The following is a 57671-nucleotide window of genomic DNA, read 5'->3' as shown; positions in this document are numbered from 1 at the left end:
TGTTGGAAAAGCAAATGAACAAGTTTTTTCACTTGCCATGCGCAATAACCAATACCAAGGAATGGGAACAACAGTAGTTGGTGCTGTAATTGATCTAAAAGAAGTGGTTTTGGCACATGTTGGAGATAGTAGAGCATATATGTTACATGATGGAGGTTTGTACCAACTCACAGAAGATCATTCCTATGTAAACATGCTTCAAAAACATGGGCAAATCACAGCGGAAGAGGCAAAAAATCATCCACAACGCAATATGATTGTACGCGCGGTAGGTACAAGTGATGAAGTGGAAGTAGATTTGATCACAACACCATGGGAAAAAGACGATATTTTGCTTTTATGTTCTGATGGTTTGACCACGATGGTAAGTGAGAGAGAAATAGGCGAAGTGCTGTCTCAAGCAGGAGAGACAATGGATGAAAAAGCAGATCGTCTCTTGCAGATGGCATTAAATGCTGGTGGAAAAGACAATGTTTCTCTGATTTTGTTGAAACATAGAGGAGCGTCTAGCCCATCTTAAGTGGGACTTAAGGAGGAGCGAGGTGACCATGCAGATGGAAGGGAAGAAACTTGGGGGACGTTACGAGATCATTAGTCGAATCGGCGGCGGCGGTATGGCTGTTGTATATAAAGCAAAAGATATATTATTGCATCGAAACGTAGCGATTAAAGTTTTAAGTGAATCCCTAAGTAATGATCAAGAATTTGTTCGTAGGTTTGATCGCGAAGCACAGGCAGCTGCTAGTTTATCTCACCCGAACATAGTCAATGTATATGATGTTGGGCAAGATGGTTACATTCATTATATAGTGATGGAACTAGTGGAAGGTCCAACATTAAAACAAATGATATTAGAGCGAGGACAGTTAACAACAGCAGAAGCAGGTGATATCGCTGCTCAAATCTGCGATGGTCTCCAACATGCACACGATAATCAAATTGTGCACCGAGATATAAAACCACATAATATCTTGATTGGAACAAATGGCCGAGCAAAAGTAACCGATTTTGGGATTGCCAGAGCCGCGAGTTCTTCGACGATAACCCAGACTGGTTCTGTAATGGGATCTGTTCATTATTTTTCTCCAGAGCAAGCTCGTGGAGGACAGATAGGCTCAAAAGCTGATATCTACTCTCTTGGTGTTGTTTTATACGAAATGCTGACAGGTGAATTACCATTTGATGGAGATTCAGCAATCAGTATTGCTTTAAAACACTTACAAGAGCCAGTGATTGACCCAAGAGAATTAAACGAAAAAATACCTGAAAGTATGGTTAATATCGTTATGCGTGCTTTGGAAAAAGATCCAGAGATGCGTTATACATCGGTAAAAGCGATGATGCAAGATATCAATTATGCGTTGCAATTTGATAGTCGTCGTGAAAATCGGTGGGAAAGACCTACGAAAACGAGTGATATATTTCAAACCATTCCGATTTCAGCAGATGAAGAGACGGAAGTTCATAACGTTTTTCAGCCAAGGAACAATACAACATCCAATTATCAGTCGCCTGTACAACGCGAAGAAGTTCGTTCACCAAGACGATCCGATACAAAACATGCGACTAAAGTAGGACAGGAAACCATGGCAGGTTTGGAACGTTTCCGTAACGTCCCCAATGATAAAGATAAAACTGTTTTTCAACGGACTGTCATTTGGCTTGATAATGTGCAGGCAAAGTTACCATGGTGGCAAAAAGTATTGTTTAGTTTACTTACGGTTGGCATCATCGTATTTTTAGCGATCTATGGATTTAGTCTTGTTTGGGGTCTGATGTCTGGTACAGGTGATGATCCAACTCAGCAAACACAAAATGTTAGCATGATTAATCTTACTGGTAAGACACAAGATGAAGCTAAACAATGGTTTGAGACTCATGGTCTCAAGGAACCGAGTTTTGTCTATGGTGAAAGCTCAGATGAGAATAAAAATAAAGTGGTTAGTCAAACGCCCGAAGCAGGTGCGGAAATAAACTCGGATACCGCTACTAAACTCACATTAGGTGTGGGTGGTGCAAGTGATAAATTAAAAGTAATGGATTTTACTGGCATGTATGAAAGTAACCTAGCTCAATATACCAATTCTGATGAACTGGGTTACAAAGTAGATTACTCGAGAAGTCGTTGTTATAATAAAAATACAACGGATAAGGATTTGAAACAGGGTCAAATTCTAGAACAGACACCAAAAGCAGGAGAGAATATCGAAAAAGGTGGAACAGTATACCTATGGATATATGCTCCTAAGAGCGGTGGATGTAATGACATGCCTCCTTCGATGGGTGGGAATGCAAAAAATAAGGACAACAAGTTATTGGCTTACGGAAATCTAGATAAAGCTAGATTAGAAGATACGAAGGTACTAGCATAATAAAAAGAAAGGAGGATGTTTGGATGCCAAGTGGGCAGATCATCAAAGCAATAAGTGGTTTTTACTATGTGCGAGCAGATGAAGGGGAAGTCATTCAGTGTCGTGCCCGCGGCATATTTAAATTCGAAAAGAGAAAAATAAAACCATTAGTTGGTGACATGGTAGAGTGGGAAAGTACGGGGTTGGATCAAGGAGTAATTACTTCTGTCCAGCCCCGCTCTACTGAGCTCCTGCGCCCGCCAATTGCCAATGTCGAACAAGCAGTCGTAGTCTGTTCCCTCCGAGAGCCAAAGTTTCAATCTCTTCCATTGGATCGATTTTTGGTTCATGCGGAGAAAGAAAAGCTACGAATTGTAATTTGTTTAACAAAAAAAGATCTTGTGGAAGAAACTGAAGATATTGAGGCTGTTCGAGAAATGTATCGAAAAGCGGCTTATCCGATTGTAACTACTAGTATTCGTACAGGAGAAGGTATAGCAGAACTATTGGATTTGTTACGGGAAGAAACCACTGTATTTGCAGGTCTTTCTGGTGTTGGAAAGTCATCTTTGCTCAATCAGATTTTGCCAGAGAGTACCCAGCAAGTAGGTAGTGTTAGTGAAAAAATCGGGCGCGGCCGACACACTACCAGACAAGTAGAATTGCTATCTTTGATAGATGGCGGACAAATAGCGGATACCCCCGGTTTTAGTCAACTAGGACTCAAAGGCATGACAGCGGAAGAATTGACTTATGCATTTCCAGAGTACCATTCTTATCTCGAATCATGCCGTTTTCGTGGATGTTATCATCAAAATGAACCAGGATGTGCAGTGAAAGAAGGCGTAAAATCTGGAGAACTCAATGCAACAAGGTATGAACACTATTTACTCTTTCTCCATGAAATTCAGCAAGAAAAGAGGTATTGATCCACATGGTTAAAATAGCGCCATCTCTTCTTTCTGCCGATTTTTCTCGATTAAAGGAAGAAGTACGGGAAATTGAGCAAGCAGGAGCAGATTGGTTGCATCTGGATGTGATGGATGGCCATTTTGTCCCTAATATTACGTTTGGTCCGCTTGTAGTGGAGGCAATTCGTCCACATACGCTTCTTCCCTTTGATGTCCATCTGATGATAGAAAAGCCAGATACATATATCGATGCGTTTGCAAAAAGCGGTGCAGATTATATTACGGTGCATCAAGAAACATGTCCTCATCTTCATCGGACGGTTCATCATATCAAAGGTTTAGGTCTCAAAGCTGGTGTTTCTATTAATCCTGCTACTCCGATTTCCGTGATCGAACCTATTTTACCTGATGTTGACCTTGTATTATTGATGACCGTAAATCCTGGTTTTGGAGGGCAGTCGTTTATTACAAACGTACTTTCGAAGATAGCTGATTTACGGACTCTTATCGATCGACAAGGTCTTCAAGTGGAGATAGAAGTAGATGGTGGAATTGCGCCAGGAACAGCAAAACAGGTAGTCGAAAGTGGAGCAACTGTTTTGGTTGCAGGATCAGCTGTTTTTGGTCAAACCGATCGAAAAAAAGCGATTGACTTGATTCGATATGATTACCGTATAAAACAAGTATAAAAAATTCATTTGATTTAGCCATGTGTTTGATGGATATCCTTGAAATATAGGTACTTCCATCCATCCATGGTTTTTTGTTTAAAAAACCATAAAATTTGGTTTTGCTCGAGCTATTTTGATAAAATGATAGAGAATTATGTATATATGAAAGATGTGAATTTGAGGAGGAAGAAGTTTGAATCAACGCACGAAAGTCATCACACTAGTAGAAACAGCAATTGTAGCTGCATTAGCCATCGTGTTTAATATACTCACCCCTTTTCCATTATGGCCAAATGGAGGTTCCGTTACGTTAACGATGGTACCTATTGCGATTTTGGCATTTCGAAGAGGAGTCATTCCTGGGATTACAGCAGGTTTGATTACTGGACTCATACTTCTTGTTTTACCGGGAGCTTTTTATGCGCACCCTATTCAAGTTATTTTAGATTACCCATTAGCGTTTGCTCTTTTGGGATTTTCTGGTTGGTTGTCGATTAAGAACACCACGAAGCAGAGCAGTAAAATAATAAGAGTGGTGATAGGGCTATTTAGTGGTGGAATTTTAAGGTTTGTATCCCATTTTCTCTCGGGTGTGATCTTTTTTGCCGATTATGCTCCAAAAGGACAGTCTGTTTATGTTTATTCGCTTATTTACAACGCCAGCTATATTTTACCGGAAATTATCATTTCTATTATTGTAGTAATCGTACTGTTGTACGCTGCTCCAAAATTATTTCGCCCTTAAATGACAAAAAAGCGTGTGATAGTCGTTGCTGGTGGGACTGTTACAAAGAAATTTTTACAAGCTAATATCAAGGAAACAGATATTGTAATTGGTGCAGATCATGGTGTGATCGCTTTACTAGAAGCAGGAATCACTCCTCATGTAGCGATAGGAGATTTTGATACAACAGGACAAGAAAACATTCAGGAATGGAAATCGAAAGGAATGAGAGTTGTACCTCTCTCCGTGATGAAAAATGTGACAGACACTCATGCAGCACTAGAAGAAGCCATGACTTATGAACCTGATGAGGTTTATCTTTTTGGTGCATTTGGTGGAGGCAGGATGGATCACACGCTTGCTAATATAGGACTACTGGAGTGGTTAGCTTCTCATGGAGTACATGGGATTATACAAGATGAGACCAATCGCTTAAGTTTGTTGGTTGGTTCAGGTGAGCTCCAGCTCATCCACTCAGGTTATACCTATGTATCCTTAATTCCTGTAAGTGAAAAGGTGGTCGGTATATCGACCAATGGATTGACTTATCCATTGAAAGACGAGACTTTGATCCGAGGAGAGACAAGAGGAATCAGCAATGAAATGAAAGGGAAAATGGCAACTGTTTCGATTAGCAGTGGTAAATGTTTGGTGTCTTTGAGTAAAGATAAATGACTAAGGCACGCTTGAGGGGAAGGAATTTACTTTACCCAGTAAGTTTGGCTGTGTCAAAGTATCAAAAATAGATAAATTTTGTTCCCCGTTCTAGGTACAAATACCTATGGGTAGAATATATATAGGATGACAAACAGGAAATGTACCGAAGAAGAAGGAGGGAACTCGGTTGCGTTTTTATACATTGAAACTTCCTAAGTTCCTTGGTGGAATGGTCAAAGCAATCTTACATGTCTTTAAAAAAGAATAAAAAAAGCGACTCCAATATTTGGGTCGCTTTTTTTTGAACAAGACTAGTGAGACATTGTATAACGTTTTACGGGAAGCTGAGGAAGGAATTTCTATTTTTTTCGATTTTGCAACAGATCGACGAGAAATGGGGATTTCTTCTTCGTTTTGAAGATCGGCTAGTTTCTGATCGAATAATGGTGATGTCTTTGCTTGATGTTGTGATTAATGGTTAATTGTTGCAATTTATTTTTTGGGTTTCCTAATATTCAGTGACAGTAGATCAATTAGCACTTAGATCATCTACATTAGGGGCATGGTAAAAAGAAGCAGCTAAATTCAACTGGCTTAGGGTAGAACTTGAGTTATTTTGAAATTATTCCTTAATGTACTTTTTCGGGGATTGTGCAAAAATAGCTAGGTTGTTGAACTGGCTAGAAAAAATAATTTAATAAAAAGAACCTTGTCGATTTTTTATAGATGCTTCCGGCCGAACCATAACACTTGCTTACGACGGCAATAATCATGTACAAATCGTTACTGATTTTGCAAATCGATCCATCACATATGGATATGATGCAAATGGAAATTTACAGACGGTTACTCATAAAGATACCGATGGAAGTACCTTATCGGTGGATCAGTATGACTATGATACTGCTCATCAGTTAACGAATATTACTGATCCTAACAACAACAAAGAAACCATTGCCTATACGGCCAATAAAGTTATCTCGATGAGTCATCCCATTACCGTTGGAGGGACAGTAAAAACCGCAACTACCACGATTGCTTATGATATTGCTAACAACGTTACCACCGTTACCACCGTTACCGATCCCAAAAATCATATAAGCAAGTATACGAACAATGACAATGGGAATGTCGTGACCATGGTACAAGATTCTGGGGGATTAAATTATACAACGACGTATACGTACGATGGAAACAACAATTTAACCGATACCAAGGATGCGAATACCAATGCAGCAAGTGGTACTGCTACTACACACTATACGTATGACAACAAAGGAAACGTTCTATCGAAAACCAATCCGTTGAATGAGACAACGCAAACTACCTACGATTCCAACAATAATCCCATAACGGAAACCAATCCAAAAGGGAATCAGACCACCAATGAGTTTGATGATGAAGGAAATGAAACAGCAACTACCGATGCTGCTGACAAATCTGCTGCTACGAAATACGACACATATGGAAATGTAACCGAAGAAACAGAAGAAATGAGTGTTGGAAAAAACCTTGCCATCAATGGCAGCATGGAAATCGACCGGGATAGTGATGGTTGGCCAGATAACTGGAGCAAAACACCAACAGGAGCTACAACAATCAGTGTAGATTCAACAGGTTTAACGACCGATGGGATTACTCTTGGGAAAAAGAGCTTGAAAATCACCAATCCAACCAGCACAACAGCAGTGGACAGTGATCGGATTGCCTATGATGCTACCAAAACATATGTGTTTAGTGGTTATGCCAAGACATCAGGTGCAACAGGTCGAGCCATGATTTATGCATTTGGATTTAATACGACCAATGGAACTTATGTAGCTATTCCCAGTAGTTATATTACTGGGACACAAGACACCACTCGTTTACATGTTGTAATCAATCCAGGGGATTTACCTGCAGGTACCAACCAATTGGAGATTCGAGGATATACCACTTGGTTTGATGCAGCAAAAATTATGGTTGGTTCCATTCGAACCCAGCACACCTATGATGCGAATGGAAATTACGAAACCAAGACGACAGACGCTTTAGGGAACACCGTAGATAAAACTTATGATGCAGTTGGGAATGTGAAAACAGAGAAAATGGGTAGTGATACTTCCCAATCAATTAATCCAAGTCACCGATGCCAAAAACAATATCACCAAGTATCAATATGATAACAATGGAAATAAAACAAAAGTAATAGACGCAAAAAATCACGAGACTACCTATGATTATAATGAGTTAAATTTGGTGAAAAAGGCAACAGATGCATTAAATCGTTTTACCCAATTTGACTACGATTTGAATGGAAATGTAACCAAAGTAACCAAACCCGATAACCACACCGTTGAATTTGGTTATAATTCAGTGGATAGACAAACTTCCATTCTTTACGATGGGACGGAACGATACACCTTTGAGTACGATCCAAACGGTAACCTTACCAAGGAAACAGATAAATCCAACAATCAAGTCAGTACCTTCACCTATGACGCAGATAGCAAGCTAAAAACCAAGGATGAGGGAAATAATAACACTGTCACGTATACGTATGACAAAAATGGAAATGTACAACAACGAAAATACGTAGCAGGAAGCACGATACTTACACAGGATAACACTTTTGATGTTCTCGATCAGTTAACCAAAATTCAAGAAAACAGTAGTACACGTGCTGCTTTTACGTATGATGAAGCTAATCGTGTGGCGAGTAAAAAAAATGCAGATGGTACCGTTTCTTTGTACAAATATGATGGAGTAGGCAACTTAATCCAACAGACCAATTACAATACAAACGGAACAATATTAGATAACTTTCGCTATGTCTACGATAATAAAGGAAGAATTACTTCCGTTATCTCTAGCGCTGGTACTACCAGTTATGTATATGATGAGTTGGATCAATTGAAGCAGGAAAAGCGCCCAGATGGAACTACCTATGATTATACGTACGACGAAGTAGGGAATCGACTCACCATGACGGTCACTCCAAGTGGAGGTAGTGCAACTACAACAACCTACCACTACGATAATGCAAATCAAATCACAGATGTTAATGAGACAAGCTATACCTATGATAGTAATGGAAACCTCACTAGCGATGGAAATAAAACATATGTGTATGATAACGGAGACAGGCTTACAGCTGTAAAAGATAACAGTGGAAATACCCTTGCATCGTTTACCTATGATTCGAAAGGTATGCGCAAAACGATGACGACTGCCTCTGGCACTATCACCTTCCACTATGATGAGAATAACAACGTAGCTTATGAGACAGATGGTAGTAATAATGTGGTTGCGAGTTATACTTGGAATGGGATTCAGCCTGTAAGTATGACTCGTGGAGGTCAAACATATTACTATCAATTAAATGGACATGGAGATGTTGTCGCTCTTTCAGATTCTACAGGTGCTGTTGTGAACACGTATGATTATGATGCATATCGTAGGACTCTTATTTAAGAAAAAAGATACAAAGAATTCCTCTATCTATATTCAAGGTGATTTTATTGTTGCTTTGATTTTAAGTATATTGACATGGTATGTATATAAAGTTCTATTCATTGCTATTGGTATTGTTTTATTTATTTCTGGCTTTTACACCTAACACTAACGCCAATGTACCTTTCCTGAGGATATGCAAATTTACCCAACATCGTCAAACCATGTGATGGTTGTGGCATCCTGTTTGTCGGGTGATCTTTGTTTACAAACAGGACAAATAGCAGGAGAGGAATAAATCTCTGATATCATGAAACTCTAAAGAGAGAATATCTTTTTTCTAATGTTTTGGATATTCTATTTCCCTAGTTTGATGGGTATGTACGGTGACTCATTCTTGCACCAAATCCAAAAACATAAATATGTCTCACTTCTGATCAAGAATATCTTTGATAAACTTGGTTGGTGACTTATATGAATAGTTGCTTTTGTGATATGATTTTTGTGCATTTTTAAAATCAAAGATTTTTTCATGTCCTAAAAATACATTAAAGTCACCAGGCGCTTTTTGTTCGATTAATTCCATAAGCTTTTGAGCCTCGGGAAGAGTAAAAACATTATACATTGCCTCTTCAGATGTATAATTCCCTTCCATAACTAGTTGAATTTCTCTATTATCTTGTGTAATGCCTTCACTTTTAATAGCTTTAGTTATATTTAAACTACTAACTCCAGGAAAAGTAATAAAAATAGGGAAGACTTCGCTTAAATAAAATTCTTGGAAAGCATACGGATTCCTAATATTCGTGCAAATACCAATTGATTTGACTTTAATTCGGTTGGAATCATTTTCATTTAAGGTTGTTAAGTGGTTTTGCGATCTGGAGTCAAATCTTTTTTCCATACCCAACATGTGACATGTTCCATCAAGGGAATATTCTTGGATTAGCTTCATAAGTTCTTGCCCCTCGGATGAGGACACAAATTTACTCATTGTTTTTGTAGACTCAAAATAAAATTCCATCATAAATTGGAGTCCTTCAAGATTTGACGGAATTTTTTCACTTACCTGTTGTGATACAGTGGTTAATTTTGCAAAAATAATAGCTGGTATCCTTTGAGTTCGAGGAAAGATATTCTCCCAAAAAAAATTTTGGAGATTAGCTGCATTTTCTACATCCCTATAAATAGTGATTGACTTTATCATAGGCAGTAATTTCCTTTCTTTGTTGTAGGATGAATTAGAGTGAATCATTAATAACAATATTCAAAAATATTATAATAGTTTATTTTACTTTCTGCACCTTTTTTGTTTACTTCTGATTTTGATAATAGAGCCCTCTCCGATTACACAGGAAGGGGCTATTTGACGCTTACCGAAAGGAGCCGACCTACCCGACCTCCTAATGAAATCAAATTATTTTTTTTCTTTCGATGTAAATTGAACGAAGATCCGTTACTCTTCGGTCTATAGGTGAAGTGGGCCTAGTAGCAAAATTTTGGCCGTTTACCTAGGGCAAACGGCTAGAATGGAGGGTGTTATTTTTTTCTTCTCATCCATTTCCAGAAAATCGGAGCCGCAAAAGAGCCCAAGGCCAAGATCCAAAAGGCATGACCAAAACCCCAATTTTCTCCAATTATTCCGCTGAACTGAACTGCGATACTGGTGGTCAGCATGTTAGCAACGATTAGAGCACTCAGGGCTGCTCCAGTATTACGGTCTTTCACGCTCTGGTCGTAAACCGATTGTCCCATGCACAGGTCGATGGAACGGGAAAACAACCCGATGAGAATTGCTCCTGCGAACAATACACCAGAAACTGGCCAAAAAGCCAATATTCCAGTGATAGAGGCAATGAGGATCACACTCGTCCAAATGACAAACGGATTCCCTTTCTTTGTCGCTACCCAAGCAGGGATAAAACCGGAAAGTCCATTGATCAGGCTCGCCAGAAGCAGATATTTTCCTGCATTGTCCGCCCCGATATAGAGTGGAAGATAGCTGTTGAAAACAGCATAAATTGCCACTACTGGACCAGCTAGAAGGGTAACATAAATAGCTGTGTGCCATGCGATACTGGTTGATCGTTGAGGCATGGATAGCTCTGCTTGGTCACCAACCTTATTTTTCTGTAGTTTTGGGTAAAGTGTTACCAAAGCGATCGCTCCAATTAGATTTGCTACTCCTACATAAAAGCAAATCCAATTCCATGCTTCAGGATTGGATGTCACAAACCAAAGCGCCAGTCCAGCTAGACCAAAATCAACCGCAGCGGTGAATGAACTCATCCACAGTTGAAACCTCTTAGGCACAGACTGACGGGGCAAAATTCCAGCAGGACTTCCACCCATGCCAACAGTAAATCCAGAGATAAGCCGAATCGCAATGTACAGCCAAATTTGTTGACAGTACATGTAGGCTATCAAAGCAGCAGAAGTGATCGAAAGCGCCCAAAATGAAACCCACTCAGGTTTATATTTATCGCACAAATGTCCACCCAACAATGCTCCAGGAATTGCAGCGATAAAGTAGGCCATCATGACGGTTCCGATAAATGCTCCAAGACCTTCTTCTTTTAGCACAAGAGGAAGACCTGCCAGCTGGATTCGGTCACTAATCGTTAGCATTACTCCAGCGATCATACTAACGAAAAGCTTTGTGTTCATCCACTCACTTGTGTGCGCAACCATTCTACGCAATTTCATTGTTTCTCCTTGATCGATGACAGTTATTTATTTGAATAGTCTATCTATTCTTCATTTTAATGCAAAAGAACAAATTAAAGTAGTTGTGAATTACGAATAAAGTTTGGTATCAGATTTGTCTGATCGGTATGATGTTTGTCCAGAAAGTAACAACTACCTTTTCGATCTTCTAAGTGGATTATTCTCTTAAAGATGTGGTAAAACAAGTATGTAGGATTTTTCCTATCATCAATAGAAAATAACGATAGAACGATAACGATTTTTAATAGATCAGAGAATCTGAAAGCATAGCGGTCGTTATACAAGATAAAAGGAGTTTTTTGCATGTTAAAAATAGGGTCACATGTATCATTTTCTGGTAAAGGGCTTTTAAATGCAGCAGAAGAAGCGGTTTCATATGATTCAAGTACATTTATGATCTACACTGGTGCGCCTCAAAATACAAGACGAAAAGCGATTGAAAAGCAATTTGTCGAAGAAGGAAAAGCAGTAATGGCTGATCATGGCATTGAAGAAATTATAGTCCATGCTCCTTATATCATCAACTTAGGAACCTATAAAGATGATAAATTTGAGTTTGCCGTTCGGTTTTTGCAAGAGGAAATTCGCCGAACAAATTATTTAGGGGTAAAAAATATCGTTCTTCACCCAGGAGCTTTCACGGAAAAAGATGTGGAGTATGGAATCGCCCGCATAGCTGAAGGTTTAAATCTGGTGTTAGATGGGGTGAAAGATACTGAAGTAAATATAGCGTTGGAAACAATGGCAGGGAAGGGAACGGAAGTTGGCCGTAATTTTGAGGAAATCGCTCAGATTATGGAGAGAGTGGAAGACAATCGAAGATTAACTGTCTGCATGGATACTTGCCACTTGCATGAATCCGGTTATGATATTGTTCATGATTTTGATGGGGTACTGGAGCTGTTTAATAAAACGATTGGCCTTGACCGCCTCGCGGTCGTCCATCTCAATGACAGCAAAAATTTCCGTGGAGCTGGAAAAGACCGGCATGCACCAGTTGGTGCGGGAATGATTGGATTTGATGCGATGAATTATATCGTACATCATGAAAAAATCCGACATCTTCCTTTAGTACTTGAGACACCATGGATAGGCAAAGAAAAAGGGAAAGAACGTCCTATGTACAAAGCAGAGATTGCCTTATTGCAGGGAGAGGTAGAAACTCGATTTGGAGCGGATTACCTCGATCATGTGGAACGTTTGGAATTTTTCTTCCGCAAACATGAGGTAGAACCCAGAGATTTTGTTGTACAGACATGGGAATTATTAAAGACAGATGCCAAAGCAAAGAAAGCAGATGGCAGGGAGCCAATTACACGTTTATACGATATGGTAAAAGAAGAGCGGTTATTTCCAGAACTCAGTGAAGAAGAAATCAATCATCGTATTATGGGTTGGTTTGCCGGAAAACATGTCTTCCGATCAGCATAAAAAATGGAACTCCAGTGGGAACTGGAGTTTTTTGTGATGGATAAGATCCATCACAAACCTACATATTAGCTAAAATGTTATAAAATAAAAAAGTAAGTTGATTTTTAAATGCTCAGAAAAGAAAAAAACATTTAACAGCGCAAGGAAAGGATGAAGAACGCACTATTTTTAATCCACAAACGAGTATAGTGCTTTCAAAAATGAAGTATCATTATTCATACCTTTCATGCCACGAAAAATGAGAGAAGGGAGATTAATCATTTGTTATTGGAATGTTATATTGAGCGTATCGAAGATGAAGAACCTCTAGATGATATAGAAATATCCAATTCCCTTGTTACAGTAGATAAATCCAATTATGTTGTATCAGGAGAAAAAGGAGCGATTGTCTTTACCTTTAATACTTTCATCCATCGAGGAAGTATGATGAAATACTTTAATGTGACGATTCATTCTTTGCGTTCCAATGGTGGATATAACGAAATAGAAGCAGAGAATTGTCATTACATCAATGGGCCATTGTGTTACGAGGTTCAATCGGAAGAGCTGGCTCTGCGTATAGTAGAGAGACTGGAAAAAGAAAATCAATTTGATCAAGAACATCTCTTCGAAGAGCTTATCACGCTTTACGGATATCTTTTTCAAGGCAAATAAAGAAGTGTTGCGTGTGACCTTTCCAGTATTTATTTTCCTATAGCCAAAAGCGGTGACTGAAATCAAAGGAGTTTTTATATGACGAAAGAACAATGGGAACACCTATCATTGGATGAACTGAAAGAACTATCTTTAGCGATAGATTTATTATATTCTGCTTCGAAAGATTTGGAAGCTCCGACAGAGAGAGTAGATACCATTATTCAGCTGCGTGAAAAAATTAGAAAGTCCTATAAACAACGATTAGAAGGGGAATTAGACAAAGAGTTGCAATTCATCCAAGGATTAGCAGATGAATCAGCGTGGTCAGCTGAGGAACAGTAGATTTTCAAATACAAGCGAAAAATGCTGAAGAAGAAATCGTCTTACAAAAAACACGAACAGCCCTCTCTCTATTTCATGTATAGCAGGGAGAGGGCGTTCATGCATGAGGTGCAGATCAGATGTTGTGCGTAATCCTTTTAGTCAAAATCCGTATGACGCAGATGGTTCGCCTCATACTAAACATTACTGCCAACTGTGTAGTCTCCAAGTGTGCCGTCGTGATTAATCACCTGTCCATTGTGATTTTCATCATCAAAAATAAAGCCCGTGATTAATTCAGCAGCCTGCGCAGGTGTTTTTACAAAATCTCCTGTTATATTCCCGTTCAAATCCGTCGTAACTGCTCCCGGCATCACCGCAAAGATCTCCACGGGTATATTCGCCTGTTCAAAACTCATTCCCCAAGACTTTGTCATAACATTCAAAGGTGCCTTGGCTGTTTGGTAAGCAAATGCATTGAAAATAGGATGGGGCTCAATAGGAATACTGATATTTACAATCGTGCCCTTAGTGGCGATCAATAGTGGCAGCAAGCCTTTTGAAAGTGCAAAAGGACCAATAAAGTCAACTTGATGGGTTGCTTGTAATTCGTTCACTGTAAACTCCCATCCAGGTTTATACAAATCACCTGGAATGCCAGCATTGTTAACCAAGAGCGTCAATTCTGGGTAATTCTGCTTAATCATTGTCACTGCATTATCAATACTCTCTAAGTCAGCAACATCCAACAGCACTAACTCTGCATTACCAAATTCTCGGAGGGCAGTTACTGCTGTTTCTCCGCGATTCTGATCACGTGCCCCAACTAAAACACGAAATCCCGCTTCTAACAAATGCTTTGCAATCTCAAAACCAATGCCTTTATTCGCACCAGTTACAAACGCTGTCTTGGTCATCTTTTTTTCTCCTTTTTATCGACATACTGCTGATAACGGGCAATCTTTCGTTCGACTCCCTGTAAACTTGTTTTACGCAGTTCCAGTTCTTTAAGAATCTCCTGACGATGAGCTTCTAACATAGCCAAACGTTTGGGAATCGTCTCATCGCCTTGCATTATCCAATCTACATACTGCTTTATTTGATTAATGGACATATCAGTATGTTTCAAATGTTGAATGGCCGTCAGCAGTTGAATTTGTGCTTCATTAAAGATACGACGACCTGCTAAATCACGTTCAAGCAAGGTTAGCAGCCCTCTCTTGTCGTAAAAACGCAGGGTCGACTCTGTTATGTGGAACATATCGGCCACTTCACTAATCGTGTAAGTTTTCATTTGGATACCCTCGATTCCTTACTGGGCATAGTATACCTGTTAAACCATGGTTTAAGTCAAGCAATACGTCAAGGGGACGGTTCTTGTGTCGCGCATAAAAGAAGTAAGACGATTGTTCGTTCTGCTTCTTTTATTTTGCGTAGTATCTGGTATTAATTTGTATCAATAGATCATTAAAATTAACAATATCTTTTCGATTATTTAAAAATTAAATCAAAGATTATATAACTGAAATATATTATTATTTAAATAACTCTATTTAGATAAAAAGATAGAACCTTTTATTTTCAATCCATAAGTAGAGTGAACAATAGATGGAGACGAGTGAGGTGTTGAGATGGAAACCATTATTGCCACACAAAATAAGGGAATTGGAACGATTCAATTCAATCGTCCAGCAAATGCAGTAAATGAAAAGATGGTAGAGGAGCTTGAACATGCAATTGCCCGTTTTTGTGACGAAAACGTAAAGGCAATCGTATTTCGCGGAAGTACAGATGTATTTGTCTCTGGAGGGGATATTGCATGGCATCAAACAAAAAACGGAGAACAAGTATATCCTGAAATGTTGCGTGTAGGTGCATTACTTGAAAAAATATCCCAAGTAGATGCGATAACGATTGCGGCAGTTGAAGGAAAAGCAATAGGAGGCGGCTGTGAAATCGTTGCTAGTTGTGATTTATGTTTTGCAGCAGAATCAGCCACGTTTCAATTTATTCAAGCGAGATTGGGTATACCCACTGCTTGGGGTGGAGCAAGTCGTTTGATGAACAAAATCGGTACGAACAAAGCACTTCATTTACTCTTATCAGGAGACGAGATTACTAGTCGTCACGCAGAGCGAATAGGCTTGGTTGATGCAGTTTATGAAAATGATGAATTTGAAAAATACGTAAAGAAGTTCACGAAAAAATTGATCGATATTCCTGAAATTGTAATAAATACCTTTAAAAATGTAGCTCAAAGAGTGGAAAGTGGCATCCCAACTTCGCAAATTTACCCATTAGAGGCGAAAGCCTGTGCTGAAAGCTGGGATCTCGATAAACATCAAAGAGCTGTTAAATTTATTTTGTCTCCATTAATGAAAGCACATCAAAAGTCAGACATCTAAGAAGGGGAAAAAATGGCATCCTTTAAATTCGGTCACTTCCTTGCACCAGAAAATATGTGGAAAGAAGCTAGTTGCTACGATTGGTATAAAAAAATGAGACATACTGCTCCGATTTCCTATGATCCAAAGCGAAGATGCTGGGATGTTTTTCGCTACAAAGATGCCCAGACCGTTTTGAAGAACTATCATGTATTTTCGTCTGAGCGATCCAAAGATAAAGTAGATAGTTTATTGAGTATGGACCCGCCAGAACATAAAAAATATCGCTCCATTTCAAATAAATCGTTTGGTAGTCATTATCGATTGCATATGGAATCATTGATCAGAGAAATAACCGCACAAACGATGGATGATATCAACAACAAAAGTCAGATAGATTTTATACAGGAAGTCGCTTTTTATATTCCGGTAATCATGATGATGCGCTTACTTGGTATAACAGAGAACCATTATCAAGAAGTTATTGACATGAGCATTGGAGGTTTAACAAGAAGCAATTCCGCAAATGAACTGAAAGCGGTATTAAAAAAAGTGAGAAACAGCATACATAATGGGAATCGTTTTTTTGAACGTCTCATAGAAGAGAAACAACGACATCCTCAAGATGATATGACTACTGATCTGCTTATGAGGCATGGAGATATCGAATTATCGAAAATAAGAGATTTCTTATACTCTGTCTTAACTGCTGGAAATGAAACATCCATTAATCTGCTTGGAAATACGATGTATCTTTTCTCCACACAGCCAAATGTATGGGCACTGCTACAAGAAGATCCTACACGAATTCCACAAGCGATTGAAGAGGTTCTTCGATTCCACTCTTCTGTTCATAATATCAATCGGATTGCAACAGAAAACATAGAGCTAAATGGATATACCATAAAGAAAGGGGATGAAGTAGTCGTATGGTTAGCCTCTGCAAATCGAGATGAAGAAGTATTTGCTCAAGCGGATGAGTTCCAAATCAATCGTTCACCAAACCCGCATCTTGCATTTGGGCATGGTATCCATACTTGTATAGGGAGTTCACTAGCGAGACTGGAAGCGAATATTATCTTCACCGCATTTATCACTAATTTTCCGAAAATAAGTATAATTGGGAAACCGATTCGAAATTCAAACTTTGTGTTCCAGGGGTTTGACCATATTTATATGGAATCTAACCAAATATAACCGGATACACCCTAGCTATCGTGCTAGGGTGTATTTGTTACCGAGTGTCCTTATTAAGATAGTGCCGTAATTCCGGTTTTTCGGTTTGCTCATGTTGTTAAAAAAGTGAAATGGGAATAGTTGAACTCATTCATTTGAATAGAAAAAGAAAGAATGATTTAATAAAAATAGAATTGCAATCTTTACTCAATTCAAGGAGTTCTTATGCGAAGTGTGTTTTCTATTTTTCCAAGAATGAGAACATGGTGGAGTCGACAATCCTTGAAACGATTTCCTGAGCCTACGAGGCGAATCATCCGAGGAGGCTCTCTGCTTACTTTTGCGGTGGGTTTTGTCTCTACTTCTCTCCCTCCCTATCTTGTTCAAAAGGGATTGCTAAAGAATGTAGGATACATCATGGCGATGTTCGCCATCTCTGAGTGTTTGACGGCGCTTATGGCAGGGAAGATGACGGATCGATGGGGAGGTTCTCGTGTCGTGCGAATCTTTCTCCCAATACCAGTCACACTTCCGTTTTTCTACCTGATGAGCAGTCGCCCGATAATGTTTATGGGGCTTCAGTTCGTACACGGCATGGTTAACACAATGGTATTGCTGCCATTGACCTCCATGCTGCGGGAACTTCACCCAGACGGGGATGAGTTGCGTAACGTAAACGCCATTGCTTCAGGTAGACAGTTCCTCATGGGGGGTGTAGGCCTGTTGACCGGATTGTGGTGCATGCAACAAGGATATGTCATGCTTTGGTTCTTGATTGGGACTATGGTGTACATGTTCGTTTGGAAAATGCTGAGCGTCCAAATCCCCTATCATCCACAAGAAAGGGAGAAAAATTCCCAACTTGGGCGGAGGATAGTGCCGTATGTGCTCACAACCGTTGGTGTGTTTGCATCATATAGGGTATTTTTGACTTATGTGCCCCTATATGTGACCTACGGGTTTTTCTGCGTTTGGATGGCGACATTTGCCAACTTTATAGGTAGTCTATGGATTCCCGAACTAGCTAAAAAGTTGGGGGACTTGCCTGTAATGGTAGGATCGATTGTTGCATTGGGAGGAAGTATCGCACTAATCCCCTCTGGCATACCTGTATTCCTCATCCTCGCAAGTGCGGGAATCGGCTTGGCCATACGAAGTTACGTAACCACAAGCACTCAGATCATTCTCAGTTTGACCTCCATAAAAGAGACAGGGTCGGCCATGGCACTGAACAATTTGTGCAGAGATATAGGCCAGTCTGCCGGCAACTGGGCTGCTGGAAATGCAGCCAATCTCTGGGGACTTGGAATCGTCTTTTGGACAGTGCAGCCGTGGCTTTTGGGATCACTGCTCATGCCGCTAATCGCCATTGTCTTCAAGAATAGGTGGAAAACACAGGGATAACTTCGCATATGCCACGCTTGCCTCTACAAGAGACAAGCGTGGTGCTGTTTAGAGAGACATTTTTTAAACAGGAGTGGTGTGTAAAAAATGAAGTTTATAGAAAAAATTTTTTAGGTGTGATATCTATTCCGTTGCCAAATTTTCTTCGCATACTCTGCAAACAAAGGTATACAATCAGGATTGCAATCGATTGCCCATCTCAGCTTGTCACATGCATCAAGCAGCAATAAAGAGTCTAAGGTAGGCTGCATGCTTTGAAAATCAGAGGCAGAGATACCATAACCTTGTAGAAAAACATGCATTTGTCCAATATTTGGAGTTCCGATGTCTATTTGAGACTTCAATAATTGCATTAATTCCCAATATGGAATGAGATGTACTTCGGCACATCCCCAATCTAATAGTGTTACAGTCCCTTTGTCATCGACGATCGTATTTTTTAAGGAAAGATCTCCATGTGTAAGGCCAAAAGAAAACGCCATCTGGGAGAGGTCTTCGAATTTTTGTTTTATTATTTTCGTATTTTCTATTGTGAAGACGCCTAATGAGATTAAGGGATCGTTTTCTGTTAAACTATTGATGTTATAATGAACAAAACTACGCCAAGTACCATCAAAGCCTTCATGAGTGGAGGCAGTGAAAGTACGGTTGGTTGGGTTAGATAAGATTTCTCCAAAACCATTTATATGGATAGCGTGAATTTGCTTCGTATACTCCCCTAATTTTCTCCAAATCATTTCTTTGTTCCAAGGGCTGTCTTTGCCATTTTTTCCTGCTATGAATGTCTGAATCATATAGATCACTTGATCCATCTCGCCAACAAAAAGTACTTCTGGTCCAGAGATACCTTTCCGTTTTGCCTGCTCTATACACCATTTTTCTTTTTCATAAATGGCTAATGTGTTTGGAGCTTCATTCATTCTTACAATAAACTCGGAAACATCAGTTTTTACCCGACAAACTCGGTTTACGGTTCCGTATCCGATAATGGGATGAATAGATTGGACTTTGTCTTCTGTGATTTGTCCACTAATCCTCTTGACTAGATCAAAGATATTTTTTGAAGGTAGCATGTCTATCTCCTGAAACACTATTTTCTTTGGGTTTATCCATTGTAGTTGAAAGAATAAACTGATTTATTAAATTCCTATTATATCATCAAATATTTTGATCTGAAGAGTAGGTATTTTTCCGATGGTTCTAATTGAGATTCGAAAATGAAAATGAGAATAAATGAGCACATAAGACAAAGATTGAGAATAAATTGTGATTCATTTGTTACATACTTAACAATTATAGGTATCCAAACAGAAAATAAAATGCATGCAAGCAAAAGAATCTATCGAAATGAGCGGAGTCAATCATTACCAATCATAAATGACTAGAAATAATCAAAAATTATTATATAATGAGCGTAGGTAAGCATTTTATATTAGGAGAGAATTATGTTCACAGAAGAAAGACATCAACAAATTTTATCTTATTTAAATAAGTATCAACGTGCTTCCGTTCCCGAATTAAGCCAAACGTTCCAAGTATCTGAATCTACTATCCGCAGGGATTTAAGTGAATTGGAACAAAAGGAAAAGCTGCGTCGAACACATGGTGGGGCTGTTTTCCTTGATTTTGTTCGCATGGAGCCAACGGTGAAAGAGAAGCAGACAACAAATTTAGCAGAAAAGGAGAGAATAGCGAAAACAGCCAGCGAATGGATTAAGGAAAAAGAAACGATTTTACTTGATTCTGGTACCACAACACTGCAACTTGCGAGACACCTTCATTCTTTAGATCTTACCATTGTCACAAATTCTGTAAGCGTTTTAACGGAACTACAGGATGCGAAAAACATAGAGTTACTCAGTACAGGAGGAACCGTTCGTTCACAGATTGGAGCGATGGTCGGGCCCTACGCAGAGGGTTTTATCAGAAGGATAAAGGTAGATAAATTGTTTTTAGGAATGAATGGTGTGGATGTAAGAAATGGTCTGAGTACTCCCAATGTGCAAGAAGCGCAAATGAAAAAAGAAATGATTTCAGCTGCCAGGCAAGTTATTTTGTTATGTGACCACAGTAAAATCGGTAAAATTACACTTCATCAGGTTGCATCATTATCTGAGATCGATAGGATTATTACCGATAAAAGTGCGCCTTTATCCTTTCTTGAAGACTGTGAGCAGTTAGGCATCGATGTGATAACGGTTTAATTATGTGAAAGAAGGTTCTTTATGATGAGAATCGCAACAGTATCTTTAAATCCCGCAGTTGATCAAACCATTGCGATCGAAAAACTACACATAGGACAAAAAAATGTGGCGATGAATACCCGCTATGACTTTGGAGGAAAAGGCATTAATGTTGCTCGGGTACTAGCTCATTTTGGCATACAGCCTACTGTAACCGGATGGCTTGGAAGAGAGGCTCAGCAGTACGAAAAACAGTTACATGATATGGGAATCCATTCCTCATTTGTATTTACGAATCAACGAATTCGAACAAATATAAAGGTTTTAGAGCAACATTCCGGTAAGATGACGGAATTAAATGAAGCCGGATTTCCCATTAGTGAATTGGAGAAAGACCGCTTTATCGAACACTATACTGGCCTGCTATCCAAGATAGATATGATAATTCTTGCAGGCAGTTTACCTCCAGGCATAGACCCAGCCTTTTATCGCTTTTTAATTGAACAAGCCAATAAACATCAGGTGTTGTCTTTTTTAGATACAAATGGACATTTACTAAAATACGCCTCAAAGTCTTTGCCATATGCAATAAAACCAAATCAAGAAGAATTAGAGGAATATCTAGGTTGCAAAGTACAAAATGAACAAGATGTTGTCGAAGCGGGTCTTGCCCTTATCGATCAAGGAATTTCATTAGTAGCGATTTCTTTAGGGGCAAAAGGAGCGTACTTTTTCAAACAGGGGCAAACAGTGAAGACAAAACCTCCACATATAGAAGTGAAAAGCACTGTAGGTGCAGGGGATTCTATGTTTGCCGGAATGGTTATAAGTGTGATGAACAGCTGGGAGCTAGAAAAGATTGCGAGATTTTCCACTGCATTAGGATCAGCTACTGCTTCGAAAGCCGGTACACAATTAGGCAAGCCGGAAGATGTAGATAAATTACTTGATCTAGTCGAAGTTGAAGGAGTGAATGGGAGATGAAGAAAAAAATACTTGCTGTTACCGCCTGTCCTACTGGTATTGCTCATACCTATATGTCAGCAGAGGCGCTATCGGAGGCTGCAAAACGGAAAGATATTGATTTTAAAGTAGAGACACGGGGAGCTTCCGGAATTGAGAACAAACTGAGCAAAGAGGAAATTGACCAAGCAGATGCAATCATTATCGCAGCTGATGTGGATGTGGACGAAGAGCGTTTTCATCATAAATCAGTTACAAGAGCAAAGTTGAGTGAGGCAATAAAAAAACCCGAGCAAGTGATTGACAGGGCATTGGAGGAAGCTCAGCAGTTTGAACCAAGCAAAATAAAGACGAACGAGGTTTCCTCAAAGGAGACGAATCAAGCAAAAGGTTTGTATAAGCACTTACTCAATGGTGTATCTTACATGTTGCCACTGGTTGTAGTGGGCGGTATTTTGATAGCGATTTCATTTGCCTTTGGGATTAAAGCATTCGAGCAACAAGGAACATTTGCTGCTGCACTGATGGACATTGGAGGAAATAGTGCTTTTGCATTGATGATCCCTATTTTAGCTGGATTTATCGCTTTTTCGATTGCGGAAAAAGCAGGATTAGCCCCTGGTCTTATTGGTGGTATGTTAGCCTCTAAAATTGGAGCAGGATTTCTAGGCGGGATACTTGCAGGTTTTCTAGCTGGATATGTAGCCAAAGCGTTGAAAGATTATATTCGTCTGCCAAAAAGCTTACAAGGTATTCATACGATTGTCATTATCCCTGTCGTTTCTTCTCTTATTGTGGGGTTACTCATGATTTTTGTCATTGGTACACCGATCAAATTGATTATGGATGGATTAGCAGCTTGGCTAAAGACATTAGGGACCACAAATGCTATTTTACTCGGTCTCCTCTTGGGAGCGATGATGGCAAGCGATATGGGTGGTCCGATCAATAAAGCTGCCTACACTTTTGGAGTAGGACTACTTGGAAGCGGAGTATATGGACCGATGGCTGCAATTATGGCTGCTGGAATGACACCACCTCTTGGAATCTGGTTAGCGACGCTGCTAGCTCGCAAAAAATTTTCTACAGACGAACGAGAAGCTGGGAAAGCAGCTGGCATACTAGGCCTATCCTTTATTACGGAAGGTGCGATTCCATTTGCGGCAGCTGATCCTATTCGGGTTATACCCTCTCTCATTGCTGGGTCGGCTATAACAGGCGCTTTGTCGATGGCATTTCATGTGTCATTAAAAGCTCCACACGGTGGAATTTTTGTGCTTGCAATTCCAAATGTAGTTACCAACATAGGGGCATATGTGATTGCAATAGCAGTTGGTATGATTGTGACAGCTGCCTTACTCGCACTATTAAAAAGAAATAAAGAAACGGAGATAGCAAAATGATAGCAGAGTATCTACTTCCAGACTCAGTTCAGTTGGATGTACAGGTAACATCCCGTGAAGAATTGTTGGAATATCTAGTAGAATCAATGGCTTCCAAAGGGTTGGTAACAGATGCCAATGTATATTTAGAAGATCTGTATACGAGGGAGAAACAAGGCTCCACCGCAATTGGTTTTGATGTAGCTACCCCACATGCAAAATCCAAAGGAGTTGCCAAACCAGCAATTTCACTAGCTCGTCTTGTCCAACCAATACAGTGGGATGAAGAGGAAGAGGTATCATTGGTATTTTTAATTGCTGTACCAGAAGCACAAGCTGGAGATATACATCTGAAAATAGTAGCAAATCTTTTCCGCAAATTGATGCATGAAGATTTTCGTCAGTCATTAAAGACAGCAAATACAGCGGAAGAAATCTTAAATGCTATCGAAGATTAAGAGAAATATGAGTAATCGGAAAGGATATAAAGATCAATGATAAAAAAAGAGATAAAAGTAAATCTGGAACACGGTTTGCATATTCGACCTGCGAAAGAGTTTGTGCAGGTAGCAAGCCGTTTTAGTAGTGATATTGATGTGATCAAAAATAGCCAAACTGCAAATGGGAAAAGCATTTTAGGGATCGTATCATTAGGGATTGTAATGGGAGAAACCATTACTTTGGCGGCTGATGGTTCGGATGAAAACGAAGCGATAATTAGTTTGGAGAAGATTTTTATCGAAGGTGAAGCGTAATTCATTTTATTGAATAGTAGACGTATCTTTTGCACAGGCAGAAAATCATGATAGTAAACAAAATCAGGCAGGGGTGAAACCTAATTGGTTTTGTTTTTTTATGCATTTTTCTCGTACATTTATTGAATTTTATGTGTGACAAAAAAGCCGCTTTCTTGTCGCACTAGAAGCTTGCAAATATGAGGTCTGCCCCGAGCAGTACGTTAATAGCACTGATCGGAACAGGGATGGAACCTCACTTTCCTACATGTCGTCACAGGAAGGTTGATCAAGCACCGCTTCCAGTTTTTCTCTCTTCACGGGATTCAGGTACTTCAGTATCACATCACGATCCCAATGACGATAGCGGTAGAGTCGTTCCAACTTTTCCATTGTCAGCTCGTTCACACAAACGGGCAGTGATGGAACAAGTTCATCGTACATGGGAACGAGGGTACAGTTCAGGAGCCAGTAGTGCTGATTTCCCGGACTCATGACGGAGAAGTAATAGGGAATCTCCTCAGATTTCCCATGAGCGTGGAGAAACAAGAAAATCAGGTCAGAAACAAATCCCAGCTTCTTGACTTTTGATGAATCAACTTTTCTATTCACAAAGAGTCTGACTATTAGCCAAAAGTGCAAAATAGAGGAGTATTATTTCCCCTTTCTCAACTGAGTCTGCATCAAAAATGACGTAAATAATCAGAAAATGCTATGATGGGTGTAACAGAAAGTTGATTCTTTAACGTAGAAAAGAAGAGAGGGTTTTAGGTGGAGATTTCTGTTCCCACTAGTATTTTAATTTTATTTCAACCAACGAAAGCGGCAGAGCGAATTAGACAAAATCCAAGCTATTGGAAACCGCTGCTCTTAGTAAGTTTGTTTATAGCTGTTTATTTTTATATTGCTGATCCAGCAGGCAGCTTCTTGATGTCTGTCGTTGTTCTGGTATCGAAAATTTTATTATATCTCATCGCTGCGAGCATACAGGCGTTAATGATATTTTGTTTGTTAAAACTATTTAAGAAAAGCATCCCTTTTCGACTTGTACTGGCGATGGTAGCATATAGTCTGTTTGTACCTGAATGCGTATACTTTATTTTAAATTACAATTTACCGCTTGATGGGCCACATATAACAGCGTTGAGTTATTGGATAAACTCTTCTGGAATACAGACAGCGATATTGAATCTATTTGATCTCATGATTATCTGGGAAATAATCATAACCTTTTTTTGTTTACGACAACTTGCCTGTGTAACTAATTTACAGACGGGAGTGATAATGGGGGTTTACACACTATGTTATTTCTTATTGGAATTAACAACAAAATGACATGAAGCTATGAATAGGTTTTGTTAGAGGATTAAAGACAAGGGGAGGAAGGATTCCGAAAGATGAATGTTATACAAGCTAAGCATTTATTTAATCGTGATCAGGTAGTTGGAAATTATGATACCTGTAGTATCCACTTGGACTATAACGGTAATCCAATATTGTTTGCTTCCATCAAACATAAGAAAAGAAATATACAAACCATTTTCCATATAACAGATGAAGGGGTGCAGAAAATACTTCTTCCTCCTGTAGATGACGATTATCATACTGTTCAACCGTTAGGGGAGAACTGGCTGCTTGTGAATGCGAGAGTTCGGGATAATCAAACACATAATGCCTTTCTCTTCAATGAGAATCAGGAAATAGTGTCTTCTTTTCATATGGGTGATGGAATAGAAGATGTGCAGACGACCAAAAACGGAGATATTTGGGCGAGTTACTTTGATGAAGGAGTATTTGGAGGTACTATCGGGACAAGCGGTTTACTCTGTTTTGATCAGCAGGGGAGTATCACATTTGATTTTGACTCTTTTATCCAGAAACCAAGTAACAAAACTATTCCCTATATAGCGGATTGTTACGCCTTAAACGTCTCTTCGGATGAAACTGTATATCTATACTATTACACCGATTTTCCCTTGTTGGCTATCCATCATAAGACTAGTTTTGAAGTTTGCCAAGAGAAGGTATTTGATGAGGCTCCGATTGTTGGAAGTCACGCTTTTGCTGTCTGGAATAATAGTGTGTTATTTGCACATGGTTATGATCAAAAAGGAAAACTACATCTCTATTCTAAGTACAGCAAGGAGATTCAAACCTTTCAACCTATGAATGAAAAGAATGAAATTATTCATTATGACTATGCAGTGGCAAGAGCACATAACATGCTTTTAATTTGTAAAAATGATGTTTATTTAGTAGATATAGGAGAGTTGGTTTAGTTTTATGGTGTTTGTTCTTTTCGTATGGCAGGCTTCTCAAAGGTGTTATGCTCCAAAGTGAAGCAAGGATAAATTCGATAAATAGGATGGAGTTATTAGATTGCATGCGACATGTCTACTTATTACAAATAGAATTACTATAAAAATAGTTAGCAAAATGTTATAATAATTACGAATTTGATGTGAGGGGAGAATTGGATGCAGCATTTACGTAAAACATTAGTGACTTTGACACTCGTCTTTGGCCTTTTATTATTTAGCTTTCCAAGTTTAACTCAAGCTCAAGTAAATCATGTAACATCAAATGCGAACTTAGTTCATAAAAAATGGTTGATCGAAACAAAAGTACTAGCATATCAAGGAAAAACATTAAATAGTGGTCGTTTTGGTCTTGGAAGCAAGAAACAATCGATCTTGCATGCTTGGGGTGGACCTGACGTGGACAATGACTATTATATCTACTTCTATGAACGTAGAATTGGTTTTGCATTTGATTTCAACTATTTCGTAAACTACATCGAATCCCAAGACAAGCGGCTCCAATCTATTACGTTGAAAGAAGTAAAATCGACGTACGGTAAAGCCACTCGCGAGTATGACACGGAAGGTGTCCATATATTGCAATATCCAGCTGGAAAGCACCAACTTCGGATCGAGACTGCTATTCCATCCAAATCCAATACCAATCCAACTATTTCTACAGTAACTATAAATTAGCAACAATAGGAGACCAGTTTTGCATAATCTATGCTAGCTGGTCTCTTTTTTGAGGATTTTTATCTGAGTGTAAACACAAAATCTTTTTTAATAAAAACGATCGAATCAATAAAAATGACTTTCAGTGAAAAATTGCTTTAATTAATCTCTATCCTATACTGGGATTTCATTAACTCGATTTTCCGTTTTAGATAGTCTCTCGCTTCTTTTGGTTCTATTATTTTAGCGTCCTCTCCCACTCCCCAAATCATATCGCAAAAAAATGTCAGATTATTTATTGGGACTAACATTTGAATGATTCCACTTCCATCTTTCAGACGTTCCATAGCCTGCCCAAACCAACTGTTTGATTCAAGTGTTCGCACGCCTTTTTGCGTTATCTTGACAACTAGCATAGTTTTCTCTGATTCCTCTATTTCAGGGGTATTCCACTCCGTTACAGATCTTTGGTCCACATCTTCCCGGCAACGGATAGATTCATTCAATTTTGCAGATTGAATACGATCTGCGCGGAATAATCGATATGCTTCCCGCTGAAAACAGTATGCTGGACAATACCAATATCCTTGTGCCGCATAGAGACCGACTGGCTGTATATCTCTTGTGGTTATGCCTTTGCTGGAATTGTACTCGATCGTTACAGCACTTCGAACCATGATTGCTTCTAATAAAGTTCTCAAACACTCGGAAGACATGGATCGATAAGGGTTCCAAATGACCATCTTATCTTTTAATCGGTCAATTTGTTCTTTCACATCTGCTGGTGAGTAATGGTAAAACTTATGAAGTGCTGATGTTGCTCCCTCATCAAAAGGCAGAGAGCCAAAGTACTGTAAGGATTGGCAAGCAAAGAACATTGCGATCGCTTCACTTTCTGTAAATGTAATTGGAGGAAGCATCCTTTCTTGCAGTAACCGATAACCGCCTCCTCTTCCTTGCACAGAATAAATCGGAAACCCTAGTTCGCTCAATTCTTGTAGGTCACGTGTTATTGTGCGAGTAGAAAGCTGAAACTCATCAGCGAGTTCCCGAACCGTAAAAGCTTTTTTGGCATTAATCATCATAATAAGTTGAATTAAACGCTGTGATTTTAGCAAAGCAACCTTATCCTTTACTTTTTTTTTTATTTTAGCATGGAAATAAGACATGATCTGTCCTGTTTTCATGCTAAAGTCATTTTGTAAACCATAAATGAAGAAAGAAGGCTGAAAATAAGATGGATAGTATACAAGATTTTGTGAGTAGATATAACAAAGTTTGGAATGAAGCAAATGTTGATCAACGCAGAAGAAGTATTGAAGAACTTTGGTCCGATGATGCAACTCATTTTACGGAGAACATAGAAGCACATGGACATGAAGCAATAGAGGTTCGAATTCAAGAAGCATATGAAGAGTTTGTTGAAAAAGGTGGATTTACGTTTGAGCTTTTTCAAACGATTTCCAGTCACCACAATGTAGTGGAATTTTATTGGAAGATGGTGCCACAAGATGGGGGTTCAGCAGCAGGTGCAGGTTCTGTCGTTGCTATTTTAGATCAAGATGGTCGAATCATATCTGATTATCAATTTACGGAGCCACTACCAATCACTTTATAAGAATCTTTTAAAATAAGAAAAAAAGTAGGGAATTCGATGAAGAGCTACCATGTAAATTTAGGTGCAGGTCTCGAAGGTCTTTATGTAAAAGAACACGATGTACCCGTTCCTGGTCCTCGTGAAGTACTTGTTCGAGTACGAGCGTGTTCGATCAATTATCGCGAGATGATGATCATTTTTCAAGGAAACTATTCTTTACCTATTTTACCTGATGTTATACCGATATCAGATGGTGCTGGAGAAATTGTGGAGATAGGTAAAGGTGTTACCCGAGTAAAGGTAGGTGATAGGGCAGCAGGAAATATATTTCCAAATTGGATAGATGGCCCCTTTCATTGGGATAATGCTGCTCAGCTAGGTGGATCGCTCAATGGAATGTTGGCGGAATATGTGGTGCTGAGTGAAGAGGGAGTTGTTCAAATTCCAGACCATCTTTCTTATGAGGAAGCAGCAACCTTACCATGTGCTGGTGTTACCGCATGGAATGCATTGACAGGAGGACAATCGTTAAGAGCTGGTAATACGGTGCTTACACTTGGTTCAGGTGGGGTTTCACTTTTTGCTATCCAGTTTGCCAAACTCTTTGGAGTGCGTGTTATTTCCACCACGTCTGATGAAAAAAAAGCAAAACGATTGAGGGAGTTAGGAGCTGATGAAGTAATCAATTACCACACAACACCCGACTGGCATCTTGCTGTGCATGAGTTGACCAATGGACGAGGCGTGGATCGAGTAGTAGAGGTTGGTGGTGCTGGTACCCTCGAAAAATCCATTAAATCAACAACAGGTAGTGGAGAAATTAGTCAAGTTGGATGGTTAGCTAACTGGGATTCGTCTATTCCTATAAGTGCTATTGCTTCCAATGTCTTTACCCTTCGGCGGATCGCCGTCGGAAGCCGTGCCCATTTTACTGCTATGAATCGTGCTATTGCCGTTAACCGATTAAAGCCAGTGATTGATCGTGTATTTACTTTTGAAGAAGCTGGGTCTGCCTTTCAGTATTATAAGGAGCAGTCTCGTTTTGGAAAAGTGGTTATTCGTCTCAATTAGCAAAAGACGGAATATTTATTCTATTGCGGATATTGATAACAAATGAGGAGGCATACAATTATGAGTGAACATTTAAGCAAACAGCTAGAAGCTAGAGAGCAGGAAATGAAAAGCAACACACCTAGAGAGTATCAAATTCTTCAAGAATCAATCGAATACTTGCAACAGACAGGTCTTGTAAGTGGATTAAAGATGGGTGACACAGCACCTGACTTCACCTTGAGCGATGCACTTGGTAATAAGGTTTCTTTAGTAGAAAAAACAACAGATGGGCCAGTAATTTTGACGTTTTATCGTGGAGGATGGTGTCCTTTTTGCAACCTGCAACTAAGGGCTTATCAAGAGGCTTTACCTCAGTTTCAAGAATATGGAGCCACACTAATTGCAGTCTCTCCACAGAGTCCTGATAACACCTTGAGTCAACAAGAAAAAGAACAACTTACTTTTGTGATCGCAAGCGATATAGATGGGTTCGTGGCAAATCAGTATAATGTTCTATATGAAGTCTCAGGTTCTTTAAGAGAAGTATACGAGAAGTTTAACTTGAATTTGGAGGAATATAACGCAACAGACCGTTGGGTATTGCCGATATCTGCAACTTTTGTGATCGATAAGCAAAATATCATCCGGTACGCTCATGTTGATCCAGATTTTATGCGCCGGTTAGAACCAGAAGTGATTTTAGACGTTCTTAGAAAGCTATAAATATTGATATCTAAGACACCCGAAAAATCCGGATAAATAGTAGATTATCCGGATTTTTTTCGTTCTTTTTATTTATTTGAATCCACTCATGCTTGTAGTGGCGGCATACCTCGAGTGTATCCTGTGTACTTCTTTTTCTTTTTTGAGATGTTTGAGAAAAAGAGGTTATTTATATCTTTGCTTTATTCTATTTGATAAACACAAAATTTCATATTTTACAAATAACTACCATTTTGATATTATTTGGAATAGAGGGATAATTATTTCATATCCCTTATTTTTTATGTCTATCAGAGGAGTGAGAGAAATGGCTGTTGGAGGAGAATTAAGTGTTAGCGTTGATGTTTTAGGTATAGCAAATGCAATTGCAGATGCTATCAAAAAAGATACAAATCGTGATGGCTTTGTAAAAAATCTGATGGAACAAACTTTTTATGCTGTAGGTCAGCAGTACAATGTGATGGTTTTTAATTTGAGTCAAGACTATGAAGATCATTTTAATGGGGTTAAGTTTTATGGTTCTGCGACGTATGATGGTGTCGTTTTTGGAATTTGGGCATTTGAAGATGGGGAATTTACCAATAAAGGGGATGGTGGATGGATTAATTGGGCATTTAGAGGCTGGTTTGACCGTGATGGCGGTCATGTAGCTTTTCACCGCCCATAAATATGTGCGATAAGGGGACAGGCTTTTACCTTATAGGAGAGTAAGATGGAAACAATCCAGTCAGGATGAAACCTAGACTGGATTTGTTTGTATTATCTATTAATTTAATAGCGATTAGAACTATATTTATTTATCAAAAAGATCTGTTCTGATGTTCTTTACTAAAATTTAGTTTCAATTATTCAATAGGTGGTTCAGCCTCTAAATATTGAAGTGTTCTAAAACTTTGGTGAAAAATCATTTTCACACTTCCTTTTGATAAATTAAAATTCTGGTGGCTCAGCCTCTAATTGTCGAGGTGTTCCAATATTTTGATGAAAGGTCATACTTTTCTCACCGCCTTTCCATCATTTTAATGATAATTGTTAGAATTGTTCTACATATTATCGTGTTTTCAGTTTGCTGCTCGTTACATATAGTAGGAATGATTAGGGCGACTAAATTGCATTTAATACTAATTGGTGTAATTCCTCCCTGATAAATAAAACCTTAATCCATTGGTGGTTCTGCATCAAGATGGATTCTGGAAACATTTAAATTCTTGCTGAAAGTCATATTGTTCTCACCACCATTAAATAGCAAGGGAATCCGTTTCCAGTATTTCTAAACTTCTGGTGGCTCAGCTTCTAATTGTCGAGGTGTTCCAATATTTTGATGAAAGGTCATACTTTTCTCACCACCTTTCCATAATTCTAATGATAGTTGGTGGAATTGTTCTACATATTTTCCATAGAGATCAGGATTATCCTGCTTGCAGGTTGCCGCCAGTTTCATCAAGATATCCCATTCATGTTGGGAGTAGGAATGACTTTGTGCAATTGAGAGGGCTACTTCATATTGACTTTTTGCATTACTGAGTTGTTTTTGTTGAAAATAACAATCTCCTAAAGCAATTAAAGCACTCATTTGCCGAAGACTATCTTTTGTTTTTTCTCCTAGTATTACTGCTTTTTCCAACATTGTCTGTGATTTCTGAATATCCTTCAATTCTAAGTATAGCAAACCAAATTGTGTGTAGGTAGAGATGGCGAGTGGAAGGTATTGTATTTTCTCTTTCAGTTTTAAAGCAGTTTTAAGACAATGTTTGGCATTAGCAAATGATCCTTTTTTTCGGTAACTTTCCCCTTGGGTTGTCCAAAGTTCCAATGTTCGATCATACAATTTGTCTAAACGTGCTAGTACCACTCCTTCTTCTGCAATTTGAATTGCTTGATCATAGAATCCGAATTTATTTAAAAGAGTTGCATGTAATTGTGCTAGATTTGTCTTTGCTTCGGTACTTGCAACATATAATTGATTATTTATTAATATTTGGGTAATACGAAAAGCCTCTTCGTTTTGATTGAGTTTCTCTAGATAAACTGCTTGACTAAGAAGAAGACTATATTTGAGATAGCTTCTTTCTCCTCTTTCATTAAAGAACTCTTTCCCATTCCTTACAGCTACCAGTGCTTGTTTTAATTTACCTTGTTTTCCATACAAACGTCCTAAAACATAATAACTAATTGCTTTTATATTGGTATTTGTTAACATTGGAAATTGGTCAGCATGACGGAGTGCTTTTTCATAGAATTCTTGTGCTTTTACCCAACCTTTGTTAGCTTCACAAATTCTACCTTGTAAAAGATAATACTCTCCAAGTAGAAGATCGTTAGGTTCAAGTTTCACTTTCTGAAGTTCTTTCAATGCATCATTTGAACCCACGAGATTTATATCATGTTCAATAGTCTTCAATAACAACCGAATATCAACCTGATCATCCTCATTTTCCTTTTTCTTCTCTAAGACTTCCTCAATCTCTAATCCCAAATAATCACAAATTGCCACTAAGTTATCTTCTGCCACTTGATATGCCCCACATTCGATTTTACTCACCAAAGAAGGGGAGATGTCTAAGGATAAGGCTAAGTCTTCTTGGGTAATCTTCTGTTTTCTCCTCGCTTTGCGGATTTTCTCTCCTTGTTCATACGAAACAAATACCGTTGCTTTCATTGGATTTCACTCCTTCAATCACAATAAATTGTAATCAAGTTTCTTTTATTTAAGTAGAAAATGATAATTTCTATAAATAATTATGAATATTGGTAAAAATTATTGTACTACCTTATGCTTATTAAAGAAAGAGGTTTAAATGGGAAAAGGAGGAAAATAAATGGATTTATTGTTGAAAATCGAAGGAAGAGGAGAAGCGGTTCGTGATTTTATTACTTTTATAAAGACCGACGATCGCTATGCCATCTATACGAGTGCTAGGTATACGTTGTCCTTAGAGAAGGATGTCGTTGAGTTTGTGTTTGAAGAGGGGGGAAGCAGTGGGGGAAGTACAGGTTTTTCAAATTGGAAGAGAGGTTGCTAGATTTCTTGTTGCTTATGGTGAGGGAATAGAACTTATTTCTTTAATGAAACAGTTTCGGCAAGCAAAAACACGTAGTATGTTGATTGAAGTTATCCATCAGATTATCTATCTAGGAGAAGCGGTCAAGGTTCAACAGAAGCGATTACAAGTCTCTCCGACGAAATGGGAAACACTCCTCTGTTTTATGGAAAAAGGTAATATCTCAGATGTCCGCAGGCTTCATATATTGATGATCGCAAGTATGGAGAAGTTTCAGGTCGGAAAATTGCTGAAACTAGAGCACCATCTGGAGCAATTAAAAAGGAAATAGGAGAGAAAAGTATGCTAACGATGCATCTAAAAGGCGAGTACCACTACATAGAAGCATTTGTCACCCATCTCAAAACCCAACCCTTTTTTACCTTATTATCAGAAAATCGAATCAAAGCAGGGGAAGTAGAGTTAAACTTTACTACCAATCTATTTAAACCAAGTCTATCACCTCGATCAGTAGTAGAATTAGTAACCGTGGATGAGCAAGTGATTCAAATTGAACTCCTGCACCCCGTAGAAATAAGGGTAGATGAATATATTCGGCAAATTTCCGGTTTTAGCTACGACATATTCGCAGCACCTCAAAGATAAAGAAAAAAGAGTGACCCATCGGTCGCTCTTTCTTGATCTTGATTTCAACCAGTAATGTACACTGGTGTATAGTTTTTTGGTGGTTGCTTTCATAGAAACGTGCTGCCCTTGATAGGCATAGGATTAAGGGATTGGGACTCATTTTTATTGTCCTATATTCACTACATTTATGGGGCTATCTTGCTTTCCACTTGAAAACATAAAATAAACGTAGACAGGTTTCCCTTGATTTTCTCTTTGGACTTTGTATTTGATGATATGACCTTCACCATCATCACCAGAGCCATCATAGTCTGCCTTGCCTAATATCTTTCTCACTTCGGCAAGCGTAATGTCATGGTACTTGTTATCTTGGGTTACGAAACTATCAACTTTATAATTTTTTTCAGCATTTAGGTTAAAAGAAATTTTCCTTTTATTATAGTTTAAATATACTTCCTTAATACTTCCTTGATCAGGTTTTCCCCATTTTTCCACAATAGCATTTGCATCAGAGTCCAGACCAAATTCTTCACTATTAATTGCTTTTCCCTCAGCAGCCAGCACCATCGTTTTCTGTAACAGTTGTGAATGGCTATCTTCATTGGTTGTAGGGGTAGAATTACTTGGATTTGTGTTAGAAGTAGTTTGAGTACTATTGTTATTAGATTGGGTACTGTTATTATTGGATGGAGCATTTGAACTAGATGAAGGTGTGTGGCTTGTACAACCACTTAATAATAGAAGACTAAGAGAGGAAATCGCAAAAAGTTTTGAAAGTTTCAGTAAGATCAACTCCAAATAGTAAATAGTAACGTAAAAATGATAACTTATGATTTATTCATCTTGATTCTTCATTTCAAAGAGAAGAATTCGTTTAATGTGCATCAGGAGGTATAATTTGCAGATAGTCTATTCAATCGTTTTCAAGGATTTCTAGTTTTCTCACCACACTTCATTATCTGTTATTTCTGAATATCTATTCATTTTAAGTATAACAAATCTAGTTGTGAGTAGGAAGGTATGGATTGAACTCCTTCATCCTGTAGAACAGAGGATTTGGGATGAAAATTTTCGAAAAGTCAAATAAAAATGATATACTCGGTACGAAAGAGACAAAAAAACTATCACTAGGAGATACTGGTGAAAAACAGATCCGTAATCGCCTTCGCTATGAGTGTCATGGTAGGGATGATGACAGGGTTCTTCTGGACGCCGTTGGCAAGGGTGTATGAGACAGCAGGATTCGAAGAATTGGTCCCTTATATTTCCCTGGGTTATGGTGTAGGATCATTGTTTTTTATTTGGTTCTATACCAAGAAAGACCTTGACTCTGAGAAATGGATTTTTCTTTCTTCTCTAGGACTAATTGGAATCATGTGGAGTATGGCCGTTACTTTCAAATGGTCATCCTCTCTGCAATCTTTTCTGCTCATTGTCCTTCCAGCATTGTTTGGCGGGGTGTCAGGCATGCTCTTTATGAGCACGAGTACATTCTATCGATCGCAATTGGGCCAACGAGCTAAGGTACACCAGAGGGGAGTAGCCCTTCTATCTACTGCTTTTCCTCTCATTTACCTGATGTTCAGTTCGTTGGGCTTCTGGGTATTGAATAGCATGCATTCCGTCTATGTGTGGGCAGCAATGGCTGCTTGTACACCACTCGTGATTAGTATTCCCGCTTGGTTCGTTTTTCCTAGGAATCCAGTAAGGGGTACTGCTCGTCAACGGCCGAATTCAGTACAGAAAGAGCAAGCAAAGGAGAAGCTGGCAGATAAAAAAACTAAGGAGCCTCTCTTGCCGATCCTTGTACTGGTAATCGGTCCGTATACGTTGGTTGGATATGTTCTAGGATTCGTCTTCCTGCGGAATGTTGTCCTCTGGACATGGTTGGCATCACCAGTAATGATTGTGTTTTGGTACTTCTGGATTCGACTGTTTCGGCAGAAACAACAGATTCAGAATCAAAAGGAGATCGTCATGACTCCTCGGTTGTTTTGGCTTGTGCTATTGAGTAATTTGCCAAATCAGATCCCTTCGAGTGTAGGTTCTCTCTATGTACCATTGCTGCTGAAAAACGTAGCCTCGGTCAGTTCCGTTCTGTCCGGAACAATCATTGGTACTGTCGCAGGGGGGTGGGTTGCCACTCTGATTCCTCCTCAGTATAACCGTCAGACACTCACATTTAGTTATATCCTGACTGGAATAGGATTGACATTGGTTGCGATGCAGACAACAGTCACACCAATCGCTGTCTTCCTGTCCCTGTTTCTGATTGCTGTTGCTAGTTTGCTGTTGAGTACGATTCAATCCCAGCTTCTATTTCGGCATATGAAACAAAAGTCAGGTGCTGTTGGTGTAGGAAAATTGGTTTCTTCCATCGCCTTTATGATGGTGTTTGTTCTTGGATGGATGACGCAGCGATATGGGTTGCCATATAAGGTGATTTGGGGTTTGCAACTGGTGCTGCTCCCTGCTGGTGGTATCGCACAGTACTATCTGGTACAGTATTTCCGAATTCAAGAGGAGCAAACTTGGAAAGAGTGTCGGGATGAGCTGATGCAGCCAGTCGTCAAGGGCATTCGCTCCTTGGTACTCGCCATGGTGATCTACACAAGCCGACCGGTATCTCCGATGAAGAAAATCTAGCTTTACTATCCCTGCTAAGGGAGTACAAATCCCCTGTCCATGTGTTCCAATAGGACAGGGGATGGCTGTTTATTAGGATTCTCTTATATCGGCATCGTTTGTAATCGATAAGAAGAATATCACCCCATACGTTCATATTAATCCAAACGATATGCAGTTTTCCTTCTATCTTACTTTCCTTGGTATGCTTTCTCTAATTCAGCAAGGTCAAACTTTTTCATGTTTAGAAAGGTTTTTGTAACGCGGTTTCGCTTTTCTCTATCATCTGTCCGCATCATTTCATCCATGTTTTTGGGAACAATTTGCCATGAAAGTCCGTATTTATCCTTTAACCATCCACATTGCTCTGCCTCCGGCACTGCCGAGAGTTTCTCCCAATAGTAGTCTATTTCTGCTTGGTCTTCACAATTTACGAGAAACGATATCGCCTCATTAAAGGAAAAGCCATGAGGATAGGAACTGTCCATAGCAGAAAATTTTTGACCTTCCAAGGTGAAGGCAGCAAATTTTAACATCCCCTCTGCATTAGGATCTTCTCCTTTTTCATAATGTGCAAATGCATCAAAATTGGCATGCGGAAATACGGAGGTGTAAAAGTTTATCGCCTCTTCGGCTTTCCCGCAAATATCACCAGTAAACATAAGAGCAGGAGTGATCTTTTGTGTGAACTCCTGAGTATTATACATGATTTGCCATGAAAGTCCGTATTTGTCTTGCAACCATCCATATCGTTCGCTAAAGGGATAGGAGTCAAGCATCATCAAAGCTGTTGCCCCTTCAAACAACTTGTCCCACAACTTATCAACTTCCTCTGTTGTTTGACAATGAACCATAAAAGAAATGGAAGGATTAAACTGAAAATGAGGTCCAGCACTGATCGCCATAAATTCCTGTCCAGTCAACACAAAAGAGACTATATCGCAGTCTTCTGATGGAGTACCTTCAATGGTTGTGATGTTTGTGATCCTTGAGTTCTCCCCAAAAACAGATGTATAAAACTCGGCAGCTTCTTTCGCTTCTTGATCAAACCATAAATTAGGGATGATTTTTTGCATGTTTTCGCTCCTTTCTTTTTCCATATTGTATCCAATAATGAAAGAGATATCGAACGTAATTTCGGGATGAATACATATTGATCAAATCGAGGATTTGAGGCGGAAATTTATGAAAAGTCAAATAAAAATGATATACTCTGTACGAAAGAGAGAAAGAATCAATCACTAGGAGATACTGGTGAAAAACAGATTTGTGATCGCCTTCATTATGAGTATCATGGTAGGAATGATGACAGGATTCTTTTGGTCCCCGCTATCGCGGGTGTACGCTGGAGCAGGATTCGAAGGACTTGTCCCGTTTGTCCCTCTGAGTTATGGTGTAGGATCATTGCCATTCATTTGGTTCTACACCAAAAAAGCTCTTGATCCAGAGAAATGGACTTTTATCTCTGCATTGGGGCTGAGTGGAGTCATGTGGGGGATGGCTGTTATTTTCAAATGGCCCTCTTTCCTAGATCCATTCCTGCTCATTATTTTTCCGGCGGTGTATGGTGGATTTTCAGGTATGCTCTTTATGAGTACGGATACATTCTATCGATCTCAATTGGGCCAACGAGCTAAGGTGCATCAGAGGGGAGTAGCACTTAAGGCTACTGTTTTTCCTCTCGTTTACCTGAGTTTCAGTTCCGTGAGCTTTTTGGTAATGGATAGAATGCTTCCGAACTATGTATGGGCAGCGATGGCTGCTTGTACACCTCTGATGATTAGTATCCCGGCTTGGATCATTTTTCCTAAGCATGCGAATAATGCGAGTCAACGGTCGAAGGCCGTACAGAAGAAACAGGTAAAGGAGAGGTCGGCAGATAAAAAAACAAAGGAACCTCTCTTTCCGCTCCTTGTACTGGTAATCGGTCCGTATACACTAGCTGGATATGTGCTAGGGTTCGTGTTTCTGAATGCTGTTGTCCTCTGGGCATGGTTGGCGACACCCGTGATGATTGCTTTTTGGTGCTTTTGGCTGCGACTGCTTCGGCAGCGACAGCAGATTCAGAACCAAGAGCAGATCGTTTTGACTCCAAGGTTGTTCTGCCTTGTGGTGCTGACTTATTTGCCAAGTCTACTTCCCGTCACCATCGGTCCCCTTTATGTACCACTGCTGCTGAAAAATGTTGCTTTGGTCAGTATCGTTCTATCTGGAACCACGATCGGCGGTGTGGTTGGTGGATGGGTCGCACCTTTGATTCCTCCACAGTATAATCGTCAGACATTGACATGTTCTTATGTCCTGACAGGAACAGGGTTGACATTGGTTGCATGTCAGACAACGGTCACTTCGAGGGTTGTGTTCGTGGCGATGTTTCTCAATGCACTAGCTAATGCACTCTTGTCTACGATCCAGTCCCAGCTCCTGTTTCGGCATATGGAGCAAAAGACAGGTGCTGTAGGTGTGGTGAAATTGATGGTTGCTGTCGATTATTTGATGATGTTTGCTCTCGGATGGATGACACAGCGATTCGATTTGCCATACAAGGCTATTTGGGGTCTGCAACTGGTGCTGCTCCCAGCTGGCGGTATTGCACTGTACTATTTGGTACAGTATTTTCGAATCCAAGAGGAGCAAACTTGGAAAGAGTGTCGAGATGAGTTGATGCAGCCAGTCGTCAAGGGCATTCGATCCTTGGTATTCGCCATGGCGATCTACACAAGTCGACCGGTATCTCTGATGAAGAAAATCTAGCCTTCCTATCCCTATAAGGGAGAACAAATCCCCTGTCATGTGTTCCAACATGACAGGGGATGGCTGTTTATAAGCTACATAGGGATTGTATGTGAAAGGTGAAATAAACTTGGTAGAATATTGCGTATTCAGCTTATAAAGTGAGCAGTACCATAATTACCAATAGTGTGAAAAGTCGATCAGAACTATGAAGCATATATGGATTTATTTTTTATTTAAATATTAAATTTACATTATAATTAGATATGGGAATCTTATGATGAATATGAATATACTTGCTGTTTACTATGTTTAAGTCCGTTATTCTCCTTATTTCAATCTAGTTTAACAATACATTAATATAAATGAAATAATCCTTTAATATTAAATATCAATCGTTTGTTTATAATTTGAATAATCCTATTGATTATATAAATGTAATTAATAGGATAAAAATGGGGAGGTGTATGGAAGTGAAGAGAGGGAAGTTGTTAGGATTGACCTTTATTTTTATGCTTTCTATTTTCGCCTCAGGATTTGCGCTGGAATGGAATAAAGCTTATGCTTTGAGTTATCCCAGTGATACAGATCCTTATACAACTGGTTGTGCGTATAACAAGCCAGTTACGTATGCAACAAAGCATATTTACAAGAACGGAAAAGATATTGGATATGTGCAACTAAAAGGTAGTGCAGGATGCCATACTGCTTGGGGTTATATCTATCTATACAATAGCGCACCGTCTAATGGATATGCGGATGCGTATATTCGCAGAAGTGATGGAGCACAACGCGATTGTGCTGACTCTGGTGGAAACGGAGTAGTAAATAAAAATCAACATTCTTGTTATACTCCACAACTTTGGGATTATAGTCCTTACACTTCATATGCCCAAGGTTTTGCCGATATCTATGGGGATACAGTAAGTGCGAAAACAGGATCATATTAATAATAGTAGAGCTTAAATAGGGTTGAATGAAAACGAATTCAATACGCAAAAGAGCGGCCATTGCCGCTCTTTTGCGTTGTCAGGAAGTGTGAATTTGTTGCAGGAATCATATTTCCTATTAAGAAGGGTTTACTTCGTCATAGGATAGAGTGACAACTTTTGTATAATCTCCTTTCGCGATCTCTTCTTTGGTTGCGTTTTGCTTTAATTCTTCTTGATCATCCATACCATTTGCAATGGTAGGCTCTTTTTGTTTGTCTTTTTTCTTCATAAAATAAATCACTCCTTTTTTGTATTATTACCAGTTGGCGTGATTTATATGGATTTAGAGGATATGCTATTTTTTACAGATATTATGATGCTTAAAAATCAGCTTTCGTACTGTCCCATGGGGAAATCGTTGTATCTACACCTTTGCCAGATTCGATTTGATCTTCTATTCCTTTGCCATCTTGCCATTCGGTGACCTTTTCGCCTCCTGATCCAGCCCAAGGATTTTTCAGCATATCATCAGAACTGCCCATTAGTAAAACCTCCTTTAACTAAGATGTTTTAATATGTGCGGTGAAACCCCGAAAAGGGACTTTTAAAAAGCGGAGATAGCCATTTGAAGAGAGATTCATCGATGATAATTTCGGAAAAAGAATACATGATACTTTTCTAAAAAGCAGCAAGGAAGAGAATATATGAAAATTTTAGTTGCGGATGACGAGAAAAACATTACGGATGCGATTGGATATGCATTGCGTCGAGAAGGATATACGGTCGAAGTGGCATATGATGGGGAGGATGCCGAACAAAAAATTGCTGCTTTCCAGCCTCATATTGTTATCTTAGATATCATGATGCCAAACCGATCAGGCTATGAGATTTGTCGAAGATACGAAAAAAGGGATAAAATGGGAATTATTCTAGTGACAGCTAAAACAGATATCTCGGACAAGGTTCTTGGTTTGGACTTAGGTGCTGATGATTATATTACGAAACCTTTTGATATGCGAGAATTGCTCGCACGAGTGAAATCGTTACTCAGACGATTTCAAAAGTTTGACCAAAATGAAAATGAAATGATCCGAATCCATGATCTACAAATCGAGCAGAAGAAGCGAAGAGCCGAGTTGGAAAAACAACCCCTTGACCTAACCCCCAAAGAATTCGATTTATTAGTTCTAATGACCATGAATTTGGAACGAGTATACACGAGAGAGGAATTGTTAGATCTCGTATGGGGAATGGATTACATCGGTGGGACTCGTACTGTCGATATTCACATTCGTAGATTGCGACAAAAGTTAGGGAGTTATAAGGAGTTAATCCAAAATGTACATCGAGTTGGATATAAGGCAGTAGGGAAAATAAAATGAGAAGCAGTGTTAAAGTAAAATCGAGTATTTTTCTCGCAATCCTCTTGCTGGGAACGATATTTTTTATGAGTTTATTCATCTTAAATGGAATCGAAAAAGATCAAATGAAACGAAACGAAAATAATTTGATCGAACAAAGCAAGGCGGCTAATTTTTATATTCGACAGACGATCAATCAAGATATAAACAGCAACAATCCAAATGATTACGGATTGAATAAAAAAAATGGTCCAGAGCTGGCAGAACAATTAGGAATTATCAGTGGCATGCAGGTGATTTTATATGATGCCAATGGCAAAGTGGTAGGAAATTCTGTTCCTTTTTTATCTAAAACAGATGTACAAAATCAAATTCGCATTGCATTACAAAACAAAATTGTTTCCAAAACGGAAGGGGATACACTTAGTTTTTTTGCTCCATTGTTACAGTTTGGTTACCCTTATGGAGTCATCCAATTTATATATCCGCTAACGGACACCAAATCATTCTACAAAGAAATAGAAATGTTATTTTTCGTTATTGGTGCAATTGCATTTATCAGCAGCTTTTTGTTCGCTTATCTTTATTTTAATCGTTTAACTAGTTCTATTATTAAACTCAAACAAGCAGTGGAGAAAATAAAACAGGGTCAGTTCCAAGCGATTTTTCCTATGAAAAAACAAGATGAAATCGGGGATTTAAGTCGCGGGATTTTTCACATGAGTCAGCAAATTAAACACAATATTGCCGATTTATAATTTAGTTCGTCTAGATCTAAAAACGAATAAAAAACAAATTATTCAGAAGCAGGTACACGAATTTATCTCATCCCATGATCAAAAACAACTAGCGGTTATCCAACCAATGAAAGATAAAGGAATTCTTAATATCATTGATCTAAATGGCAATAAGATCAAAACAGTGGATGAAAACGCTTTTGGGTTCAGCTGGTCACCTGATCAAAGTAAGATGGCTTACTTTAAACCAAACAAATCCATGACATCGTTTACTTTATATGTATCTGATTTGCAGACAAATCGTTCCACTCTCTTAGCGACTGACCTTCCTGCTTTCTTTGATGGTATGCACCCTGTTCTTTGGAGTCCATCGAGTAATAAATTAGAATTTAACACCATACTCACAGGAAATGAAGAGGAAGGATCTATGTATGTGTTTACTTTAAAGCACTAAGCTAATTTACTTCAAACGAAGGAAAGAAAACTCTCTATATGCTCCTTTATTTCATTTATTCATCATCCAAGAACTTAATATTATTGTTAGCGGGCAAAAATTACTTCTTGTATATGGCAATTTCAGATTTCTGAGAACGAATTTAATAATGAAACTCTGATAAGTTTTCTTCATGAAAAAATCACCCCTGTGAAGTTAGATTTGTTGGTCTAACTTTTGGAGTGCACATCAGATGAGGGTTTTATTATATTTCACAAAGTGTTGGTTAAATCCATTCACTAGTATAAATTAATCTTCCCTACAAAATTCATTAATCATTTGTGTCTTTATCTCCTCAATAGGAAACTGCTCAGGATAAGTAGAGATCATCAACATGATACCTTGAAGGGTTGAGGAAAAATATAGTGATCTTTTTCTTGGTTCTGTGGCTCCTAATCTCTCAAATATCTCACATTGGAATTGAAATTGTTTGGAGTATTCGTCGGTCAGCAATTTTCCATATTTGGCTACTGTTTCATCTGACTCGGGGTGAGTTTGCAAATGGAGATAGAACCGAAATATTTCAGGATTTTGATGTACATTATCGAGCGCACCATTGATGATGTGTTTCAATTGGTCAGTGGGTGATGCATAAAGCATTGCTTTTTCCATCACTTGAACCAATTCACCGATCCGATGTTCAATCATGGTAGATAGGAGCTCTTCTTTTCCTTTGTAATAATTGTAAAGGAGTCCTTTGGAGATACCAGCGTGTTTGGCAACGTCGTTAATAGAAGTAGCGTGATATCCTTGCATCATGAATAATTCCATTGCTGCGGTACGGATCTTTTCTATGGATATTTGCCGTATTCGTTCATTTTCTTCCTGCGTTCGTGGCATGAGTTATTCCTCCAAGAAACGGGTAATATGATGAGTCAGTGCTTTAGGATGGGTTAAGGTTACCATATGATCGGCATCAGATAGGAGCACAAAACGTATATTTGGAACCCTTTGGAAGTGTTCTGCCACAAGCTTGTTATCAGGAAGTTCCACTTCACCAATGATAAATAGCGTTTTGACGGATAGGTGCTCCAATCGTTCGATTGCAGGCTTTGGCCAAACGGATTCAAACGTAGTCCATTCCTCGATTTTCTTTAGATGATGACGAAGCATCTCTTCCATTAGTTCACGATGAGGACTAGCCATCGTGATTTGATATAAAGGAGCACTTAGGGAAATCTCTGCAACTTTATCCATATCAGGTAAAGCTGAATTGACTTTTTTCATCCAATTTTTGAATTCTAACGAGCGTTCAAAGCCGGATAATTCAGGTGCAATTAATATAAGTTCTGATACTCTTTCTGGATATTGCAATGCGAAGTCTGTGGCGATCTGCCCCCCCATTGAATGTCCAACTAGGGTAGCTTGAGCGATTTGAAGATGATTAAGCAAATCGAGTAAATCTTGTATATAGTTAGCAGGTTCTACAGGTGATGGAGATCTACCGGCACCACGGCCGTCTACTGCGATCACTTTATAGTTTTTGGCTAAAAGAGGTACAACAAACTTCCAATCACGCAAATCAGCGCCACCACTGTGGAGAAGAATGATTGGTTTTCCAGTACCACTTACTTCATAATATAAATCCATAACAATCCCTCCATTTGATGATTGTTGTAGAGGCTACTTATCATTTTATTATTGGGTGGACATTTGGTCAATGAAAAATCGGAGCGCTTTTAAAAATGCAGAAAGCACTTTCGATCTATATATATTTGTTATTGTCAGCAAAGATGGATCGATTTAATAAAATAACGATAAAACCCCATGAAAGAAGCTCATCATCGCTTATGCTTGATGAGCTTCTTTCATGTATTCCTCCACTTGATCGAAAAACTCTCGAAATTCAAACGCCATTTCATTCCATCCATTCCTTATCATCCATTCGATCATATTTGCCATATGAGGACGTCCGGATGGATAGTCTTCGTGAAAGCCTAATTCCAGTAATGGCTTCATTCGACCGATCATCTGAAACCCTAGCGTGATAAAATCAAACTTACTTTTTGCAAGCGGTATCAAATATTTCAGACTTCTGCATTCTTTTTCCCAAGACTTCAATATACGACGTTTGGTGAATGTTACTTTTTGTGTTTCGTATACCATTTTAAACCTCTTTGTATGTATTTTGGAAAATATTATAGCATTTCGGTTAGTGAAATTGTTCTAGTATCCTGTTTTGTAACAAAAAAATAATTTGAGTATTACAAATTTGTAATTTTTTTATTCCGTGTACTACCCGAGTTTATCATTTTTAGTCAATAAAAGTGAAAGAGTAACAAAATAGGAGTATGTTTCGTATCTTGTAATATATGAAATTTGTGCATATTCTATAAATAGGAATCAACTTCATAACCTACTATAACAAAGAAAATGGATAGGGAAGTTGATGAGAAAGGGTTCCCGACTCGAAGAAAGGCAGATTCATGCGAAAACCGGACCCGGACATCTGGAATAGAAAGACCATCCTCACGGTCTTTGTTCTGTTTATTATTGCACTCAATATCGATATCTATGGTAGTGCTTATACCTTGTGGATGAGCCTCCATAAAATGTCCTCCTTGATCACAGCAATGGTGATTATTACGACACTTGTCGAAGTAATCGGTTGGTCAATCAGTGGGGTATTGATTGATCGATATGGGACAAAGAAAGTGCAGTTTATCTCTTTATTGATTTTGCTCATCACAGGAGCGATAGGGGCGATGCTGGGTGGACTTGTCGTCTTGGGTTGTCTTCTCATGCGATTTATGGTCTGTGGGATTGCGTTGACAGCAAACACGATCCAGATCAGAGATCTGCTACCAAAGGAAAAGCAGGGCAAGGGCTTTGGTCAGCTGTTTATGGTGGGTTTTTTTGGCGGAGTAGTTGGTGCAGCCATCGGGTCTTGGTTGGCGAGTGAATACCAGGCTGTATGGAAATGGGTTGGACCCATTCTGACGATCTTTGGGATCATAGTCTTGATGTATACACAGCAGTCCAATCGAGTACCGGAGAAAGCCTCCATTCGACCTCATCCAGAAGTATTCCGACTGAGCGTTCCAATGATGGGCATCATGGTCATCCAAAGTGTGTTTATCGCTTATGTTGTGATCGATTTGGGTGTCGAAAATGGAACCATCGTCAGAGTGGGCAGCTATGCTGGCAGCGGTTTGGCTGGTTGGATCGTACCTAACCTGCTCAAGAAGATCAAAGAGAATGAGAAGGCATTTATTCGATTTGGTGTGGCTATCGCATCAGTGTCCATGCTCTTCTTTTACTGGCCCAATGTCGTAGGGCTAATGGTAGCTTCCTTTGTTATTGGGGTTATCTTCAGTGGGATTCAAACTCAAATCCTAGGAACAAAGGTATATCTCCTCACTGATCAAAAGGGAAGAGCGGCCTCAACCAGCCGTCTGGTTCAAGGAGGGAGTAGGATTATCGGTATCTATGGTCTTGGAATGATTCGAGACCATGTGGGAGAAACAATGTGGCTCGTTCTGCCGATTATTCTCCTGCTCTCTCTTCCTGTATTTGAGTGGACTTTTCGCCGCTGTTCTGCATGGAAGAAATAGAGTTAGGAAGCCACCTAAAAAACGATCACTTCCAATTCTGAAGAACTGGAAGTGATCGCCCTCAAAATCCTACAAATGATAGTAATAAGTTAAGGTCTTACTTCATTGGTTGTTACAAAAGTGGAAAGTGAACTTTTTATCTATATAAATAAAAACAAAAATCCAGTTCCGGTTGCCCGATCTGGATTCGTTTGCATCTATCCGATTATACACGAGTTACCTTGCCGGATTTGAGTGCTTTTGTGCTCACGTACACACGTTTTGGTTTTCCATCAACCAAAATACGAACTTTTTGTACGTTTACGCCCCATTTTTTGCGGGTTTTGCGATGGGAGTGACTTACATTGTTACCTGCATGTCCTTGTTTTCCTGTGATAAAGCAACGACGAGCCATTGTTACACCTCCTAACACTAACGTTTGCCATTGTAGCATATTCTGGGGGCTTCTTGCAATCCACTTTCCTTCTTTAACTGGTTTATTGTACAATGAACAAAAGCCATTTTAAAATATCATGCCATATAAGGGGAATTGTTTGTAATTTATATCCATTACACAAAGAATACTATTATATCTGAGTCATATAAGGAAGGTTGATGAAATGAGTTTACAATTTTCAAACAAACTCGGTCACATCAATGTTGCAAATGATGTAATCGCAACTTTGGCTGGTGTCGCCGCACTTGAATGTTATGGTTTAGTAGGTATGGCTTCCCGTAGTCAACTAAAAGATGGGATTACGGAATTGCTAAGAAGAGATAATTCTTCTAAAGGAGTAGAAGTACACACGGATAAAGAAAGTGTCACGATCGATATGCATATTATAGTTGGTTATGGTACGAAAATTTCAGAAGTAGCCAAAGGTGTACAATCAAGAGTGAAATATACCTTAAATGAGTTACTGGGCATTCAAGTAGAACATGTGAACATTTTTATTCAAGGCGTACGTCTAGTTAACGAAGATTAAGGAGGTCCTCGGTTGGAAAAAGCAACGATTAATGCACCTCTCTTTCTCTCGATGATGAGAGCTGGAGCGATGGAGTTGACGAATAATGTAGAACGAGTGAATGCGCTCAACGTCTTCCCAGTTCCAGATGGAGATACTGGTACGAACATGAACCTGACGATCACGTCTGGTGTTGCTGAAATGGAAAAAAAAGCGGCAGAGCCAGCAGTAGGTAAATTAGCGGAAGCGCTTTCAAAAGGCCTTTTGATGGGAGCTCGTGGGAATTCTGGAGTGATTTTATCTCAGTTGTTTCGCGGGTTTGCAAAAGCTGTGTCCAAAAGTGAAGTCATCGGTCCAAAAGAACTAGCAGATGCTTTTCAAGCAGGAGTGGATACAGCATACAAAGCAGTGATAAAACCAGTAGAAGGTACGGTTTTAACCGTCGCAAGAGAGGCGGCAGCAGCAGGTGTATTCCAAGCGCGTGTAGCAGATGAAGCTCTCCAAGTAATGGATGCCGTTGTAAAAGAAGCGCGAAAGTCACTGGCTCGAACTCCGGATATATTGCCAGTATTGAAGCAAACGGGTGTAGTAGATGCAGGAGGGCAAGGATTGGTATTTGTTTATGAAGGGATGAGAAAAGTGCTAGCTGGAGAAGAAGTGTCACTTGAAGCAAAACCTACATCCAATTTGCCAAGCTTAAAAGATTTGGAGCACGAAGCACATGCTGGTGCAAATATAGATCCTGTAACGATCATACATGGATACTGTACGGAGTTTATGATTTTACTTTCCACAACGAGACGGAAAACTCGTAAATTTAATGAAGTTCATTTTCGGGAAGAGATTTCTCAGTATGGAGATTCCTTATTGGTTGTTTCTGATGATGAATTGGTCAAAGTACATATACACGCAGAGCATCCTGGTGATGCAATAAACTATGCTTCCACATATGGTGATTTAACCCGGATTAAGATTGATAATATGCGAGAGCAGTTTGAAAACGTTACCGGAGTTGATGCCATTCATCAAGCACCTATCGAAAAAAAGACACCAGAAAAGCCATATGGGATTGTAGCAGTAGCTACAGGACAAGGAATAAGTGACATATTTGAAAGCGTTGGGGTTGACGTCGTGATCACTGGCGGTCAGTCGATGAATCCCAGCACAGAAGACTTAATAAAAGCTGTGGACTCGATATCAGCAGAACATGTATTGATTTTACCAAATAACAAAAATATCATTTTGACAGCAGAGCAAGCAGGCGAGTTAGTAGATGTCGATGTAACCGTAATTCCAACGAAAACCATTCCACAGGGATTGTCTGCTTTGCTAGCATTTGATGAAGAAAAAGAAATACAAGATAATAAAGAAAAGATGAACAGAGCTCTTACTTCTGTTCAATCTGGAGAAGTAACCTATGCAGTTCGTGATACGGTTGTGGATGGGGTTACCATTGAAAAAGACGATTTTCTGGGGATTCGGGAAGGAAAGATTATAACTGCCGGAAAAAATATGTTAGAAACTTCCTGCGAACTCCTGTCTAATATGATGACATCAGAGACGGAAGTAGTTACCGTACTGTTTGGCAGTGATGTATCTGAAGAGGAAACAAATGAATTAGTTGCTCGCTTAACAGAGTCATATCCAGATGTTGAATATGAGGTTTATGAAGGTGGTCAGCCACTTTATTATTTCTTATTTGCAGTGGAGTAGGAGAAGGGGGAATGGTATTGGCGCGTGTTCATGTGTTTACGGATAGTACAGCAGATATTCCCAAAGAACTTCAAGAGGAATTAAATATTCGTGTTATTCCATTGAAGGTACATTTGGATAACCAATCTTATTTAGATGGAAAGACCCTCACACCAGAGGAGTTTTATCGCAGATTGGAAGTAGCAGAACAACTCCCTACTACTTCACAGCCATCACCTATGGATTTTTGTGATGCTTATAAACAAGCAATCGCAGATGGTGCTGAAGAGATCATCTCGATTCATCTTTCCTCTGCATTAAGCGGTACCTATCAGTCAGCTGTGTTAGCAAAAGGAATGTTGGAAGAGGAAGCAAATGTAAAATTAACTGTTGTTGATTCTAAATCTGCTTCTTATGGTATTGGGGTTGTTGTAGTAGCAGCAGCAAGAGCAGCGCTTGCTGCTAAAAGTCTAGAAGAATGCCTGGAGATTGCAAATTATTATATTGAAAATCAACAAATATATTTTTTAGTGGATACATTGGAATACTTGAAAAGAGGCGGTCGGATTGGAAAAGCGGCAGCTGTGGTTGGGTCTCTTTTAAATATTAAACCCATACTTTCCATCAACAAAGAAGGAGAAATCTATTCTTTAGAAAAAGTTCGCGGTAAAAATAAAGCATTTGGTCGTATTTTAGAACTTGTCAAAGAAAAGATCCCGGATGGTGCTTTGTCAGCTACAGTCATTCATGCTGATGCACCTGAAGAAGCCAGTCGATGGATGGAAAAGTTAATGGAACAGCCTGAATACGATATTCGTGAGAAAGTGATTTCTTCGATTGGTCCTGTTGTCGGTACACATACAGGGCCTGCTACCCTTGCTTATATCCTAGTTCCTTTAAAGAAAGAATGATGAGATATGAAATACCGTACTGTATTTGATATTATCGGTCCTGTAATGATTGGTCCATCGAGTTCCCATACAGCAGGTGCAGCAAGAATCGGGCGAACAGCTAGGACGATATTTGGTCGAGTTCCTAAGGAGATTACCATCACTTTGTATGGATCATTTGCCAAGACATATAGGGGGCATGGTACTGATATTGCGTTGGTAGGTGGAATACTGGACTTTGACACTTATGATGAGCGCATGCCACTATCATTACAAATGGCAAAAAAAGCAGGAATAGATGTTCTGTTTGTCGAATCAGAAGAAATAGCAGATCACCCAAATACAGCTCGTATCCTTCTTTCTGATGATCAAGGAAAATTAGAAGTAGTCGGTATTTCCATCGGTGGCGGAAAAATAGAGATTGTAGAGCTAAATGGCTTTGAATTAAAGCTTTCAGGAAATTCTCCCACTCTTCTTGTGCTTCATAAAGATCAATTTGGTGCTGTTGCCGATGTAGCTACTATCTTAGCGAAGCATGAGATTAATATTGGCTATATGCAAGTAGCTCGTAAGGAAAAAGGTTTGGAAGCGCTAATGTCTATTGAAACAGATCAAAGTGTCACACCCGAATTATTAAAAGAAATTCGTCAAAAATCGGGTATGTACTCGGTGACAGTGCTAAATAATTAGAGCCACCGCTAGTCGGTGGTTTCTATTTGATAACAAGCTTTTTGGAATGGTGTTTAGTGAAATAATTGTCATTTTTATTTCGAAAGGAGTAGGACCTGTGAATTTTCGAAGCGTAGCAGAATTAGTGGAACTAGCAGAAACAGAACGGCTGAAAATTTCCGAAGTAATGATTCGACAAGAAGTTGAAGTGATGAATCGATCTCGTGAAGAGATCTGGCAGGAAATGGGGAGAAATTTGGATGTGATGGGACAAGCCATCGAACGAGGTCTATCCCAAGATAGCCGTTCGGCTAGTGGCTTGTCTGGTGGAGATGCGAAACGCATTCAAGCTTATAAAGAAAATGCCCCTGTACTACTCTCAGGAGAAACAGTATTGGATGCAGTAGCAAGTGCAACCGCAGTCTCCGAAGTGAATGCAATGATGGGGATCATCGTGGCTACTCCAACAGCTGGTGCATGTGGTATATTGCCAGGTACAATTTTTACGACAGCGAAGAAGTTTCAGTTGGACCGTGATGCGATGATAGCAGGCTTATTTGTATCTGGCGCCATAGGGTATTGTATTGCCAACAATGCATGTATCTCAGGGGCGACTGGTGGCTGTCAAGCAGAAGTAGGAAGTGCTACCGCAATGGCGGCAGCAGCAGTGGTAGAAATGGCAGGTGGTACTCCTTCGCAAAGTGCAGAAGCAGTTGCCATTGCGTTGAAAAATATGTTAGGACTCGTATGTGATCCTATTGCCGGTTTAGTAGAGGCTCCATGTGTAAAACGAAATGCAATGGGAGCAGCGATCGCAATGGTTGCAGCTGACCTAGCATTGGCAGGGGTGAAAAGTATTATTCCTACTGATGAAGTAATCAGCGCCATGTATAAAATTGGTCGAGATATGCCTGTTGCACTTCGTGAAACGGCACTTGGCGGATTGGCGGCCACTCCTACTGGAAGAGCCTTAGAGAGACAAATTTTTCAAAATACAAAGGAAGACGAATGACAAAACTTACGTATATTCCCGTTACTGAATTGCCCGGAGTGGGACCAGAGAGAGCAATACATTTAGCTGAGCTAGGTATCAAAAGTATGGAAGATCTACTTACTTATTACCCTTTCCGCTATGATAACTTTCAACTAATTAGTCCAGTTGATGCTCCACATGAAGAAAGGGTAACTTTTCGTGGAAGGATAGTCGGCAGTCCCAGCATGCGTTGGTTTGGAAAAAAACAATCTCGTCTGACGGTAAAGATGGAAGTAGATAGTATACCCATTACGGTGATGTGGTTTAATCAGCACTATTTGAAGCCGAAACTTTCATATGGCTCTACGATTATGGTGACAGGAAGATGGGATCGTGAAAAATTATTGATCAATGGGGAGAGAACGTTTTTTAGTCAAAAAGAACAAGAAGCTCAACTTGGTCATTTTGAACCTATTTATTCCGTGACCAGTAAAATAAAAGTGTCTTGGTTAAGAAAACTCATCATGGAAGCCTTTAAGGAATATGGTAGTCAAATTGAAGAAGTGTTACCTGCAAGCTTACGTTCTAAATATCGATTGATACCAAGAGCAAAGGCAATGTACTTTCTTCATTTCCCAAGGGATATAAAAGATAGTCAGCAGGCACGTCGAAGCATTGTTTATGAAGAGTTATTTCTGTATGAATGCCGTTTAATATGGTCCAGGTTACAAAATCGCCGTGAGACAAAAGGGATATCTAGAGAAATCGACGAAGGAAAATTGCAAGAAATGATAGACGATCTAGCATTCCCATTGACTGGTGCACAGCAGAGAGTAGTAGACGAAATTTGTGCTGACCTGAAATCTCCGTTTCAAATGAATCGCTTATTACAAGGAGATGTGGGTTCTGGAAAAACAGTTGTAGCGGCAATCGCTCTCTATGCGAATTACTTATCTGGTTATCAAGGTGCTATGATGGTACCTACTGAAATTTTAGCAGACCAACATGCAACTTCCTTGAAAGCCATTTTGGAGAAATGGGGATTACAAGTAGTAACACTCACGGGAAATATGAAAGCTGCTAGCAGGAGAGAAACGTTAGAGCAGATTCAGCAAGGTTCAGCTGATGTGATAGTTGGAACTCATGCATTGATCCAAGAAGCTGTCGTGTACCAAAAACTAGGTTTGGTCATCACGGATGAACAACATCGATTTGGAGTTAAACAGAGAGGTACACTTCGTGAAAAAGGGGAGTTTCCAGACGTTTTGATGATGACAGCTACCCCAATTCCACGAACGCTGGCCATTTCAGTTTACGGAGAAATGGATGTTTCGATTATTGACGAGATGCCGGCAGGTCGTGAACCTATTGCAACCTATTGGGTGAAAAAAGAAGCATGGAAAAGAATAATCGCGTTTGTGGCAAAAGAATGTCAAGCAGGTAGACAGGCATATATTATCTGTCCATTAATAGAGGAATCTGAAAAGTTAGATTTGGCTAATGCAGTAGAGTTATTTGAACAAGTTACATTGGAATTATCTCCTATTCGTGTCGGTCTATTGCATGGTCGTATGAGTTCTGTTGAAAAAGAGGAAATCATGAGTCTCTATGAACAAAATGATGTTCAAGTTTTAATTTCGACCACCGTAATTGAGGTTGGAGTGAATGTACCCAATGCTACTGTTATGGTCATCTATGATGCGGATCGCTTTGGTTTAGCACAATTGCACCAATTAAGAGGGAGAGTTGGCCGTGGTGGAGGAGCGTCAACTTGTGTGTTAGTTGCAAATCCAAAATCAGAAACAGGAAAAGAACGAATGGAGATTATGACAGAAACTACAGATGGATTTGTGATTTCCGAAAGAGATCTGCAAATGAGAGGGCCAGGCGATTTTTTAGGAGTAAAACAGAGTGGTTTACCAGAATTTCGTCTAGCTGATCTTACCCATGATGAGCGAATTTTAGAAGTGGCCAGAGCAGATGCAAAGGAAATTTTTCAGTCTAAAGCCGGGATAACCTCAGAAGAATACCAAGATTTATGGGAAAGAATGCAAACTGATGAATCCATATTAGACTAAAAGGTAGCAGAGAGCTACCTTTTTTATTTGGGAAAAATTCAAAGCGTTAGAGTTGAGTTACATACGAAATTTTCCCATAATGATTACTGAAAAACTTTTTGTCAAAATAAGTGATTATATATTTAATTGACAAATGAAATATTTTATTTTTAATATAAAAATATGGATTGTAAATTCTTTTCACATTATTAACTGACTAAAAAATGCAGCAATTATTCTAACACAAAAACCAAAGGACAGGGAAAGCAGATGAGCATACTCATTCTTAATCAAAACAGCTATGAGTTTTTTCCTTACAAAAAATGGCTAGAAGATGTACAGGAAGAAATTTTGTTTCTTACCCATTCGTCAGTGGGGGAACAGTTTGAAAGTAACCATTTTTTGTATTTTGAGTCTTTTCCTAATTATGAATCTGGTCTGGTAGATTTTAGAGCCAAACAACTTTTTGAGAAGTATCATTTTGATACCATTATCGCATTACATGAATTTGATCTTTTGCGAGCTGCAAAATTACGAGAGAGCTTGGGAATAAAGGGTCAATCGTATGATAATGCATTTCGCTATCGAAATAAAATAAAGATGAAATCAGTTTTACAACAGAATGATAGAATAGAAATTCCTCACTTTCAAGAAATGAATTATCCTCTAGATGCTGTTCGTTTTATCGATCAATATAACTATCCTGTAGTCATAAAACCTGCTGACAGTGCTGGATCAATGGGGACAAGCGTGATTCATAATGAAAAAGATTTGGAAAAATTAGCATCCGATATGACGATGTATCAGTTTGCTAGTCATCAACCAACAAATAATCTATTGTTGGAAACATATGTACCTGGCGAAATGTATCATGTCGATGGGTATATTCAAGACAATGAGCTGATTCTCATCTGTGCCTCGAAGTATTTAGAAGATTCATTGATATACTTAGATCAAAACGATATAGCTGGTAGTTTTACACTGCCCCCGGACAGTCCACTTAGTAAACGACTCATAGAAGAAACAGAAAAAGTAATTCATACTCTTGGTTCTGCTGATAGTTTTATCTTTCATGCTGAATTCTTTCATACTCCTGACGATCGTTTAGTATTTTGTGAAATTGCTAGTCGACCTGGCGGAGCGAGAATTGTGGATATGATAGATGTCGCGTATGATTTTCATATTACAAAAGCATTAACCCGAGCTTTTTGTGGGAAAGAAAAAACATCATCAGCTGTGAGCTTAAAAAGATTGGCGGGTCATGTTGTGCCTATTCCCCAAAAAGGGACACTGGTAGATGCTCCAATAGAGGCGCCTTTTCCTTGGATCGTCCAATATCGTTTAAATATTAAGTTAGGGACTAATTTTGATGGAGTTGCCTATAGTTCTCAACATATAGCCTATATGATTGTTGAGGCGGATACAGAAGATCAATTAAAAGAAAGGCTGATAGAAGCCAATAATTGGTTCCAACAAGCGTGTGTTTGGGAAAAATCTGAATAATATTGGAGGAAGAGAGTGATGGGCATAAAAAGATTTTTTCCCCCATACCCAGCAGGAGTTTGGTATCTTGCTGGGGTAAACTTTCTTACACGTTTTATTACTTTTATGATGCTTCCTCTGTCCATCATTTATTTGGGGAAGATAGGATATGATGAGTCTGAAGTTGGATGGATTTTAGGAATTGGATGGATTATTGGTGCCTTTGGGGGGCCATTAGTAGGATATTTGGTCGATAAATTTGGTTCAAAGCGTGTATATGTGGTCATTCTCATCCTATGGTCGGTATCGTTTGTTGGATATGGATTTACCCAGTCTTTTTGGATATTGATGTGTTTGGCAATACTCAATGGATTTTGCCGAAGCACGGTTGAGGTTGTCATATTATCTCGAATGTTTGCTTCTGTTCCAACTGATCAGCAAAGTAACATAAATCGCTTCCAATATATTATTTTGAATTGGGGAGCGATTATTGGGACTGCGGCTGGTGCATATACTGGAAAATATGTAGAACAAAATTGGTTTACGTATATGGGACTTGTATTTCTAGTACTAATTGTCGTAGATAGATTTATTCCTCAAGTGAAACAAGAGAAGGAAGAGCAGACAGATCAAACGCAACCTAATCCCTCCTTGGCAGAGGTATTGCGGATTATTTCCAAAGACCGTGTGTTACTACTTCTACTATTTTCAGGTATTTGCTATATGGTAGGATATATTCAATTGGACTCTACCATTCCTATTGCATTAAATGAGCAAAATCAGATGCATACCTATGCATTTTTAAACGTAGAAAATTCCTTGTTAGTTATTGTCCTAGCTGTGCCAATTATGAATTGGGCTTCTAAATGGAGACCTTCTGTCGTTGTGTTTATCATGTGTCTGTTTGTTAGTCTTTCTTTACTCTGCTTTGCATTTCCTTACGAACCTTTATATTATGTAGGTGTCTTGTTTTATACGATTGGAGAAATCGCCTTTTTCCCACTCTGGCGTCAAAAAGTAGCTGATTTAGGCGGTCCTATGAAAGGGACATACCTGGGGTTAACCAATTTTTCTTACTTAGGCTTTTTCTTTGGTAGTTTTTTAGGAGGAACATTTTTTGAGCAAGGTGGGAGTCTGCTTGTTTTCTCGATCATGGCCATAATTGTGCAATTTACTTTTTTGTTCTACATTTTTGCAGTGATGCTTCAAAACAAAAACGAGAAAGAAATGATATCGAGACAGGAAGCATAACAAAGGAGAGAACTTATTGGATTTTTCGTCTTTTTTCGCCTATCCGCTTGCGGATATCCCTTACGTAGTAGTCGCCTTATTGCTGGCATTTACCATACATGAATTAGCTCACGCCTATACTGCTTATCGATTTGGTGACCCAACTGCAAAAAATGAAGGGAGATTAACTTTAAATCCACTTGCACATATTGACCCGGTGGGGACGATTCTGATTTTTTTAATGGGGTTTGGTTGGGCCAAACCAGTTCCGGTTAATCGATTTTATTTTAAGTCTCCAAGGATAGCAGGAGTATGTGTAGCTTTAGCAGGTCCAGTTAGTAATTTGTTACTTGCTTTTGTGTTTATGAGTATTTTAAAAATATTTTTGCTATTGGGAGTATTGGAGAGTAACGTAGCCATTGCAGAGGTATTATTTCGATTGATTGATGTAGTGGTTCAGCTCAACCTCGTATTGTTTCTGTTTAATCTTTTTCCGTTTCCTCCACTGGACGGGTACCGGATCATAGAAGAATTGGTAAGTCCGAGTATCCGATTAAAAATGCAGCAATACGAACATTATGGATTACTTGTCTTCGTTATTCTGTGGATAACGCCACTCGGGGAATTTGTACTCACTCCTGTTTTTCAACATATAAGCCCGATGATATATCATTTTTTTGCAGCTTTATTAGGAATTTCTTTTCCTTAACGAAAACCACCAACTTCTTTATGAGTTGGTGGTTTTCTATATACACAATTCCTCTTTGCGTGAGAGAAGTCCCTTTTTTTGATTTTTTAGTGAATTCGTTTCATTTTGCTTCCAGATGTGATAAATTAACACATGAGTGAATATGTTAATTTAACATATAAGGGGCGTTTGTCATGAGTTCATCAAATCAAACTATTCTTTTACAAGAAATATCAAAGTTTAATTCAAAAGAAGAACAATGGGAACCTTTTGGTTGGTACCAACAGATGAGAGAGAATAATGCCGTTTTTTATGATGCAGAGCAGGATGTTTGGAATGTATTTTTATATGATCATGTGAAGACTGTGCTTTTTGATCACCAGTTATTTTCCAATAAAAAAGTACGAAGTTTAATTCCTATTCCACGGAAGATGGATAACCGAAGTAATATCAACTTAGTAGACCCTCCTGAACATTGGAAACGACGAGCTCTTCAGTCTCAAGCATTTATGCCAAGAAATTTGAAACAATGGGAACCTAGAATACA

General features: G+C 39.1%; 63 protein-coding genes and 1 pseudogene (2 of these 64 cut by a window edge). 48 read left to right on the top strand and 16 right to left on the bottom strand.

All coding sequences use genetic code 11. From position 1 onward, the window contains the following. The 7 genes from AC5WOF_RS05380 to spoVM form a co-directional block, all read left to right on the top strand. A protein-coding gene (locus tag AC5WOF_RS05380; protein WP_240875022.1) for a Stp1/IreP family PP2C-type Ser/Thr phosphatase crosses the window boundary here: on the top strand, positions 1-520 show its 3' portion. It extends 233 nt beyond the left edge of the window; only the last 520 of its 753 coding nucleotides appear in the window; its start codon lies off the left edge, out of view; its stop codon occupies positions 518-520. A 34-nt stretch (positions 521-554) separates the two neighbouring features. Then, complete coding sequence (pknB, locus tag AC5WOF_RS05375) at positions 555-2372, top strand: Stk1 family PASTA domain-containing Ser/Thr kinase (protein ID WP_496049431.1); 1818 nt, start codon at positions 555-557, stop codon at positions 2370-2372. A gap of 23 nt (positions 2373-2395) precedes the next feature. Next, positions 2396-3280 (top strand): ribosome small subunit-dependent GTPase A, encoded by an 885-nt coding sequence (gene rsgA, locus AC5WOF_RS05370; protein WP_496048922.1) that lies wholly within the window; start codon positions 2396-2398, stop codon positions 3278-3280. Positions 3281-3285: 5 nt separating this feature from the next. Next, positions 3286-3951 carry a ribulose-phosphate 3-epimerase gene (gene rpe / locus AC5WOF_RS05365; RefSeq protein WP_496048921.1) on the top strand — a complete coding sequence of 222 codons (666 nt, stop codon included), beginning with the start codon at positions 3286-3288 and terminating at the stop codon, positions 3949-3951. 175 nt (positions 3952-4126) lie between these two features. Continuing rightward, positions 4127-4678: an energy-coupled thiamine transporter ThiT gene (gene thiT, locus AC5WOF_RS05360; RefSeq protein WP_496048920.1), complete on the top strand. Its 552-nt coding sequence runs from the start codon at positions 4127-4129 to the stop codon at positions 4676-4678. Beyond that, positions 4679-5332 (top strand): thiamine diphosphokinase, encoded by a 654-nt coding sequence (locus AC5WOF_RS05355; protein ID WP_496048919.1) that lies wholly within the window; start codon positions 4679-4681, stop codon positions 5330-5332. It abuts the gene before it with no gap. A 169-nt stretch (positions 5333-5501) separates the two neighbouring features. After that, on the top strand, positions 5502-5582 hold the full coding sequence (gene spoVM, locus AC5WOF_RS05350; protein ID WP_420833061.1) for a stage V sporulation protein SpoVM: 81 nt from the start codon (positions 5502-5504) through the stop codon (positions 5580-5582). Positions 5583-5659: 77 nt separating this feature from the next. On the opposite strand, the pseudogene AC5WOF_RS05345 reads toward spoVM, so the two are convergent. Further along, positions 5660-5764, bottom strand: a pseudogene (locus AC5WOF_RS05345) (hypothetical protein); the annotation flags it as partial. A gap of 431 nt (positions 5765-6195) precedes the next feature. Here AC5WOF_RS05345 and AC5WOF_RS05340 point away from each other — a divergent pair. Together AC5WOF_RS05340 and AC5WOF_RS05335 are read left to right on the top strand one after the other, a co-directional pair. Next, the gene (locus AC5WOF_RS05340) at positions 6196-7476 is read left to right on the top strand and encodes a hypothetical protein (RefSeq protein ID WP_496048918.1); all 1281 of its coding nucleotides are present in this window, start codon (positions 6196-6198) and stop codon (positions 7474-7476) included. Next, positions 7409-8767, top strand: a complete 1359-nt coding sequence (locus tag AC5WOF_RS05335) for a hypothetical protein (RefSeq protein WP_496048917.1) — start codon at positions 7409-7411, stop codon at positions 8765-8767. Before AC5WOF_RS05340 ends, AC5WOF_RS05335 begins: the two co-directional genes overlap by 68 nt. 406 nt (positions 8768-9173) lie before the next feature. Here AC5WOF_RS05335 and AC5WOF_RS05330 read toward each other — a convergent pair whose 3' ends face one another. Both AC5WOF_RS05330 and AC5WOF_RS05325 read right to left on the bottom strand, forming a co-directional pair. Next, the gene (locus AC5WOF_RS05330; protein WP_496048916.1) at positions 9174-9953 is read right to left on the bottom strand and encodes a hypothetical protein; all 780 of its coding nucleotides are present in this window, start codon (positions 9951-9953) and stop codon (positions 9174-9176) included. A 332-nt stretch (positions 9954-10285) separates the two neighbouring features. Beyond that, entirely contained in the window at positions 10286-11452 is a 1167-nt protein-coding gene (locus AC5WOF_RS05325; protein WP_496048915.1) for an MFS transporter, read from the bottom strand. A 324-nt stretch (positions 11453-11776) separates the two neighbouring features. Between AC5WOF_RS05325 and AC5WOF_RS05320 the strand changes: the two genes are divergently transcribed. The 3 genes from AC5WOF_RS05320 to AC5WOF_RS05310 all read left to right on the top strand — a co-directional run bounded on the left by AC5WOF_RS05320 (position 11777) and on the right by AC5WOF_RS05310 (position 13882). After that, positions 11777-12904, top strand: a complete 1128-nt coding sequence (locus AC5WOF_RS05320) for a deoxyribonuclease IV (protein ID WP_496048914.1) — start codon at positions 11777-11779, stop codon at positions 12902-12904. A 261-nt stretch (positions 12905-13165) separates the two neighbouring features. Beyond that, entirely contained in the window at positions 13166-13558 is a 393-nt protein-coding gene (locus tag AC5WOF_RS05315; protein WP_496048913.1) for a hypothetical protein, read from the top strand. Positions 13559-13636: 78 nt separating this feature from the next. Next, positions 13637-13882, top strand: a complete 246-nt coding sequence (locus tag AC5WOF_RS05310) for a hypothetical protein (RefSeq protein ID WP_496048912.1) — start codon at positions 13637-13639, stop codon at positions 13880-13882. Between the two features lie 176 nt (positions 13883-14058). Here the strand turns inward: AC5WOF_RS05310 and AC5WOF_RS05305 are convergent, their stop codons facing one another. Together AC5WOF_RS05305 and AC5WOF_RS05300 are read right to left on the bottom strand one after the other, a co-directional pair. Further along, entirely contained in the window at positions 14059-14778 is a 720-nt protein-coding gene (locus tag AC5WOF_RS05305; RefSeq protein WP_496048911.1) for an SDR family NAD(P)-dependent oxidoreductase, read from the bottom strand. Next, a complete protein-coding gene (locus AC5WOF_RS05300) occupies positions 14775-15155 on the bottom strand; it encodes a MerR family transcriptional regulator (RefSeq protein WP_496048910.1) in 381 nt (126 codons plus the stop codon). Before AC5WOF_RS05300 ends, AC5WOF_RS05305 begins: the two co-directional genes overlap by 4 nt. A gap of 337 nt (positions 15156-15492) precedes the next feature. Here AC5WOF_RS05300 and AC5WOF_RS05295 point away from each other — a divergent pair, with 337 nt between their 5' ends. The 3 genes from AC5WOF_RS05295 (at position 15493) to AC5WOF_RS05285 (ending at position 18825) form a co-directional block, all read left to right on the top strand. Next, complete coding sequence (locus AC5WOF_RS05295) at positions 15493-16266, top strand: enoyl-CoA hydratase/isomerase family protein (protein ID WP_496048909.1); 774 nt, start codon at positions 15493-15495, stop codon at positions 16264-16266. Positions 16267-16278: 12 nt separating this feature from the next. Next, positions 16279-17442 (top strand): cytochrome P450, encoded by a 1164-nt coding sequence (locus AC5WOF_RS05290; protein WP_496048908.1) that lies wholly within the window; start codon positions 16279-16281, stop codon positions 17440-17442. A 204-nt stretch (positions 17443-17646) separates the two neighbouring features. Continuing rightward, positions 17647-18825, top strand: coding sequence for an MFS transporter (locus tag AC5WOF_RS05285; protein WP_496048907.1), 1179 nt, complete (start codon positions 17647-17649; stop codon positions 18823-18825). Positions 18826-18935: 110 nt separating this feature from the next. Here the strand turns inward: AC5WOF_RS05285 and AC5WOF_RS05280 are convergent, their stop codons facing one another. Next, positions 18936-19898: an aminoglycoside phosphotransferase family protein gene (locus AC5WOF_RS05280; protein WP_496048906.1), complete on the bottom strand. Its 963-nt coding sequence runs from the start codon at positions 19896-19898 to the stop codon at positions 18936-18938. A gap of 372 nt (positions 19899-20270) precedes the next feature. On the opposite strand from AC5WOF_RS05280, the gene AC5WOF_RS05275 reads away from it, so the two are divergent. The 9 genes from AC5WOF_RS05275 to AC5WOF_RS05235 all read left to right on the top strand — a co-directional run bounded on the left by AC5WOF_RS05275 (position 20271) and on the right by AC5WOF_RS05235 (position 27083). Further along, positions 20271-21029, top strand: a complete 759-nt coding sequence (locus AC5WOF_RS05275; protein ID WP_496048905.1) for a DeoR/GlpR family DNA-binding transcription regulator — start codon at positions 20271-20273, stop codon at positions 21027-21029. A 21-nt stretch (positions 21030-21050) separates the two neighbouring features. Beyond that, positions 21051-21992, top strand: coding sequence for a 1-phosphofructokinase (gene pfkB, locus AC5WOF_RS05270; RefSeq protein ID WP_496048904.1), 942 nt, complete (start codon positions 21051-21053; stop codon positions 21990-21992). Beyond that, positions 21989-23374 carry a fructose-specific PTS transporter subunit EIIC gene (locus AC5WOF_RS05265; protein WP_496048903.1) on the top strand — a complete coding sequence of 462 codons (1386 nt, stop codon included), beginning with the start codon at positions 21989-21991 and terminating at the stop codon, positions 23372-23374. The genes pfkB and AC5WOF_RS05265 overlap by 4 nt, the downstream gene beginning before the upstream one ends. Next, entirely contained in the window at positions 23371-23811 is a 441-nt protein-coding gene (locus AC5WOF_RS05260) for a PTS sugar transporter subunit IIA (protein WP_496048902.1), read from the top strand. Before AC5WOF_RS05265 ends, AC5WOF_RS05260 begins: the two co-directional genes overlap by 4 nt. Before the next feature lie 36 nt (positions 23812-23847). Next, positions 23848-24108, top strand: a complete 261-nt coding sequence (locus AC5WOF_RS05255) for an HPr family phosphocarrier protein (RefSeq protein ID WP_496048901.1) — start codon at positions 23848-23850, stop codon at positions 24106-24108. Positions 24109-24287: 179 nt separating this feature from the next. Then, positions 24288-24584, top strand: a complete 297-nt coding sequence (locus AC5WOF_RS05250; RefSeq protein WP_496048900.1) for a hypothetical protein — start codon at positions 24288-24290, stop codon at positions 24582-24584. Between the two features lie 274 nt (positions 24585-24858). Next, positions 24859-25422, top strand: a complete 564-nt coding sequence (locus tag AC5WOF_RS05245; protein ID WP_496048899.1) for a YIP1 family protein — start codon at positions 24859-24861, stop codon at positions 25420-25422. Between the two features lie 62 nt (positions 25423-25484). Next, the gene (locus AC5WOF_RS05240; protein WP_496048898.1) at positions 25485-26366 is read left to right on the top strand and encodes a YxiH-YxzG fusion protein; all 882 of its coding nucleotides are present in this window, start codon (positions 25485-25487) and stop codon (positions 26364-26366) included. Between the two features lie 198 nt (positions 26367-26564). Further along, positions 26565-27083, top strand: a complete 519-nt coding sequence (locus AC5WOF_RS05235; RefSeq protein ID WP_496048897.1) for a DUF4309 domain-containing protein — start codon at positions 26565-26567, stop codon at positions 27081-27083. Positions 27084-27220: 137 nt separating this feature from the next. Here the strand turns inward: AC5WOF_RS05235 and AC5WOF_RS05230 are convergent, their stop codons facing one another. Next, the gene (locus tag AC5WOF_RS05230; protein ID WP_496048896.1) at positions 27221-28180 is read right to left on the bottom strand and encodes a helix-turn-helix transcriptional regulator; all 960 of its coding nucleotides are present in this window, start codon (positions 28178-28180) and stop codon (positions 27221-27223) included. Between the two features lie 119 nt (positions 28181-28299). Here AC5WOF_RS05230 and AC5WOF_RS05225 point away from each other — a divergent pair, with 119 nt between their 5' ends. The 4 genes from AC5WOF_RS05225 to AC5WOF_RS05210 all read left to right on the top strand — a co-directional run bounded on the left by AC5WOF_RS05225 (position 28300) and on the right by AC5WOF_RS05210 (position 31102). Further along, positions 28300-28680 (top strand): hypothetical protein, encoded by a 381-nt coding sequence (locus AC5WOF_RS05225; protein ID WP_496048895.1) that lies wholly within the window; start codon positions 28300-28302, stop codon positions 28678-28680. Between the two features lie 36 nt (positions 28681-28716). Continuing rightward, positions 28717-29730 carry a zinc-dependent alcohol dehydrogenase family protein gene (locus tag AC5WOF_RS05220; protein ID WP_496048894.1) on the top strand — a complete coding sequence of 338 codons (1014 nt, stop codon included), beginning with the start codon at positions 28717-28719 and terminating at the stop codon, positions 29728-29730. Between the two features lie 60 nt (positions 29731-29790). Beyond that, entirely contained in the window at positions 29791-30435 is a 645-nt protein-coding gene (locus AC5WOF_RS05215) for a peroxiredoxin-like family protein (protein ID WP_496048893.1), read from the top strand. 283 nt (positions 30436-30718) lie between these two features. Then, positions 30719-31102, top strand: coding sequence for a stress protein (locus tag AC5WOF_RS05210; protein WP_496049430.1), 384 nt, complete (start codon positions 30719-30721; stop codon positions 31100-31102). 603 nt (positions 31103-31705) lie between these two features. On the opposite strand, the gene AC5WOF_RS05205 is transcribed toward AC5WOF_RS05210, so the two are convergent. Then, on the bottom strand, positions 31706-33094 hold the full coding sequence (locus AC5WOF_RS05205; RefSeq protein ID WP_496048892.1) for a helix-turn-helix domain-containing protein: 1389 nt from the start codon (positions 33092-33094) through the stop codon (positions 31706-31708). 160 nt (positions 33095-33254) lie between these two features. On the opposite strand from AC5WOF_RS05205, the gene AC5WOF_RS05200 reads away from it, so the two are divergent. The 3 genes from AC5WOF_RS05200 to AC5WOF_RS05190 are packed head-to-tail and all read left to right on the top strand — an operon-like array spanning position 33255 to position 34082. Continuing rightward, positions 33255-33458, top strand: coding sequence for a hypothetical protein (locus tag AC5WOF_RS05200; protein ID WP_496048891.1), 204 nt, complete (start codon positions 33255-33257; stop codon positions 33456-33458). After that, positions 33415-33768 carry a hypothetical protein gene (locus tag AC5WOF_RS05195; RefSeq protein ID WP_496048890.1) on the top strand — a complete coding sequence of 118 codons (354 nt, stop codon included), beginning with the start codon at positions 33415-33417 and terminating at the stop codon, positions 33766-33768. The genes AC5WOF_RS05200 and AC5WOF_RS05195 overlap by 44 nt, the downstream gene beginning before the upstream one ends. 11 nt (positions 33769-33779) lie before the next feature. Further along, on the top strand, positions 33780-34082 hold the full coding sequence (locus AC5WOF_RS05190; RefSeq protein WP_496048889.1) for a hypothetical protein: 303 nt from the start codon (positions 33780-33782) through the stop codon (positions 34080-34082). Between the two features lie 144 nt (positions 34083-34226). On the opposite strand, the gene AC5WOF_RS05185 is transcribed toward AC5WOF_RS05190, so the two are convergent. Next, positions 34227-34862: a DUF4309 domain-containing protein gene (locus AC5WOF_RS05185; RefSeq protein WP_496048888.1), complete on the bottom strand. Its 636-nt coding sequence runs from the start codon at positions 34860-34862 to the stop codon at positions 34227-34229. A gap of 342 nt (positions 34863-35204) precedes the next feature. Here AC5WOF_RS05185 and AC5WOF_RS05180 point away from each other — a divergent pair, with 342 nt between their 5' ends. Next, positions 35205-36710 (top strand): hypothetical protein, encoded by a 1506-nt coding sequence (locus AC5WOF_RS05180; protein WP_496048887.1) that lies wholly within the window; start codon positions 35205-35207, stop codon positions 36708-36710. Between the two features lie 170 nt (positions 36711-36880). Here AC5WOF_RS05180 and AC5WOF_RS05175 read toward each other — a convergent pair whose 3' ends face one another. Next, entirely contained in the window at positions 36881-37765 is an 885-nt protein-coding gene (locus AC5WOF_RS05175) for a VOC family protein (protein ID WP_496048886.1), read from the bottom strand. A 178-nt stretch (positions 37766-37943) separates the two neighbouring features. Here AC5WOF_RS05175 and AC5WOF_RS05170 point away from each other — a divergent pair, with 178 nt between their 5' ends. Next, positions 37944-39443 (top strand): hypothetical protein, encoded by a 1500-nt coding sequence (locus AC5WOF_RS05170; RefSeq protein WP_496048885.1) that lies wholly within the window; start codon positions 37944-37946, stop codon positions 39441-39443. A 452-nt stretch (positions 39444-39895) separates the two neighbouring features. Continuing rightward, positions 39896-40372, top strand: coding sequence for a DUF2690 domain-containing protein (locus tag AC5WOF_RS05165; RefSeq protein WP_496048884.1), 477 nt, complete (start codon positions 39896-39898; stop codon positions 40370-40372). 118 nt (positions 40373-40490) lie between these two features. On the opposite strand, the gene AC5WOF_RS05160 is transcribed toward AC5WOF_RS05165, so the two are convergent. Next, on the bottom strand, positions 40491-40643 hold the full coding sequence (locus AC5WOF_RS05160) for a hypothetical protein (protein ID WP_496048883.1): 153 nt from the start codon (positions 40641-40643) through the stop codon (positions 40491-40493). 91 nt (positions 40644-40734) lie between these two features. Next, the gene (locus AC5WOF_RS05155; protein WP_496048882.1) at positions 40735-40896 is read right to left on the bottom strand and encodes a hypothetical protein; all 162 of its coding nucleotides are present in this window, start codon (positions 40894-40896) and stop codon (positions 40735-40737) included. A 162-nt stretch (positions 40897-41058) separates the two neighbouring features. Between AC5WOF_RS05155 and AC5WOF_RS05150 the strand changes: the two genes are divergently transcribed. From AC5WOF_RS05150 to AC5WOF_RS05140, 3 genes are read left to right on the top strand one after another with little or no spacing between them, the layout of a single operon-like run. Continuing rightward, positions 41059-41736 (top strand): response regulator transcription factor, encoded by a 678-nt coding sequence (locus AC5WOF_RS05150; RefSeq protein ID WP_496048881.1) that lies wholly within the window; start codon positions 41059-41061, stop codon positions 41734-41736. Continuing rightward, positions 41733-42473, top strand: a complete 741-nt coding sequence (locus AC5WOF_RS05145; RefSeq protein WP_496048880.1) for a HAMP domain-containing protein — start codon at positions 41733-41735, stop codon at positions 42471-42473. Before AC5WOF_RS05150 ends, AC5WOF_RS05145 begins: the two co-directional genes overlap by 4 nt. After that, entirely contained in the window at positions 42460-42906 is a 447-nt protein-coding gene (locus tag AC5WOF_RS05140; protein ID WP_496048879.1) for a hypothetical protein, read from the top strand. Before AC5WOF_RS05145 ends, AC5WOF_RS05140 begins: the two co-directional genes overlap by 14 nt. A 288-nt stretch (positions 42907-43194) precedes the next feature. Here AC5WOF_RS05140 and AC5WOF_RS05135 read toward each other — a convergent pair whose 3' ends face one another. The 3 genes from AC5WOF_RS05135 to AC5WOF_RS05125 form a co-directional block, all read right to left on the bottom strand. Next, positions 43195-43785, bottom strand: coding sequence for a TetR/AcrR family transcriptional regulator (locus AC5WOF_RS05135; RefSeq protein WP_496048878.1), 591 nt, complete (start codon positions 43783-43785; stop codon positions 43195-43197). Positions 43786-43788: 3 nt separating this feature from the next. Beyond that, complete coding sequence (locus AC5WOF_RS05130; RefSeq protein WP_496048877.1) at positions 43789-44535, bottom strand: alpha/beta fold hydrolase; 747 nt, start codon at positions 44533-44535, stop codon at positions 43789-43791. Between the two features lie 198 nt (positions 44536-44733). Next, positions 44734-45051 (bottom strand): hypothetical protein, encoded by a 318-nt coding sequence (locus AC5WOF_RS05125; protein WP_496048876.1) that lies wholly within the window; start codon positions 45049-45051, stop codon positions 44734-44736. A gap of 320 nt (positions 45052-45371) precedes the next feature. On the opposite strand from AC5WOF_RS05125, the gene AC5WOF_RS05120 reads away from it, so the two are divergent. After that, entirely contained in the window at positions 45372-46499 is a 1128-nt protein-coding gene (locus tag AC5WOF_RS05120) for an MFS transporter (protein WP_496048875.1), read from the top strand. 205 nt (positions 46500-46704) lie between these two features. Here the strand turns inward: AC5WOF_RS05120 and rpmB are convergent, their stop codons facing one another. Next, positions 46705-46893 (bottom strand): 50S ribosomal protein L28, encoded by a 189-nt coding sequence (gene rpmB, locus AC5WOF_RS05115; RefSeq protein ID WP_240875167.1) that lies wholly within the window; start codon positions 46891-46893, stop codon positions 46705-46707. Positions 46894-47098: 205 nt separating this feature from the next. Between rpmB and AC5WOF_RS05110 the strand changes: the two genes are divergently transcribed. From AC5WOF_RS05110 to AC5WOF_RS05065, 10 genes are all read left to right on the top strand, one after another. Beyond that, a complete protein-coding gene (locus AC5WOF_RS05110; protein ID WP_496048874.1) occupies positions 47099-47464 on the top strand; it encodes an Asp23/Gls24 family envelope stress response protein in 366 nt (121 codons plus the stop codon). 12 nt (positions 47465-47476) lie between these two features. Next, positions 47477-49156: a DAK2 domain-containing protein gene (locus AC5WOF_RS05105; RefSeq protein ID WP_496048873.1), complete on the top strand. Its 1680-nt coding sequence runs from the start codon at positions 47477-47479 to the stop codon at positions 49154-49156. Between the two features lie 11 nt (positions 49157-49167). After that, the gene (locus AC5WOF_RS05100) at positions 49168-50046 is read left to right on the top strand and encodes a DegV family protein (RefSeq protein WP_496048872.1); all 879 of its coding nucleotides are present in this window, start codon (positions 49168-49170) and stop codon (positions 50044-50046) included. A gap of 6 nt (positions 50047-50052) precedes the next feature. Continuing rightward, positions 50053-50715, top strand: coding sequence for an L-serine ammonia-lyase, iron-sulfur-dependent subunit beta (gene sdaAB / locus AC5WOF_RS05095; protein WP_496048871.1), 663 nt, complete (start codon positions 50053-50055; stop codon positions 50713-50715). A 97-nt stretch (positions 50716-50812) separates the two neighbouring features. After that, on the top strand, positions 50813-51706 hold the full coding sequence (gene sdaAA / locus AC5WOF_RS05090) for an L-serine ammonia-lyase, iron-sulfur-dependent, subunit alpha (RefSeq protein ID WP_496048870.1): 894 nt from the start codon (positions 50813-50815) through the stop codon (positions 51704-51706). Then, positions 51703-53745, top strand: a complete 2043-nt coding sequence (gene recG / locus AC5WOF_RS05085; protein ID WP_496048869.1) for an ATP-dependent DNA helicase RecG — start codon at positions 51703-51705, stop codon at positions 53743-53745. The genes sdaAA and recG overlap by 4 nt, the downstream gene beginning before the upstream one ends. Before the next feature lie 249 nt (positions 53746-53994). Then, positions 53995-55227 (top strand): ATP-grasp domain-containing protein, encoded by a 1233-nt coding sequence (locus AC5WOF_RS05080; protein WP_496048868.1) that lies wholly within the window; start codon positions 53995-53997, stop codon positions 55225-55227. Positions 55228-55245: 18 nt separating this feature from the next. After that, positions 55246-56457 (top strand): MFS transporter, encoded by a 1212-nt coding sequence (locus tag AC5WOF_RS05075; RefSeq protein ID WP_496048867.1) that lies wholly within the window; start codon positions 55246-55248, stop codon positions 56455-56457. Between the two features lie 16 nt (positions 56458-56473). Then, positions 56474-57145 (top strand): site-2 protease family protein, encoded by a 672-nt coding sequence (locus AC5WOF_RS05070; RefSeq protein WP_496048866.1) that lies wholly within the window; start codon positions 56474-56476, stop codon positions 57143-57145. A 173-nt stretch (positions 57146-57318) separates the two neighbouring features. Beyond that, positions 57319-57671, top strand: the 5' portion of a protein-coding gene (locus AC5WOF_RS05065) for a cytochrome P450 (protein WP_496048865.1). The gene runs 871 nt beyond the window's last position; 353 of the gene's 1224 nt are visible here — the first part of the coding sequence; its start codon is at positions 57319-57321; its stop codon lies beyond the right edge, outside the window.

The sequence above is a fragment of the Shimazuella sp. NTD250 genome, assembly GCF_059510375.1.
Note: the sequence above shows the minus strand (reverse complement) of the source record. Positions and strands in the feature narration are given on the sequence as shown.

Coding starts and splice junctions, on each gene's coding strand:
- rpe (WP_496048921.1), top strand. CDS start 3,286: ATGGTTAAAATAGCGCCATCTCTTCTTTCTGCCGATTTTTCTCGATTA.
- AC5WOF_RS05285 (WP_496048907.1), top strand. CDS start 17,647: ATGCGAAGTGTGTTTTCTATTTTTCCAAGAATGAGAACATGGTGGAGT.
- AC5WOF_RS05160 (WP_496048883.1), bottom strand. CDS start 40,643: ATGAAGAAAAAAGACAAACAAAAAGAGCCTACCATTGCAAATGGTATG.
- AC5WOF_RS05290 (WP_496048908.1), top strand. CDS start 16,279: ATGGCATCCTTTAAATTCGGTCACTTCCTTGCACCAGAAAATATGTGG.
- pknB (WP_496049431.1), top strand. CDS start 555: ATGGAAGGGAAGAAACTTGGGGGACGTTACGAGATCATTAGTCGAATC.
- AC5WOF_RS05075 (WP_496048867.1), top strand. CDS start 55,246: ATGGGCATAAAAAGATTTTTTCCCCCATACCCAGCAGGAGTTTGGTAT.
- AC5WOF_RS05100 (WP_496048872.1), top strand. CDS start 49,168: ATGGTATTGGCGCGTGTTCATGTGTTTACGGATAGTACAGCAGATATT.
- sdaAB (WP_496048871.1), top strand. CDS start 50,053: ATGAAATACCGTACTGTATTTGATATTATCGGTCCTGTAATGATTGGT.
- AC5WOF_RS05240 (WP_496048898.1), top strand. CDS start 25,485: ATGAATGTTATACAAGCTAAGCATTTATTTAATCGTGATCAGGTAGTT.
- AC5WOF_RS05280 (WP_496048906.1), bottom strand. CDS start 19,898: ATGCTACCTTCAAAAAATATCTTTGATCTAGTCAAGAGGATTAGTGGA.
- rsgA (WP_496048922.1), top strand. CDS start 2,396: ATGCCAAGTGGGCAGATCATCAAAGCAATAAGTGGTTTTTACTATGTG.
- AC5WOF_RS05235 (WP_496048897.1), top strand. CDS start 26,565: ATGCAGCATTTACGTAAAACATTAGTGACTTTGACACTCGTCTTTGGC.
- AC5WOF_RS05250 (WP_496048900.1), top strand. CDS start 24,288: ATGAGGTCTGCCCCGAGCAGTACGTTAATAGCACTGATCGGAACAGGG.
- AC5WOF_RS05265 (WP_496048903.1), top strand. CDS start 21,989: ATGAAGAAAAAAATACTTGCTGTTACCGCCTGTCCTACTGGTATTGCT.
- recG (WP_496048869.1), top strand. CDS start 51,703: ATGACAAAACTTACGTATATTCCCGTTACTGAATTGCCCGGAGTGGGA.
- AC5WOF_RS05325 (WP_496048915.1), bottom strand. CDS start 11,452: ATGAAATTGCGTAGAATGGTTGCGCACACAAGTGAGTGGATGAACACA.
- AC5WOF_RS05155 (WP_496048882.1), bottom strand. CDS start 40,896: ATGGGCAGTTCTGATGATATGCTGAAAAATCCTTGGGCTGGATCAGGA.
- AC5WOF_RS05145 (WP_496048880.1), top strand. CDS start 41,733: ATGAGAAGCAGTGTTAAAGTAAAATCGAGTATTTTTCTCGCAATCCTC.
- AC5WOF_RS05120 (WP_496048875.1), top strand. CDS start 45,372: ATGCGAAAACCGGACCCGGACATCTGGAATAGAAAGACCATCCTCACG.
- AC5WOF_RS05260 (WP_496048902.1), top strand. CDS start 23,371: ATGATAGCAGAGTATCTACTTCCAGACTCAGTTCAGTTGGATGTACAG.
- AC5WOF_RS05305 (WP_496048911.1), bottom strand. CDS start 14,778: ATGACCAAGACAGCGTTTGTAACTGGTGCGAATAAAGGCATTGGTTTT.
- AC5WOF_RS05135 (WP_496048878.1), bottom strand. CDS start 43,785: ATGCCACGAACGCAGGAAGAAAATGAACGAATACGGCAAATATCCATA.
- AC5WOF_RS05220 (WP_496048894.1), top strand. CDS start 28,717: ATGAAGAGCTACCATGTAAATTTAGGTGCAGGTCTCGAAGGTCTTTAT.
- rpmB (WP_240875167.1), bottom strand. CDS start 46,893: ATGGCTCGTCGTTGCTTTATCACAGGAAAACAAGGACATGCAGGTAAC.
- AC5WOF_RS05300 (WP_496048910.1), bottom strand. CDS start 15,155: ATGAAAACTTACACGATTAGTGAAGTGGCCGATATGTTCCACATAACA.
- pfkB (WP_496048904.1), top strand. CDS start 21,051: ATGATGAGAATCGCAACAGTATCTTTAAATCCCGCAGTTGATCAAACC.
- AC5WOF_RS05310 (WP_496048912.1), top strand. CDS start 13,637: ATGACGAAAGAACAATGGGAACACCTATCATTGGATGAACTGAAAGAA.
- AC5WOF_RS05200 (WP_496048891.1), top strand. CDS start 33,255: ATGGATTTATTGTTGAAAATCGAAGGAAGAGGAGAAGCGGTTCGTGAT.
- AC5WOF_RS05205 (WP_496048892.1), bottom strand. CDS start 33,094: ATGAAAGCAACGGTATTTGTTTCGTATGAACAAGGAGAGAAAATCCGC.
- AC5WOF_RS05215 (WP_496048893.1), top strand. CDS start 29,791: ATGAGTGAACATTTAAGCAAACAGCTAGAAGCTAGAGAGCAGGAAATG.
- AC5WOF_RS05210 (WP_496049430.1), top strand. CDS start 30,719: ATGTCTATCAGAGGAGTGAGAGAAATGGCTGTTGGAGGAGAATTAAGT.
- AC5WOF_RS05190 (WP_496048889.1), top strand. CDS start 33,780: ATGCTAACGATGCATCTAAAAGGCGAGTACCACTACATAGAAGCATTT.
- AC5WOF_RS05150 (WP_496048881.1), top strand. CDS start 41,059: ATGAAAATTTTAGTTGCGGATGACGAGAAAAACATTACGGATGCGATT.
- AC5WOF_RS05175 (WP_496048886.1), bottom strand. CDS start 37,765: ATGCAAAAAATCATCCCTAATTTATGGTTTGATCAAGAAGCGAAAGAA.
- AC5WOF_RS05110 (WP_496048874.1), top strand. CDS start 47,099: ATGAGTTTACAATTTTCAAACAAACTCGGTCACATCAATGTTGCAAAT.
- AC5WOF_RS05255 (WP_496048901.1), top strand. CDS start 23,848: ATGATAAAAAAAGAGATAAAAGTAAATCTGGAACACGGTTTGCATATT.
- AC5WOF_RS05080 (WP_496048868.1), top strand. CDS start 53,995: ATGAGCATACTCATTCTTAATCAAAACAGCTATGAGTTTTTTCCTTAC.
- AC5WOF_RS05295 (WP_496048909.1), top strand. CDS start 15,493: ATGGAAACCATTATTGCCACACAAAATAAGGGAATTGGAACGATTCAA.
- AC5WOF_RS05130 (WP_496048877.1), bottom strand. CDS start 44,535: ATGGATTTATATTATGAAGTAAGTGGTACTGGAAAACCAATCATTCTT.
- AC5WOF_RS05330 (WP_496048916.1), bottom strand. CDS start 9,953: ATGATAAAGTCAATCACTATTTATAGGGATGTAGAAAATGCAGCTAAT.
- AC5WOF_RS05125 (WP_496048876.1), bottom strand. CDS start 45,051: ATGGTATACGAAACACAAAAAGTAACATTCACCAAACGTCGTATATTG.
- AC5WOF_RS05355 (WP_496048919.1), top strand. CDS start 4,679: ATGACAAAAAAGCGTGTGATAGTCGTTGCTGGTGGGACTGTTACAAAG.
- AC5WOF_RS05225 (WP_496048895.1), top strand. CDS start 28,300: ATGGATAGTATACAAGATTTTGTGAGTAGATATAACAAAGTTTGGAAT.
- AC5WOF_RS05320 (WP_496048914.1), top strand. CDS start 11,777: ATGTTAAAAATAGGGTCACATGTATCATTTTCTGGTAAAGGGCTTTTA.
- AC5WOF_RS05275 (WP_496048905.1), top strand. CDS start 20,271: ATGTTCACAGAAGAAAGACATCAACAAATTTTATCTTATTTAAATAAG.